This window comes from Kitasatospora sp. NPDC004240, assembly GCF_053603215.1.
Genome location: NZ_JBSGFD010000041.1, coordinates 1 through 53,607, shown reverse-complemented (window position 1 = coordinate 53,607; position 53,607 = coordinate 1). Strand labels below are relative to the sequence as shown.

At 74.4% G+C, this 53,607-nt stretch carries 50 protein-coding genes; 20 read left to right on the top strand and 30 right to left on the bottom strand.

What is annotated here, in order from left to right; translation table 11 throughout:
- Positions 1-189: 189 nt before the first annotated feature.
- The gene (locus ACWEQL_RS14005; protein WP_452150472.1) at positions 190-516 is read right to left on the bottom strand and encodes a DMT family transporter; all 327 of its coding nucleotides are present in this window, start codon (positions 514-516) and stop codon (positions 190-192) included.
- Positions 513-1,196 (bottom strand): FMN-dependent NADH-azoreductase, encoded by a 684-nt coding sequence (locus ACWEQL_RS14000; RefSeq protein WP_452150471.1) that lies wholly within the window; start codon positions 1,194-1,196, stop codon positions 513-515. The genes ACWEQL_RS14005 and ACWEQL_RS14000 overlap by 4 nt, the downstream gene beginning before the upstream one ends.
- 131 nt (positions 1,197-1,327) lie before the next feature.
- On the opposite strand from ACWEQL_RS14000, the gene ACWEQL_RS13995 reads away from it, so the two are divergent.
- The gene (locus tag ACWEQL_RS13995) at positions 1,328-1,993 is read left to right on the top strand and encodes a TetR/AcrR family transcriptional regulator (RefSeq protein ID WP_452150470.1); all 666 of its coding nucleotides are present in this window, start codon (positions 1,328-1,330) and stop codon (positions 1,991-1,993) included.
- A gap of 21 nt (positions 1,994-2,014) precedes the next feature.
- Here ACWEQL_RS13995 and ACWEQL_RS13990 read toward each other — a convergent pair whose 3' ends face one another.
- The 3 genes from ACWEQL_RS13990 to ACWEQL_RS13980 form a co-directional block, all read right to left on the bottom strand.
- The gene (locus ACWEQL_RS13990) at positions 2,015-2,587 is read right to left on the bottom strand and encodes a 3'-5' exonuclease (RefSeq protein WP_452150469.1); all 573 of its coding nucleotides are present in this window, start codon (positions 2,585-2,587) and stop codon (positions 2,015-2,017) included.
- Between the two features lie 71 nt (positions 2,588-2,658).
- A complete protein-coding gene (locus ACWEQL_RS13985) occupies positions 2,659-3,255 on the bottom strand; it encodes an MBL fold metallo-hydrolase (RefSeq protein ID WP_452150468.1) in 597 nt (198 codons plus the stop codon).
- A 115-nt stretch (positions 3,256-3,370) separates the two neighbouring features.
- Positions 3,371-3,937: a Uma2 family endonuclease gene (locus ACWEQL_RS13980; RefSeq protein WP_452150467.1), complete on the bottom strand. Its 567-nt coding sequence runs from the start codon at positions 3,935-3,937 to the stop codon at positions 3,371-3,373.
- 141 nt (positions 3,938-4,078) lie between these two features.
- Here ACWEQL_RS13980 and ACWEQL_RS13975 point away from each other — a divergent pair, with 141 nt between their 5' ends.
- Entirely contained in the window at positions 4,079-5,044 is a 966-nt protein-coding gene (locus ACWEQL_RS13975; protein ID WP_452150466.1) for a GlxA family transcriptional regulator, read from the top strand.
- Positions 5,045-5,079: 35 nt separating this feature from the next.
- Here ACWEQL_RS13975 and ACWEQL_RS13970 read toward each other — a convergent pair whose 3' ends face one another.
- Positions 5,080-6,558, bottom strand: coding sequence for an FAD-dependent monooxygenase (locus ACWEQL_RS13970; protein ID WP_452150465.1), 1,479 nt, complete (start codon positions 6,556-6,558; stop codon positions 5,080-5,082).
- Between the two features lie 505 nt (positions 6,559-7,063).
- On the opposite strand from ACWEQL_RS13970, the gene ACWEQL_RS13965 reads away from it, so the two are divergent.
- Positions 7,064-7,612, top strand: a complete 549-nt coding sequence (locus ACWEQL_RS13965; RefSeq protein ID WP_452150464.1) for an OsmC family protein — start codon at positions 7,064-7,066, stop codon at positions 7,610-7,612.
- A gap of 120 nt (positions 7,613-7,732) precedes the next feature.
- Positions 7,733-8,578: a hypothetical protein gene (locus ACWEQL_RS13960; protein ID WP_452150463.1), complete on the top strand. Its 846-nt coding sequence runs from the start codon at positions 7,733-7,735 to the stop codon at positions 8,576-8,578.
- Positions 8,579-8,594: 16 nt separating this feature from the next.
- Here the strand turns inward: ACWEQL_RS13960 and ACWEQL_RS13955 are convergent, their stop codons facing one another.
- Entirely contained in the window at positions 8,595-9,542 is a 948-nt protein-coding gene (locus ACWEQL_RS13955; RefSeq protein WP_452150462.1) for a LysR family transcriptional regulator, read from the bottom strand.
- A gap of 71 nt (positions 9,543-9,613) precedes the next feature.
- Here ACWEQL_RS13955 and ACWEQL_RS13950 point away from each other — a divergent pair, with 71 nt between their 5' ends.
- Together ACWEQL_RS13950 and ACWEQL_RS13945 are read left to right on the top strand one after the other, a co-directional pair.
- Entirely contained in the window at positions 9,614-10,300 is a 687-nt protein-coding gene (locus ACWEQL_RS13950) for a maleylpyruvate isomerase family mycothiol-dependent enzyme (protein ID WP_452150461.1), read from the top strand.
- Between the two features lie 9 nt (positions 10,301-10,309).
- Positions 10,310-11,521 carry a cytochrome P450 family protein gene (locus tag ACWEQL_RS13945; RefSeq protein ID WP_452150460.1) on the top strand — a complete coding sequence of 404 codons (1,212 nt, stop codon included), beginning with the start codon at positions 10,310-10,312 and terminating at the stop codon, positions 11,519-11,521.
- Between the two features lie 36 nt (positions 11,522-11,557).
- On the opposite strand, the gene ACWEQL_RS13940 is transcribed toward ACWEQL_RS13945, so the two are convergent.
- Positions 11,558-12,469: a glutaminase gene (locus tag ACWEQL_RS13940; protein ID WP_452150477.1), complete on the bottom strand. Its 912-nt coding sequence runs from the start codon at positions 12,467-12,469 to the stop codon at positions 11,558-11,560.
- 255 nt (positions 12,470-12,724) lie between these two features.
- Here ACWEQL_RS13940 and ACWEQL_RS13935 point away from each other — a divergent pair, with 255 nt between their 5' ends.
- The 4 genes from ACWEQL_RS13935 to ACWEQL_RS13920 all read left to right on the top strand — a co-directional run bounded on the left by ACWEQL_RS13935 (position 12,725) and on the right by ACWEQL_RS13920 (position 16,123).
- Positions 12,725-13,711 carry a poly-gamma-glutamate hydrolase family protein gene (locus ACWEQL_RS13935; RefSeq protein WP_452150476.1) on the top strand — a complete coding sequence of 329 codons (987 nt, stop codon included), beginning with the start codon at positions 12,725-12,727 and terminating at the stop codon, positions 13,709-13,711.
- A 109-nt stretch (positions 13,712-13,820) separates the two neighbouring features.
- Positions 13,821-14,633 (top strand): GNAT family N-acetyltransferase, encoded by an 813-nt coding sequence (locus ACWEQL_RS13930; protein WP_452150459.1) that lies wholly within the window; start codon positions 13,821-13,823, stop codon positions 14,631-14,633.
- Positions 14,634-14,738: 105 nt separating this feature from the next.
- On the top strand, positions 14,739-15,086 hold the full coding sequence (locus tag ACWEQL_RS13925; RefSeq protein ID WP_452150458.1) for a GntR family transcriptional regulator: 348 nt from the start codon (positions 14,739-14,741) through the stop codon (positions 15,084-15,086).
- A 53-nt stretch (positions 15,087-15,139) separates the two neighbouring features.
- On the top strand, positions 15,140-16,123 hold the full coding sequence (locus tag ACWEQL_RS13920) for a DUF1648 domain-containing protein (protein WP_452150457.1): 984 nt from the start codon (positions 15,140-15,142) through the stop codon (positions 16,121-16,123).
- Here ACWEQL_RS13920 and ACWEQL_RS13915 read toward each other — a convergent pair.
- Positions 16,085-16,642, bottom strand: a complete 558-nt coding sequence (locus tag ACWEQL_RS13915) for an N-acetyltransferase family protein (protein ID WP_452150456.1) — start codon at positions 16,640-16,642, stop codon at positions 16,085-16,087. The two genes, ACWEQL_RS13920 and ACWEQL_RS13915, sit on opposite strands and share 39 nt — an antisense overlap.
- 142 nt (positions 16,643-16,784) lie before the next feature.
- Here ACWEQL_RS13915 and ACWEQL_RS13910 point away from each other — a divergent pair, with 142 nt between their 5' ends.
- Positions 16,785-17,378, top strand: coding sequence for a hypothetical protein (locus ACWEQL_RS13910; RefSeq protein ID WP_452150455.1), 594 nt, complete (start codon positions 16,785-16,787; stop codon positions 17,376-17,378).
- Positions 17,379-17,424: 46 nt separating this feature from the next.
- On the opposite strand, the gene ACWEQL_RS13905 is transcribed toward ACWEQL_RS13910, so the two are convergent.
- A complete protein-coding gene (locus ACWEQL_RS13905; protein ID WP_452150454.1) occupies positions 17,425-17,949 on the bottom strand; it encodes a GNAT family N-acetyltransferase in 525 nt (174 codons plus the stop codon).
- 353 nt (positions 17,950-18,302) lie between these two features.
- Here ACWEQL_RS13905 and ACWEQL_RS13900 point away from each other — a divergent pair, with 353 nt between their 5' ends.
- Positions 18,303-19,553, top strand: coding sequence for a competence protein CoiA family protein (locus tag ACWEQL_RS13900; protein ID WP_452150453.1), 1,251 nt, complete (start codon positions 18,303-18,305; stop codon positions 19,551-19,553).
- A gap of 156 nt (positions 19,554-19,709) precedes the next feature.
- On the opposite strand, the gene ACWEQL_RS13895 is transcribed toward ACWEQL_RS13900, so the two are convergent.
- From ACWEQL_RS13895 to ACWEQL_RS13875, 5 genes are all read right to left on the bottom strand, one after another.
- On the bottom strand, positions 19,710-21,170 hold the full coding sequence (locus ACWEQL_RS13895; RefSeq protein WP_452150452.1) for a PfkB family carbohydrate kinase: 1,461 nt from the start codon (positions 21,168-21,170) through the stop codon (positions 19,710-19,712).
- Between the two features lie 106 nt (positions 21,171-21,276).
- The gene (locus ACWEQL_RS13890; protein WP_452150451.1) at positions 21,277-22,782 is read right to left on the bottom strand and encodes a PfkB family carbohydrate kinase; all 1,506 of its coding nucleotides are present in this window, start codon (positions 22,780-22,782) and stop codon (positions 21,277-21,279) included.
- 320 nt (positions 22,783-23,102) lie between these two features.
- The gene (locus ACWEQL_RS13885; protein ID WP_452150450.1) at positions 23,103-23,594 is read right to left on the bottom strand and encodes a hypothetical protein; all 492 of its coding nucleotides are present in this window, start codon (positions 23,592-23,594) and stop codon (positions 23,103-23,105) included.
- A 6-nt stretch (positions 23,595-23,600) separates the two neighbouring features.
- Positions 23,601-24,434 carry a DUF4253 domain-containing protein gene (locus ACWEQL_RS13880; RefSeq protein WP_452150449.1) on the bottom strand — a complete coding sequence of 278 codons (834 nt, stop codon included), beginning with the start codon at positions 24,432-24,434 and terminating at the stop codon, positions 23,601-23,603.
- A 109-nt stretch (positions 24,435-24,543) separates the two neighbouring features.
- Positions 24,544-25,476, bottom strand: a complete 933-nt coding sequence (locus ACWEQL_RS13875; RefSeq protein WP_452150448.1) for a hypothetical protein — start codon at positions 25,474-25,476, stop codon at positions 24,544-24,546.
- Positions 25,477-25,992: 516 nt separating this feature from the next.
- On the opposite strand from ACWEQL_RS13875, the gene ACWEQL_RS13870 reads away from it, so the two are divergent.
- The gene (locus ACWEQL_RS13870; RefSeq protein ID WP_452150447.1) at positions 25,993-26,511 is read left to right on the top strand and encodes an ATP-binding protein; all 519 of its coding nucleotides are present in this window, start codon (positions 25,993-25,995) and stop codon (positions 26,509-26,511) included.
- A 144-nt stretch (positions 26,512-26,655) separates the two neighbouring features.
- Here ACWEQL_RS13870 and ACWEQL_RS13865 read toward each other — a convergent pair whose 3' ends face one another.
- The gene (locus tag ACWEQL_RS13865) at positions 26,656-28,890 is read right to left on the bottom strand and encodes a SpoIIE family protein phosphatase (protein ID WP_452150446.1); all 2,235 of its coding nucleotides are present in this window, start codon (positions 28,888-28,890) and stop codon (positions 26,656-26,658) included.
- 216 nt (positions 28,891-29,106) lie between these two features.
- On the opposite strand from ACWEQL_RS13865, the gene ACWEQL_RS13860 reads away from it, so the two are divergent.
- Positions 29,107-30,507, top strand: coding sequence for a glycoside hydrolase family 18 protein (locus tag ACWEQL_RS13860; RefSeq protein ID WP_452150445.1), 1,401 nt, complete (start codon positions 29,107-29,109; stop codon positions 30,505-30,507).
- Positions 30,508-30,589: 82 nt separating this feature from the next.
- On the opposite strand, the gene ACWEQL_RS13855 is transcribed toward ACWEQL_RS13860, so the two are convergent.
- From ACWEQL_RS13855 to ACWEQL_RS13830, 6 genes are all read right to left on the bottom strand, one after another.
- Entirely contained in the window at positions 30,590-31,390 is an 801-nt protein-coding gene (locus ACWEQL_RS13855) for a metal-dependent hydrolase (protein WP_452150444.1), read from the bottom strand.
- Positions 31,391-31,627: 237 nt separating this feature from the next.
- Positions 31,628-33,322, bottom strand: coding sequence for a phospholipase D-like domain-containing protein (locus ACWEQL_RS13850; RefSeq protein WP_452150443.1), 1,695 nt, complete (start codon positions 33,320-33,322; stop codon positions 31,628-31,630).
- Between the two features lie 299 nt (positions 33,323-33,621).
- Entirely contained in the window at positions 33,622-35,094 is a 1,473-nt protein-coding gene (locus tag ACWEQL_RS13845; RefSeq protein WP_452150442.1) for a GH1 family beta-glucosidase, read from the bottom strand.
- Positions 35,095-35,145: 51 nt separating this feature from the next.
- Positions 35,146-36,060: a carbohydrate ABC transporter permease gene (locus tag ACWEQL_RS13840; protein WP_452150441.1), complete on the bottom strand. Its 915-nt coding sequence runs from the start codon at positions 36,058-36,060 to the stop codon at positions 35,146-35,148.
- On the bottom strand, positions 36,057-37,061 hold the full coding sequence (locus tag ACWEQL_RS13835; protein WP_452150440.1) for a carbohydrate ABC transporter permease: 1,005 nt from the start codon (positions 37,059-37,061) through the stop codon (positions 36,057-36,059). The genes ACWEQL_RS13840 and ACWEQL_RS13835 overlap by 4 nt, the downstream gene beginning before the upstream one ends.
- Positions 37,062-37,247: 186 nt before the next feature.
- Positions 37,248-38,603 (bottom strand): ABC transporter substrate-binding protein, encoded by a 1,356-nt coding sequence (locus tag ACWEQL_RS13830; RefSeq protein WP_452150439.1) that lies wholly within the window; start codon positions 38,601-38,603, stop codon positions 37,248-37,250.
- Positions 38,604-38,935: 332 nt separating this feature from the next.
- Between ACWEQL_RS13830 and ACWEQL_RS13825 the strand changes: the two genes are divergently transcribed.
- Positions 38,936-39,964 carry a LacI family DNA-binding transcriptional regulator gene (locus ACWEQL_RS13825; RefSeq protein WP_452150438.1) on the top strand — a complete coding sequence of 343 codons (1,029 nt, stop codon included), beginning with the start codon at positions 38,936-38,938 and terminating at the stop codon, positions 39,962-39,964.
- A 39-nt stretch (positions 39,965-40,003) separates the two neighbouring features.
- Here ACWEQL_RS13825 and ACWEQL_RS13820 read toward each other — a convergent pair whose 3' ends face one another.
- Positions 40,004-40,513, bottom strand: coding sequence for a hypothetical protein (locus tag ACWEQL_RS13820; RefSeq protein ID WP_452150437.1), 510 nt, complete (start codon positions 40,511-40,513; stop codon positions 40,004-40,006).
- A 281-nt stretch (positions 40,514-40,794) separates the two neighbouring features.
- Here ACWEQL_RS13820 and ACWEQL_RS13815 point away from each other — a divergent pair, with 281 nt between their 5' ends.
- A complete protein-coding gene (locus ACWEQL_RS13815; RefSeq protein ID WP_452150436.1) occupies positions 40,795-41,307 on the top strand; it encodes a protein-tyrosine phosphatase family protein in 513 nt (170 codons plus the stop codon).
- 76 nt (positions 41,308-41,383) lie between these two features.
- Here the strand turns inward: ACWEQL_RS13815 and ACWEQL_RS13810 are convergent, their stop codons facing one another.
- Positions 41,384-42,043, bottom strand: coding sequence for a hypothetical protein (locus tag ACWEQL_RS13810; protein ID WP_452150435.1), 660 nt, complete (start codon positions 42,041-42,043; stop codon positions 41,384-41,386).
- A 298-nt stretch (positions 42,044-42,341) separates the two neighbouring features.
- Between ACWEQL_RS13810 and ACWEQL_RS13805 the strand changes: the two genes are divergently transcribed.
- Both ACWEQL_RS13805 and ACWEQL_RS13800 read left to right on the top strand, forming a co-directional pair.
- Complete coding sequence (locus tag ACWEQL_RS13805) at positions 42,342-43,499, top strand: serine hydrolase domain-containing protein (protein ID WP_452150434.1); 1,158 nt, start codon at positions 42,342-42,344, stop codon at positions 43,497-43,499.
- 216 nt (positions 43,500-43,715) lie between these two features.
- Complete coding sequence (locus ACWEQL_RS13800; protein ID WP_452150475.1) at positions 43,716-44,570, top strand: aminoglycoside phosphotransferase family protein; 855 nt, start codon at positions 43,716-43,718, stop codon at positions 44,568-44,570.
- A 132-nt stretch (positions 44,571-44,702) separates the two neighbouring features.
- Here the strand turns inward: ACWEQL_RS13800 and ACWEQL_RS13795 are convergent, their stop codons facing one another.
- From ACWEQL_RS13795 to ACWEQL_RS13775, 5 genes are all read right to left on the bottom strand, one after another.
- Positions 44,703-45,935, bottom strand: a complete 1,233-nt coding sequence (locus ACWEQL_RS13795) for a tetratricopeptide repeat protein (RefSeq protein WP_452150433.1) — start codon at positions 45,933-45,935, stop codon at positions 44,703-44,705.
- Between the two features lie 30 nt (positions 45,936-45,965).
- On the bottom strand, positions 45,966-49,796 hold the full coding sequence (locus tag ACWEQL_RS13790; RefSeq protein ID WP_452150432.1) for a hypothetical protein: 3,831 nt from the start codon (positions 49,794-49,796) through the stop codon (positions 45,966-45,968).
- Positions 49,797-49,798: 2 nt separating this feature from the next.
- Positions 49,799-50,272: a hypothetical protein gene (locus ACWEQL_RS13785; RefSeq protein ID WP_452150431.1), complete on the bottom strand. Its 474-nt coding sequence runs from the start codon at positions 50,270-50,272 to the stop codon at positions 49,799-49,801.
- 261 nt (positions 50,273-50,533) lie between these two features.
- Positions 50,534-51,628, bottom strand: coding sequence for a hypothetical protein (locus ACWEQL_RS13780; RefSeq protein ID WP_452150430.1), 1,095 nt, complete (start codon positions 51,626-51,628; stop codon positions 50,534-50,536).
- 100 nt (positions 51,629-51,728) lie between these two features.
- Positions 51,729-52,334, bottom strand: a complete 606-nt coding sequence (locus ACWEQL_RS13775; RefSeq protein WP_452150429.1) for a TetR/AcrR family transcriptional regulator — start codon at positions 52,332-52,334, stop codon at positions 51,729-51,731.
- A 65-nt stretch (positions 52,335-52,399) separates the two neighbouring features.
- Between ACWEQL_RS13775 and ACWEQL_RS13770 the strand changes: the two genes are divergently transcribed.
- On the top strand, positions 52,400-52,933 hold the full coding sequence (locus tag ACWEQL_RS13770) for a DUF3995 domain-containing protein (protein WP_452150428.1): 534 nt from the start codon (positions 52,400-52,402) through the stop codon (positions 52,931-52,933).
- 24 nt (positions 52,934-52,957) lie between these two features.
- Here the strand turns inward: ACWEQL_RS13770 and ACWEQL_RS13765 are convergent, their stop codons facing one another.
- A complete protein-coding gene (locus tag ACWEQL_RS13765) occupies positions 52,958-53,320 on the bottom strand; it encodes a winged helix-turn-helix transcriptional regulator (protein WP_452150474.1) in 363 nt (120 codons plus the stop codon).
- A gap of 170 nt (positions 53,321-53,490) precedes the next feature.
- Here ACWEQL_RS13765 and ACWEQL_RS13760 point away from each other — a divergent pair.
- Positions 53,491-53,607, top strand: a 117-nt coding sequence (locus tag ACWEQL_RS13760; protein WP_452150473.1) for an NAD(P)-binding domain-containing protein, incomplete at its 3' end; no start/stop codon positions are given.

The following is a 53,607-nucleotide window of genomic DNA, read 5'->3' as shown; positions in this document are numbered from 1 at the left end:
CACCGGCCGCCGGGGCCGGGCCGGCGGCGGCCGGCGTGGGGTCGGCCCGGCGTGAGGTCGACCCGGCGTGGGGTCGACCCGGCGTGAGGTCGACCCGGCGTGAGGTCGACCCGGCGTGAGGTCGACCCGGCGTGGGGTCGGCCACCGGGAACCCGCCGTCGGCCTCGTGCGCCCCCGGCCCCCGCGGCCTCAGGCCGCCGTTCCGAGGTGGACCACCAGCACGCCCGCCGTGATCATGGCCAGGCCGGCGAGGCGGGCGGCGGTGGGCGGCTCGTGGTGGACCAGGAAGCCGAGGAGGACGGCCCCGATCGTGCCGATCCCGGTGAACACCGCGTAGGCGGTGCCGACCGGCAGGTCCCGGATCGCCCGCGAGAGCAGGTAGACCGTGCCGATCATCAGGACGAGGCTGAGGGCGGTCTGCGGCAGCCGGGTGAAGCCCTCCGTCGGCTTGAGGCTCTGCGCCCACGCGACCTCCACCACCGAGGCCAGCAGCAGCAACACCCACGGCGCGGTCACCGCTCCCCTCCCGCGGCCGCCCCGACCGGGGCCGAGGCCAGCTCGGCGCCCAGTTCGGCGGCCTCGCGCAGGGCGCGGTCCACGGACTCGTGGTGTCCGTCCAGGCGGGCGGCCAGCGCGGGGTCGACCAGGGCGTTGACCAGCTCGGCGCTGATGACGCGGCCGTCCTCCACCGCGTAGTGGCCGCGGAAGAAGTCGAGCAGGTAGCGGCCCTGGTGGTCGAACGGCTCCCGGGGCATGCCCGGCCCGTACGCCCCGCCGCGCGCGGACACCACGACGAACCGGCGCGGCGTGAGGACCATCTTCGGGAAGGTCACCTGGTCGATCCAGGCCTTGAGGGCGGCCGGCACGCCGAAGTTGTACATCGGCGCCCCGATCAGCACGACGTCCGCCGCGAGCAGTTCCGCGAGCAGCGGCTCCAGCTCCGCCCAGGCCTCGTGCTCGGCCGCGGTGCGGACCGTCTCCCGGTACCGGCCGGGGTCGGTGATGCCCTCGCGCAGCAGGGTGTCGCAGATGGACGTCCAGCCCTCGCGGATCGGCGGCGGCGGGGTGGCGGCCAGGTCGCGGTGGACGACCGGGCCGCCGCCGGCCTGCCGCCAGGCGTCCGCGAACGCCGCCCCGAGGCGGCGGCTGAAGGAGTCGCGGCGGGCGCTGCTGTCGAGGTGCAGAAGGCTGGGCATGGCTGAACTCCCTTGCGCGGGCGGGCAGGACGGGATGGAGGAACGAAGTGGACAGTGCGTCCACTTGCCTCACGGCACGGAGACTAGGCGGGAAGTGGACGCGCTGTCCACTTCCCGCCTAGGGTGGAACCGTGACCGAGCACCCCCGACCGCCCCGGCGCAGCCCCCACCCCTCGGCGACACCGCTCCCGCAGCTCCCCCTCGCCGACGGCCCCCCGCCCCGCGAGCGTGCCGACGCCGCCCGCAACCGGGCCCGGGTGCTCGCCGCCGCCGAACGCCTCTTCGCCGAGGGCGACCCGGCCGCGGTGACCATGGACGACATCGCCCGCACCGCCGGCATCGGACGCGGCACCCTCTACCGCCGCTACCCCGACCGCGCCGCCGTCGCCCGCGCCCTGCTGGACCGCCACGAGCACGCCCTCCAGGAGCAACTCCTGCACGGACCGGCCCCGTTGGGCCCCGGCGCGGACGGCGAGCGACCCCCCGCCCCCGCCGAACGGCTCGCCGCCTTCTACACCGCGATGGCCGGACTCCTGGACACCCACGTCCACCTGGCCCTAGGCGCCGAGACCGGCCCCGCCCGCTACCGCACCGGCGCGTACCACTTCTGGCACCTGCACGTCGCCCACCTGGCCCGCCAGGCCGGCGCCGAGGACCCCCAGGCCCTCGCCGACCACCTGCTGGCGCCCCTGGCCCCCGAACTCTTCCGCCACCAGCGCGAACAGGGCCTCACCCTCGACCGCATCACCCGCACCCTCACCCACCTCGCCCACCTGACCCTGGGGCAGCAGGGCTGAGCCGGGCACCGGGCCGCGCGGCTACTCCTCGGCGGCCCGGGCGGTGGGATGGTGGTGGGCCTGGACGGCCTCGAAGATCTGGGCCAGTTCGCGGGCGTCCTCGCCGGCGTGGTGGGTGTGCGGCAGGGTGAGGCCGAGCTCGTCGAGGATGGCGGTCTTGCGGGTACTCGACCACTCGCCGCCGGTCCTGCCCATCCAGTAGCTGCGCAGGTCGATGCCGGAACCGGTCGGGCCGAACGGGCTGCGGCCGGTGAAGCGGGTGAAGTACCAGTGCACGTACATCCCGTCCCACACCGCGGGGCCGGCCAGGAAGACCGGCCGCCCGATCCGGCGCAGCCCGTTCACCCAGCGGGCGGCGGCCCGCATGGCGTCCTCGGGGCTCGGCGCCTCGCGCAGCAGCCGGTCGCGGTCGAGGCCGGAGACGGCCAGCGCCTCGGGCACGAACTCCTCGGAGATGGGCCGCAGTTCGGTGTAGAAGCCGAGGTCCGGGCGCCCCACCACGGCCATGCCGAGGGAGAGCATGCTGTACGGGCCCGGGATCGGCCCGTCGGCCTCGACGTCGACGGCGATGTAGAGCTCGGGAAGACCGGACATGCCCGGCAGCCTAGGCGTCGGCCCCGGACGGCGACCAGTGAATTCGCCCGGCGGGAATCGTCGGACAGGCCTTACAGCGGGGCCGTGTCGTGGTCGGCCGGGAAGGCGGCGCCGTGGCCCGGGACGATGACGTCGGCGGCGGCGAGGACGCGCAGGCGGGAGTCGCGCAGCTGGTCGAGGTCGGGGGAGACCGGGTCGACGACCGGGCCATTGGGGCGCCACCAGAGGTCCCCGACGAAGGCGACCACGCCGCCCGGGGTGCCGGCGAGCAGGGTGATGTCCTCGGCGCTGTGCCCGGGGGTGCGCACCAGCCGCAGGGACGGGGTGAGTTCGTACCCCTCGGCATCGCGGTCGAGCCACTGGTCGTCGCGGTACTCCGCCTTGTGGTCGTGCACCCGGGCGTTGTGGAACAGGCCGACGTTCATGGTGTTGTCCGGGTGGTGGTGGCTGAGCACCACATCGGTGATGTCGTCGGCGGACAGCCCCAGTTCGGCGAGCGGGCCGAGGATCCGGTCACGGCTCGCGACCATCCCGGGGTCGACGATCACCCGGCGGTCGCCGTCGGTGACGTACGAGACGGTGGCGGCCACCCCGGGCCCGGTGGAGAGCGTGTAGCCGGTGGTCAGGACGTGGTACTCGGCGCTGCGGCCGGCGGGTGCGTCATTCATGGGCACCAGCCTGCCGGGCACGGGGAGGGCGGACGAGTGGCAGGGATGCCACCGACCGCAGGATCTGTGCCATCCCTGCGGAAGGGGTATGCCCGGGGTCGACCGGGACCGCCGGTCAGAACTCGGTGGTGTCGAGGTCGAGGTCGAACGGCGCCGGCAGGTGGACGGCGGTGCCGAAGGGGTGCGGCCCGTCCAGGCGCTGGTAGCCCAGGCGCCCGGGCTCGGCGAAGACCGTGCACTCGCGCCGCTGCCGGTCGATCAGCAGGTAGAGCGGAGCCCCGTACTGCCCGTAGCGGCGGCGTTTGACGGTACGGTCGGTCTCGCCGTTCGAGGGGGAGGTGACCTCCACCACCAGCAGTGTCCGGTCCGGCACCAGCGCCCCCTCGGTCTTCGCCGCCAGGTCCTTCGGCACCACCGCCAGGTCCGGGATGAACCAGTTCTCCGAGCCCGGCAGGTCGAGGTTGCCCGAGCCGGCGCGCAGGCCGAGCTCCCGCATCCGCGGGCCGATCTGCTCGCGCACCAGATCGCTCGCGTTCTCGTGCGCCCAGGACGGCGACATCGGGGTGATCACTCCTTCGATGATCTCGGCTCGATCGCCGGCGACGTGCTGGATCGCGTACTTCAACGCCCGCTCCGGGTCGCTGACGCTGTAGTCGCCGGGGTCATGGGCTGCCGTGCTCATGGGTACGCCTCCTCCGCTCCCGCCCGATTCTCCTCCCGCACCACCTGCCCGCGCCGCGGATCGGCGCCCGGTTCACCGGTTCGAGTCAGCGCACCCTGGCACGGTCACCATCGACCGCAGGATCTGTGCCAGACTCCGGGGATGTCGTTCCGTACCGTCGCCGCCTACGCCCCGCCCGGGGTCGGGCTGTTCGCCGTGGGGCTGGTCGCCGAGGTCTTCGCCGAGCGCGGGGGTGGCCTGCCCGGGTTCGAGTTCGCGCTCTGTGCCGACCGGCCGGGGCCGGTGGCCACCGACACCGGGGTTCCCGTCGCGGCCGCGTACGGGCCGGAGGGGCTGGCGGAGGCCGATCTGGTGCTCGCGCTGCCGTGGGCGGGGTTCCGGGACCCCTTGCCGCCGGGGGTGCTGGACGCGCTGGTGGCGGCCCGGGAGCGCGGCGCCCTGGTGGCGGCGCACTGCGTGGGCACCTTCGCGCTGGCCGCCGCCGGTCTGCTGGACGGACGGCGGGCGACCACGCACTGGCGGTTCGCCGAGCTGCTGGCCGGCCGCCACCCGGAGATCACGGTGGAGGCGGACTCCCTCTACGTCGACGAGGGCGGGGTGGTCACGGGAGCCGGCGCCGCGGCCGGCTTCGACCTGTGCCTGCACCTGCTGCGCCGCGAGTACGGCGCTTCGGTGGCCAACGCCGTCGCCCGTGATCTGGTCCTGGCGCCGCACCGGGACGGCGGCCAGGCCCAGTACCTGGCGGCGCCCGTGCCCGAGGAGTGCCGGGACGAGCGGCTGACCGAGGTCCTCGCCTGGGCCCGCGCCAACCTCGACCGGCCGCTGCCGGTCACGGAGCTGGCCGAACGGGCCCTGATGAGCCGCCGCTCCTTCGCCCGCCACTTCACCGCGGCCACCGGGACGACCCCGCACGCCTGGCTGCTGCACCAGCGGCTGGCCCTCGCCGAGGAACTGCTGGAGAGCACCGACCTGCCGGTCGAGGAGATCGCCCGCCGGGTCGGCTACGGCAGCGCGGCGGTGCTGCGCGAGCAGTTCGTCCGCCGCCGGGGCGTGCCGCCGAGCGCGTACCGGCGGGCCTTCGGCCGCGCCCGGAGCGCCGCCCGCTGACCCTGAGTCGCTGACCGGCGACGCCTCGACCGGTACTACCGCTGGGGTTCGGGCCGCGTGGACGAGGTCGCGGCCGACGGCGCCTCGGACCGCGAGCGCCGGTCGGCCTGCGCCGGCACCCGGGCCGCCGCCCCCGCGGCCGGCATGCGGTTCGGCACCGGGTGCGGCGCCGGCCCCCGCCCCGGCCGCAGGACGCGGCGCAGCACCGCCGGTGCGAACAGCCGCTGCGGCGGCGACTTCAGGTTGGCCACCCACAGGAACGCCCGCCCGACCTCGGCGTCCTGCGCGGCCGCGCGGTGCACGCGGGCCACGTAGCGGTTGAGGAGCTTGGAGCGCAGCGTGCGCCGCCCCGCCACGAACGGGAACCGCAGGTCGCCGCCGACCGACATGTCCCACGCCACGTCCGCCGCCGCGGCGGCCCGCTTCAGGAACCGCCGGACCGCCGCGTCCCCGCTCGCCTGGGCCAGGCATTCGCGCAGGGCGGCGGCCTCGCAGGCGGCGACCGTCATGCCCTGCCCGTACGAGGGGTTGAACTGGCAGATCGCGTCGCCGAACGGCAGGTAGCCCTGCGGCAGGCGTTCCAGCCGGTCGTAGCGCCGGCGGATGGAGACCGGGATCCGCATCGGCTTCGGTTCGGTGAGCGGCTCCGCGCCCTGCAGCAGCCGGTGCAGCCCGGGCCCGGGCAGGCTCGCGGCGAACCGGTGGTAGCCCTCGGGGTCGGTGGGCGGGTGGTCGCCGTTCATGCCGAACAGGGTCACCAGCCAGCGGTCCCCCTCGGCGGCCAGCGCCACCCCGCCGCGCGGGGCGTGCGCCGAGGCGCCGATGACGTACGCGTCCGTCGCCGGGCCGTCCGTCGCCGGGCTGTCCGGGCCGCGCCGGTACTCGCGGGAGACGTAGACCAGCCGGGAGTCGACCCGCTCCTCCTCGGGTCCGCGGTAGCCGAGGGCGGTCAGCCAGGTGGCGCCGCGGTTGCTGCGGCCGGTGGCGTCGACGAAGAGGTTGGCGGGCAGGACCTGCGGCTCGGCGTTGACGCGCAGCAGCCGTACGCCGGTGATGCGGGTGCCGCCGGGGTCGGCGACCGGCTCCAGCACCTCGCAGCGGTCGTGGATCTCGACGTCCGGCAGGGCCTCCACCCGGGCCCGGATGTACCGTTCCAGCGCGGCGCGGCTCACCAGCAGGCAGGGCAGGCCGGAGTGGCTGCGGCGCATCTCGTAGCCGTCGTTGCACCAGTCGACGTCCGCCTGGGCGTCGCGGATCAGCGCGCCCTGGGCGACCAGGTCCTGACCGAGGCCGGGGAACAGCTCCTCCAGCACCTCGTAGCCGCGCGACAGCAGCCCGTGCGCGTGGTGGCTCTGCGGCACCCCGCGGCGCGGCACCCCGGCCTGCGGCAGCGCGTCGCGCTCGACCACCGTGACCCGCCCGTACGTCTCCACCAGCACCCGGGCGGCCAGCAGTCCCCCGATGCCCGCCCCTGCGACGACCGCGTGTCCGGTCCTGCCGCTACGCCCTGCCATGGCGTCCTCCTCGTTCCCGCGGGCGCCACCGCCCGCGGGAACGAGGATGCCCGCGGCGGCTTGACGTCCGATTGACGTCCGATTGACGCCTGGCCCGGGGGACGCGGCAGGTCGGCGGGGTGCGCCCGGGCGGGTGAACGGGAGCGGTCACCGGCGGCGCCCTGGGGGCCACCGGTGACCGCGCTCGATCCGGCCCCGGGACCGGATCCGGAGCCGACTCAGGACCGGCTCGGGACCGGTGCGGAACCGGCTCGGACCCACTTCAGCACTGGGGACGACGACCGTGGTTCGCCCCACGCCGGGCACGGGCCTTCTTCTTCCTGCGCCGCTTCGACGACATGGTCACTCCTCTCCGGACGGGTACGCCCCCCTCGGCCCCCACGCTTCCACAGCCGGCCCGGGTCGGCCCGTCGGCGCGGGCCCCTGTCCGGTCGGTCTAAAGCCTGTCTGAGGAGCTCCCGTACCGACCGGCCACCGCCCCGGGCGGGCCCGTACGCTCGGCGCCATGACGAGCGAACCCCGTACGGACTCCCGTCCCGGCCTTGCCCGGCACCTGCGTGAGAAGGGCACGGCGATGCGCGAGGCCGCCCTGCGGCGGCCCACGAGTGCCGACTGGGAGGAGGAGATCGGCGCGGTCTGTGTGGCCGACGACGCGACCGGGGTGCGCAAGGTCCGCATCGGCGATTGGTCGTTCGTCGGCGACGGTGGGCCGGACATCGGGGGGTTCGGCCTCGGCCCCTCGTCCCCGGAGCTGCTCTGCGCGGTCGTCAGCACCTGCCTCACCCACACCCTGATGTGCGTCGCGGCCCTGCGGGACGTCCCCCTGGACCGGGTCGAGGTCCGGGTGCGCGCCCGCAACAACGACGCCCGCTTCTTCGACGTGCCCACCGACGCGCCCGCCGTCCCGTACGATCTGACGGCCGCGGTCGACCTGAGCAGCACCGGGGCGGGGGAGGCGGAGCTCGCCGAGCTGCTGGCCGAGGCGGACTCCCGCTGCCCGATGCTGCGTCTGATCCGCAGCCGGCACACCGTCGACGTCCAGGTCGCCACGTGACCGTCCACGCCGTCCATGCCCTGCTCGGCGTACTCGGCCTACTCGGTGTGAAGTGACGTTCCTCCCGCTCGGGGTCGGACGGGGGTTCGATACCCTCCCCGTCGTGCTGGAGGAGATCCGATGAACCAGAAGCCCCGGAACACCGCCCTCTGGGTGGTGCTGGCGGCCAGTGTGACCGCCCTGATCGTGTACCGGCCGGACGGGTCGCGGCACTCGCTGCCCGACCGGCCGCGGGTGCCGCCCGCGCCGGGGCGTACGGCGTGGCCGTCCGCGGACGTGGCGCTGCCGGGCGGCGGGACGTCGCTGCACAGCAGGTGCGGCACCAAGGGGTACCACTCCTTCGAGCTCCCGCGCGTTCCCCGGCCCACCCCGGCCCCTGGCGGTGTGGCGGACACCCCGCCGCCGCCCCCGGCCGAGGAGCCGCCGCCCGGCCCGCAGCTCATCCTGAGCTCGTACGGCTACGGCAGCGAGGGCGGGCGGCCGGGGCGGTTCACCGTCGGCCTGCGGATCGGGCCCGGACCGCACGGGCGGCTGGAACTGGCCCCGCCGCTGGGCGCGCGGGGCGTCGCCGTGGAGATCGAGGGCCCGGACGGCGGCCTGGTCGGCGGCGCGTACGGCCTGCCGGTGCTGCTCGAGGAGGGCACCGAGCAGGGCGAGGGCGGCACGGTCATCGCCGGGCCGCAGGACGGTTTGGGCGCCACCGTGGAGTTCCCGGCCCTCGTCCTCTGCCCCGGCTACGACGCCTGGCAGGTCAGCTCGTTCCTGTCCCCGCCCATCGACTCGCACAACACGATCACCGGCCAGCCGTACTTCCGGCTGACCGTCTCGGTCTCCGATCCCGTGGTCGGCGCCCTGCGCCGCGCCGCCGGCTCCCCCGTGACGGGCGACGTGCTGAGCGCCGACAACTTCGTCCCGAACTGGCCTGCCCACGGGGAGCGGCCCACCACACCGCCCAAGCGCGCCTGACCCGCGCCCGACCGGTTCACCCCGTCGTCTGCGCCCCGACCCGGAACCGGCGCAGCCGGGTCAGCAGGGCGTGCGCCGCCGGGCCCGGCGGGGAGTCCGCGCGCCAGGCGAGCGCGGCCCGGCCACGCAGCGCGGGATCGGCGAACGGCACGGCGCGCAGGCCGAGTTCGGCGGCCGCGTCGGGTGGGATCCCGGGCAGGACGGCCACGCCGAGGCCCCGGGCGGCGAGCCGGGCGAGCAGAGCCGGGGCCGCCGCCTCGAAGGCGATCCGGGGCCGGAAGCCGGCCGCCGCGCAGGCGCCGTCGAGGACTCCGCGCACGCCGGTGCCGCGGGGCAGGCTGATCAACGGGCGGTCGCGCAGCGCCGTCAGGGGCAGGCCGTCCGGCCCGGCGGCGGACGGCAGCGGGTCGTCCGCGGCCACGGCGGCGACCAGGGGCACGTCGACCACCACCTCGTGGGCGATGCCCTGGCCCAGGGGCTCCCCGGTGAGGCCGATGACGGCGATGTCCAGCTCGCCGCGGCCCAGCGCGGCCAGCATCCGCTCCGAGGTGTCCTCGGTGAGCGCGATGTCGACCCCCGGATGGTCGTCGTGGAACCGGGCGAGCACCGCGGCAACGTCCAACTCCCCCTCGGAAGCGCCGGGTTCACCGGCACCGCCGGCCGCGCCGGAGACCAGGCCGAGCGTCACCCGCCCGCGCAGCAGGCCGGTGAACTCCTGGACCGTCCGCCGGACGTTCTCCGCCGCGGCGAGCGCCGCCCGCGCGTACGGGAGCACGGCCGCGCCCGCCTCGGTCGGCGTCACGGTGCGGCCGGACCGGTCGAGCAGCGGCTGTCCCACCTCCCGTTCCAGCTGCCGGATCTGCGCGCTGATCCCGGGCTGCGCCAGGTGCAACCGGGCCGCGGCGCGGGTGAATCCGCCCTCCTCGACGACGGTGACGAAGTACCGCAACTGCCTGAGCTCCATAACCAGGGATTCTAGGAGGGAGAACAAGCAGCTCTTGGACGTATGGCGGATGAGGTCACGATCATGGAGACATGGACTTCGCGCGACTGATCGCAGCCGAACGCCGGGAGATCGCCGACCTGTTGGACGGTCTGACGGCGCAGCAGTGGGACGCGCCGAGCCTCTGCACGGGCTGGCGGGTCCGGGAGGTCGCGGCCCACATGTCGATGGGCTTCCGCCACCCGCTCCCCCGGGTGCTGGCGGAGCTCGTCCGCTCCGGCGGCAGCCTCGACCGGACGACCGACCGGCTGGCCCGCGCGGACGCCGCCGCCGCGACACCGGCCCGGCTCGCCGACTGGCTGCGCGACAACGCCCGCCACCCGTGGAAGCCCCCGGTCGGCGGCCCCGCGGCGGCTCTCGGCCACGACGTGGTGCACGGCCTGGACATCACCGTCGCGCTGGGTCTGGACCGCCGGGTGCCCGAGGAGCGCCTGCGGCCGCTGCTGGACCGGGTGACCCGCCGGGGCGCCAGGTTCTTCGGCGCCGACCTGTCCGGGGTCCAACTGCGCGCCGTCGACCTCGACTGGTCCTTCGGCAGCGGCCCGCCGCTCACCGGCACCGCGCAGGACCTGCTGCTGGTCGCCTTCGGGCGGGCGCTGCCGCCGGGCCGGCTCGGCGGCGCGGGCCGGACGGGTACGGACGGGCCCCCTGGCCGACCGGGCGCGGACGGGCCCCCGGCCGACGGGACCGACGCCGGCCCGCCCGTCCCCGGACCGTAGGGTGAGCAGGTGACGACCTCTCACCTGCCGCCCACCGCCCCGCCGGCCCGGGACCTCATACGCGAGCTGATCGCCGACCCGTACGCCGGGTACACCGCCCTGCGCACCGCCGGGCCCGTGCACCGGGTGGTCGGGCCGGACGGGCTGCCGGTCTGGCTGGTCACCCGGTACGCCGACGTCCGGCAGGCGCTCGCCGACCCCCGGCTCGCCCTCGACAAGCGGCACGCGACCCCCGGCAACTACCGGGGCTTCGCGCTGCCGCCCGCACTGGACGCCAACCTCCTCAACATGGACCCGCCCGACCACACCCGGATCCGCCGACTGGTCTCCCAGGCGTTCACCCCGCGCCGGATCGCCGGACTGCAGGGCCCGATCGAGCGGGTCGCCGAGTCCCTGCTCGACGCGATGGCCCCGCTCGGCCGGGCCGACCTGATCGCCGCGTACGCCGCGCCGCTGCCGATCACCGTCATCTGCGACCTGCTCGGCGTCCCCGCCGACGACCGGCACGACTTCCGCGCCTGGACCGACACCCTGGTGGCCCCCGACCCGGAGCGCCCCCAGGACGCCCGGGCCGCCGTCGGCGCGATGCTCGCCTTCTTCACCGGGCTGATCGCCCGCAAGCGCGAGCACCCCGGCGACGACCTGCTCTCCGCGCTGATCGCCGTCCGCGACGAACGGGACCGCCTCACCGAGGACGAGCTCACCTCGCTGGCCTTCCTCATCCTGTTCGCCGGGTACGAGAACACCGTCCACCTGATCGGCAACGCCGTCCTCGCCCTGCTCACCCACCCCGACCAGCTGGCCGCGCTGCGCGCCGACCCAACGCTGATCGCGGGCGCGGTGGAGGAGTTCGCCCGCTTCGACGGCCCGGCGCCGCTGGCCATCCGCCGCTTCACCCGCGAGGACGTGACCGTCGGCGGGGTCGTCGTCCCGGCCGGGGAGACCGTCCTGCTGGCGCTGGCCTCGGCCAACCGCGATCCCGAGCAGTTCACCGAACCGGACCGCCTCGACCTGGGCCGCCCCGAGAACCAGCACCTCGCCCTCGGCCACGGCATCCACTACTGCCTCGGCGCCCCGCTCGCCCGCCTGGAGACCGGCATCGCGCTCACCGCCCTGCTGCGCCGCTTCCCCGCCCTGGCCCTCGACCGGCCGGCGGGCGGGCTGCGCCACCGGCCGTCGCTGCGTGCCCGGGGGCTGCTGGCGCTGCCGGTGCGGTACTGAGCGGGGCCGTACCGACAGGTCCGCCGGTGCGGCCGGTCAGAACACCGAGCAGCCGGAGGAGGTCGTCAGCGTGTCCAGCGCGGTGACCGCGGCCACCGAGTTGCCGGCCCGGTCGAGGCGCGGGCCCCAGGCGCAGATCGCGGCGCGCCCCGGTAGGACGGCGAGGACCCCGCCGCCCACCCCGCTCTTGCCGGGCAGCCCGACCCGGTAGGCGAACTCGCCCGCCGCGTCGTACGTCCCGCAGGTCAGCAGGACGGCGTTGACGCGCTTGGCCTCGCTGCGCGACAGCAGCCGGCTGCCGTCGGCCCGCAGGCCGTGCCGGGCCAGGAAGGAGCCGGCGAGCACCAGGTCGCGGCAGCTCGCGGTGAGGGCGCAGTGCGCGTAGTAGTGGTCGAGGACGGTGTCGACCGGGTTCTCCAGGTTGCCGTGGGCGGCGATGAAGTGGGCCAGGGCGGCGTTGCGGTGGCCGTGGGCGGCCTCGGAGGCGGCCACCACGGGGTCGGTGTCGATCAGCGGGTTTCCGGACTCCCGGCGCAGGAACTCCCGGACGGCGCCCGAGGCGTCGCCGGTCATGCTCTGCAGCCGGTCGGTGACCACCAGCGCGCCGGCGTTGATGAACGGGTTGCGCGGGACGCCGTGCTCGGTCTCCAGCTGGACCAGCGAGTTGAACGGGTTGCCCGAGGGCTCGCGTCCCACGCCCCGCCACAGGTCGTCGCCGCCGTGGGAGAGCGCCAGGGCCAGCGTGAACAGCTTGGACACGCTCTGGACGGAGAACGGCCGCTCCCAGTCCCCCACCCCGTACAGCTCGCCGTCGACGGTCGCCACGGCCATCCCGAAGGCGTCGGCGTCCACGGCGGCCAGCGCCGGGATGTAGTCGGCGACCCGGCCCTGCCCGGCGGTCGCCCGGGCGGCCGCCTCGGCCTCGGCCAGCAGCCGCCGGTAGTCCAGGCGCTCGTCCCCGAGGCGCCCGTTCTCCTGGCGCTCGTCCCTGAGGCGCTCGTTCCCAAGGTGTGCGCTGTCCATCACGGGCAGACCGGTCAACGTCGTTCCTCCAGCACAGCGGGGCGCCGGCACGTCGTCGGGCCGGTCACCGGAGGATTATGCGCGGCCCGGCGGCCGCCGACGCCACCGGGGAGGGTCGCCGCCGTACCCGTTCCCCTTCCGGAACCCTGGTGACAGGACGTCAGCCCATCGGTCATGATCATGACCGTGACCACCCGACGCGCAGTACTCACCAGCCTCGCAGCGGCCGCCGCCGGCCTGCCGCTGCTCAGCGACCTCGCCGGGCACGGCAACCGTGCCGCCGCCGAGGACACCGGCTCCGTATCCAGCGGCACGCAGGAGCGGTACGGCTCCAACACCGCGCTCTACGCCTCCACCGAGCACCTGGAGGACAAGCACTGGGTACGCCGCTACCGCCGCCACGAGACGGTCGACAACTTCAGGACGGGCATCCCGGAGATGTCCCTCACCTCGATCATCGCCCCGCACGGCGGCGCGATCGAGCGGGGTACGAGCGAGCTGTGCCTGGCCGTCGCCGGGTACCAGCCGACCGTGCCTGCGGTCCTCCCCACGGACCCCGGCCAGCCACTGCCGTTGCCGAAGCCGATCGGCAACGGCGTGCCGGTGCGTGACTACTGGCTGTTCGAGGCGCTGGCCGACCTCGACGGCAACCCGCTGCACGTGACCTCGACGCACTGCGACGACCCGGCCGCCCTCGCCATCACCGGCGGCAGCCGGTACGCGGTCTCGCTGCACGGTTTCTCCCCCGAGAAGGACAAGGACGGGAACCTGATCGGCGGCGCCCTGCAGGTCCTCATCGGCGGACGCGACCAGCGACTGATGCGCAACATCCGGGGCGTGCTGGCGAACAGGTCGTTCACCGACCCCGCCCGGCCGGTCAACGTCACGATCGCGGCCGCCGGCACGAAGATCAACGGCGACGAGCCCACCAACATCGTCAACCGCACCTACAGCGGCGCGGGCGCCCAGCTGGAGATCTCCACCGAGCTGCGCAAGGGCATGTTCGGCGACTGGGACACCGCCGCGAAGCGTCAGGCGACCTACGGTCAGGGCACCGGACCGTCGTACTACTGGAACGGATTCGTCGACGGCGTGCGCGAAGCCATCCGCCGCCACGAGCGCGGCCTCGACTGGCCGCCCCACGACGCCGTGCCGTACGAGGGCTGAACCGCCGCGAGCCCCGGCCCCCCGCCCCCGTCCACACCGGGGCGGGGGCTCCGTCTGATCCATCGCCCACGGACGGCCCCGGTGCGGACGGCCGTCCTAGACTGCTGCCATGTCCGACACCGAGCTGCGCCGCGTCCACGCCTTCCTCTCCGGATTCGCCCGGCGGCAGGCCGATCGCACGGTCGAACTCCCCTGTGGCTTCGCGGCGTTCGCGGACGAATTCCCGAACTCGTGGTCCGACAACCACGTGGTCGTCGACCGTACGGACGTCGCGCCCGCCGAGCTGCCCGACCTGGTGGAGCGGGCGATGGCCGACGAGCGACCGTTCCGTCAGGTGGGGGTGCTCGACGGGGACTTCGGGGACGCCTGCGTCGAGCCCTTCCGGCAGGCCGGCTACGCCCACGAGACCTATCCGGTGATGCTGCACACCGGCCCGCTCCCGGCCCGCGGCTTCGGCGGTCCGGACGGCGGCCACCCGAACGACGACCGCCCGGACGAGGCCGGCGACATCACCCTGGACGAGATCCGCGAACCGATCGCGGCCGCCTGGCGTGCCCAGCTCCCCGAGGCCGGCGAGGAGGTGGTCCGGGAGCTGGTCGACCGCCGCGCGATCCGGCGACGCGGCGCCGAACGGGTCGACCTGCTCGGCTCCCGCACGGCCGACGGCGAGGTGGCCGCCTGGACCGACCTCTACCTCGACCCCGCGCTCGGCGTCGCCCAGATCGAGGACCTGATGACCGCCGAGGCCCACCGCCGGCGCGGCCACGCCGACGCCGTCCTCGGCACCGCCCTGCGCCGGGCGGCCGCCGCCGGCTGCGGCACCCGGTTCCTGACCGCCGAGAACGACGACTGGCCGCGGCACTGGTACGCGCGGCGCGGTTTCACCGTCATCGGCCACTCCCACGGCTTCACCCGCGCCTGACCACCGGGGATCACCGGCACCCCGTCGATGACATCGGCCGTGGTGCCGCACCGTCACGCCCACCCCTCGGAATGATCTCGTTATGGTGCTATCTTCAGTAGCACCATGCTGCTGAAGTTGGGCACCGACGACAGCCGCCCGCTGCACGAACAGGTGGCGGGCGCGATCCGGCGCGCCGTCGCCGAGGGCGAGTGCCGTCCCGGCGACCGGCTGCCCCCGGCACGTGACCTCGCCCGGGCGCTGGACGTCAACACCAACACCGTCCTGCGCGGTCTGCGCACCCTGCGCGACGAGGGGGTGCTGGAGTTCCGCCGGGGACGCGGCGTGAGCGTCGCCGAGGGCGCCGACCGGCGGGCCGACCTGCTCGCCCGGGCCCGCCGGCTGCTCGACGACGCGGCACGCGAGGGCTACAGCAAGGCCGATCTCATCGAGATGATCCGGGGGTTGACGTGAAGGACACATCGGTCGGGGGAAGCGGCAGGCGCGCGGCCGCCCGGGCGGCGGGAATGACCTGGGCAGTGGGCGTGACGGTGATCCTCGCCGCGCTGCCCTGGTCGGTCGGCGACCGCCTGCCGAACCCCCTCGCCACCCACTGGCGGGGCGACACCCCCGACGGCTCGATGCCGCTGTGGGCCGCCTGCCTGGGCCCCGCCACCGTCTGGGCGGTCCTCGCGCTCGGCGTCGCGGCGGCCCTCCGGTGGGGCGGCTCCGCCGCGCGCCCGTGGGCCGTACCCACCCTCGTCCCGGCCGGCACCCTCCTGACCGGCGCCCAGATCTCCGTCGTCCGGGCCAACCTCGACCGCCCCACCTGGCAGGACGCCCGCCCGGTCGGACTCGACGTGGTCCTCGTCCTGGCCGCCGCGGCCGGCGCCGCCCTGCTCGCCCTCACCCTCGCCCGCCGTGCCACCGCCACCGCCACCGCCGCCCCCGCGGCGCCGGCCGGCGAAGCGGCGGCCCGGGGCCCGGTGCTCGACGTACCCGAGGGCGAGCACCTCGTCTGGCTCTCCCGTACGACCAACCCCTGGCTCGCGCTGATGGCGGCCATCGGCGGCCTCCTGACCCTGGCCGCCGTGCTCGCGGCCGTCGGCGGCCTGTTCGCCGACGCGCCGGAGGCCGCCTGGGCCATCGCCGCCCCCGCCGCGATCACCTCCCTGGCGGCCCTCGTATGCTCCTCGGTGCAGGCGCGGGTCACCGCCGAGGGCCTGGCCGTCGCCCTCGGCCCGCTCGGCTGGCCGGTGCGCCGCTGGCCCCCCGAGGACGTCGAGGCGGCTCGCGCCGAACCCCGTACGGCGGCCGAATCCGGCGGCTGGGGCTACCGGCTCACCGGACGCGGCACCACCGTGATGCTGCGCTCCGGCGAGTGCCTGGTCGTGCGGAACCGCTGCGGCGCGGAGTTCGCCGTCAGCGTGGACGACGCCGGGCGCGGCGCCGCCCTGCTGAACGCGCTGGCCTCAGTCCGTACCGGAGAGACGGGTGATCATCGTCAGTGACACCTCGCCCTCGCGCGGATCGTGCACCCGGAAGCCCTCGCGTTCGTACAGCCGCAGGGCCGGGTTGTCCCGCTCGACACTCAGTCCGACGCGCTCGACGCCGGCCTCCCGCGCGGCCCGCAGCAGGTCTCTGATCAGCATGGTCCCGATGCCCCGGCCCCGGTGCGCGGCGCCGACGCCGATGCTCAGCTCGGGCACGTCGGCGGCGATGAAGCCGTACGAGGGGTCGTCCTCGGAGAAGTACCGCAGCCACGCGGCGCCGACCGGGACCGGGACCGAGGCGCCCTCCGGGCCCTCGACCGCCAGGACCCCCAGGTCGCCTCGCCGGGGCCAGCCGTCCACGTAGTGGGCGTTGCGCGGGTCGGCCAGCACCACCTCGCGCGGAACATCCCGGCCGGGCGCCCAGTTGATGGCGGCGACCAGCATGTCGCGCAACGGTTCGACGTCCCCGGCGAGCGCGGGGCGCGTACGGATGCCCCGCGGACCACCGAGGGGCTCGATGTCGGTGACGTGACTCACGCCGGAAGTCCACCACGGGCGGTGACCGCATCGCCACCGAATTTCCCGCATGCCGGGCACCGGCCACGGCCGTCCGCATGCGATCACCCGGAACCTGCGGTGGGATGGGAGCCCGTCACCCACCGCGCGCGGAGGACCGCCCATGCGCGACGCAGCCCGCCCGGACCCCGGCGCCCCACGGCCCCTGGTGGGCGAACTGGCCAGGATCCGCATCCGCGCGGTCACCCACCTGGCCGACGTCCCCGCCGAGGTCGCCCGCGAGGTGGAACGCGAACTCATGCGCCGCTTCACCGAGGAGGAGGCGCCCGAGGTCCAGGAGCGGATCCTCCAGGCCGCACGGGAGGAACTCGGCACCGCGCCCGGCATCCAGGTGGAACCGCTCGTCGTACGGCACGGACACGGCATCGAATTCCTGGTCGTCCTCACCGCGCTCGGCAGCTTCCTCGGCACCTACGCCGACCTGGTCGAACGGACCACCCGGGCCGTCGAGCACACCCGCCGCATCATCGCCGCGACCATGGCCCACCTCACCACCGCCCGCCCCTTCCCCACCCCCGCCACCCCCGAGGTCACCGCCACCCTCACCCTCGGCCCCGCCGCCGACCACCTCACCACCCCACCACCGCCCCCACCCCGCCCCCGCCACCCCGACCTGGAACGCCTCGCCCTCACCTACGCACTGGTGGTCGGCACCTTGCTCCTCGTGGCCGTCGGATTCCTCCTGGGCCGCCTCTGAGCCGCGGAAGTCCGCACGGTCACCGCGCACGGTGGCCCCGTACCGCTCAGACCCGGGTCTGGAGCACCTGGCCCGGCCAGAGCGACCCGTCCGACCGCAGTTCCTCGAACTCCAGGGTCGCGGTGAAGCCCAACTCCTCGTACTCACGCACCAGACGGCCGTCCTCGCCGGTCCAGCAGTGTGTCCGGAGCAGCCGTGCGCCATGCCGGGCGGCCTCGGTCCGGGCGTCGGCGACCAGAGCCGCGAGGCTGAACTGCCGGTACCTCACCCTGGTGACCAGGAAGTGCAGGTAGAGCTCGCGTTCCTCGACCGGCGGAACGAACTCCGGGGCCTCGCAGTTCAGCACGGATCCACCCGTGACCCGGGTCAGCAGGTCAGTGCAGAGCCGCACCTGTCCGTCCCGGGCGTAACGCAGCACCTGCTTGACGATCGGCGGGGGTTCTTCCCACTCCAGCGTTTCGAGCAGATTCACGTACTGCACCGGGACCAGCCAGGAGCTGTGGTCGTGAAGCATCCCCAGGAAGTCCAACACTTCATCAGGACCGCCCACGGTGACCGTCATCTCGCTCATGACGCACTCCTGGCAGTCGTCGCGCTCAGACATCCGACACCTGCCGCAGTTCCTCGTCCCGGGCGGGGCGTGATCCCGGGATCAACCGGGTGAGGTCGTCCACATTCCGCGGAGTCTTTGCGTCCGCCATCGTTTCACTCCCGCGGCCGACGGCAATCCTTCGTTCGTGGCTGTCCGAGTGCGGATCAAACGGGAGGTCAAGCACTCGTACCGGAAATCGGTCAGTTGTTCGATGATTCTGGAACATAAGAACGCCCGTCAGGTCAGCACAGACCGAGCAAGACCGACCTGTCGGTGCGGCAAGAAACAATTGTCTTACCTCTGTGTGCAGTTGACAACTGAGACGAGGATTCATGGACAGCACCGCCAGCCCGTCCCACTACAAGCGGAACCCTGTCTTCAGCGTCCTGGTCGACGGACCTCTGGACCTCGACCGCGCCGACCTCGGCTACCCGCAGCACAAAGGTCTCTGGGAACTCCTGCTCGCCGACAAACGCCCCGTCGAACAGCGGGGCTTGTACTGCCCTACCTGCTACCGGCGGCACCCCGGCCGGATCGAGTGGATGTACGTCTACAGCAAACGGGGCCTCAGGATCGCCGTCCACCACAACACCGACCAACGGGACCACGGCGACGGCGAAAGCGATCAGCACAAGGCCTTGAAGGAGCGGTTCGCCCGGGCGGCCGAGCTCGGCGGGTTCCGTGCCGAACTGGAAGTGTGTGCTGCGGACGGTCGGCGCCGCACGGACGTTCTGGTCACCGGGGCCGACGGGCGGAAGATCGGCTTCGAGCCTCAGCTTTCGTACGCGACCGCCCCGGCGGTCCGCAAGCGCGACTCCATCGCCCGGGAGGAAGGCGTCACCCCGGTCTGGCACGTCCTCGACCCCAAGGCCCCACTGATCGACCACGTGCACTGGAGCCGAACCGACAACCTGCCTCCCGAGGCGATACGCAACGACCGCGACATGCTCGTCCGGGGAGGCGTCCGCCGCCTCGAGCTCGACAAGTGTGACCACACCAACCCGCTGCCGTGCCCGGTCCGCCGCAGCGGACGATGCGGCAACTGGCACCCGCGCTGGGAACCGTGCCCCCGCCAGGTCGACGACCTGGTCCGCGACATCGCCGCCGGCGACTACGTCCCCCTCACCACCAGACAGAGCCAGCGAACCCTGCGATTCTGGACGTCGCGCACCGACTTCGACCTCTTCACCGACAACGGCGGCGAGGAAACCCCTCCCGAGTCCGCGCCCAAGAACAAGCGGATTCGGATACCTCTGCAACGGGACGCCGAGTGCATCCGGACCCGCACCGAATCGGACTGCCGCTCCACGCCTCAGCCGCCCCGGGACTCGGGTGAGGCCATCCGTCCGGCCGTCACCATCACCCGGGACCCGGTCCCGCCCCGCACCGCCCTCGTACCCCCACCCCGCGAGTGCCCGACCATCGACGTCACCTGGGAACAGCGCTTGGTCGCCGCCACCGAGGCGGGCTGCGAACCCTGGGAACTGGGACCGTGCGCGGGCTGCGGCACACCCATCAACCGCTACGGACCGCACCCCGCTCACGCCTGCGCCCCGTGCCGGACCCGCTACGGAAGCCGGTGAACCGCCCGCCGACCGCCCACCGATCGCGACGGAACCTCCGGCGAAACGGCCGCCCGGTCCTCGGATCAGCCACGCAGAAGTAAGCGAGAAGGTCCTCCCGACCCCGCCGGCCGACACGGATCGTAACCGCCTCGGCATGCGAGGCGGGGGCCGAGGTCAGACGTGCCTGAACCCCTGGTTCTGGAGGGCCCGGTCCAGGTGCCAGAAGCTGCGGTCGATCCCGTGCCGGGGGAACGTGCTCGTGTACGGCACGGCCGGCGGTGGCACCGACTCGCAGCCCTCCTCGGCGAGGACGAACACCCGGTCGAAGCCGTACTGACCCTGGAAGAGGCCGATCTCGTGGATCACGTTCTGCCGTGCGACGAGTTGCCCGTCCCCCGTCGCGTCCTCGGCCGTCAGCACGCAGATCGCGAAGCTGCACCGCTGCAGGTAATCGGCCAGCGCCTCCGTGACCGGCCGGCTCCCCCATGAATCCGACTCGAACGAGTAGACCGGCAGCCCGAACCGCTGCTCCACGAACGCCTTCACCGCCAGCCACTCCGGGCTCCGCCCGTGTGCCACGAACACACCCGCCGGGCGGGCGGCGGACCTCCGGGCCGCATCATGGGAGCGGATGAAGTCCTTCGTCACCGCCGCGAGCTGACCGTGTCCGTGACTGCCCACGTACCGCAGCTTGTGCCGGGCGAGCGTCATCCCCAACAGCGACCCCAGCTCCACCTGCAACCGGTCGCTCGTCAGCACCGCGAGCAGCCCCGCGGCGAACACGTCACCGGCGCCGGTGGCGTCCTCGATCTGATCGTCCGCGAGCACGACCTGCGGATAGAACTCCTCGATGGCCTTGCCGCTCTCGCTGCGCCACGTGTGGATACCGGTGCGCCGTTTCACGATGAGGACACCGCGCTCGTCGGCGAGGCGCCGGAGCAGGCGCGCCGCTACGTCCTCGTCGGTGTCGCTCTCCCCGCGCTTCCCGAGTTCGTGGAACTCACGGTGATTGAGCAACAGGTAGGTGGACAGAGCGCACATGTCGAAGATGTCCCGGCTCGGATGCGTGCTCCACACGTGGCCCGGGTCGAAGCTGATCAACGTGGCGGGGCTCACCGCCTTGACGGCCCTCAGGACGGCCAGCAGCACCGAGGGGGTGCGCTCATCGAGGAACGATGTCACATGAACGACCCTGGCCCCGGAAAGGTAGGCCACGACCTCGTCGAAGGAGCCGGCCAAATGGTCCGCCATGGCCGCGTTGGCACCGGCATGGGTCAACAGGGTCCGGTCGCCGTCCTCGGTCAGGGAGAAGCAGATCCCGCACAGGTGGTCGTCGTCCCGGAAGACGAACGGGTGGTCCACTCCCAGCGCCCGAAGCTGCTGCACGGCCGACAGCCCCGGCCCCGGCACCCGCCCGGCGACCCCCACGTAGCCCAGGCGCAGCCCGAGCTGCAACTGTGCCAGCACGTTGACCGCGTTGTACGCCGACCCGCCGAGCGAGGTCTGCAGGGTCGCAGCGTTGATCGCCTCCAACGCCGCGTACACCGTGGCCTCGTCCACCGCCGTCTCCGTACCCCACTCGGGCACGGCCGCCTCGCCCTCCAGGAGCTCCGTGATACGTGCGGTCAACGGCACGCGGTCCGGATCCGCGGTCCTGTCGGCATGAGTGATGTAGTCGAGATTGAGCGCACCGATCCCCACAACGTCCAACGAGAAGTCGCCCCGTGGTCGACCCGTCGACTCAGCGCTCATACCGATGTCCTTCCCTGGTCAGGATCTGCTCCCTGACCAGCATGCGTTCCAGTTCCACAAAGGTTGTGCTGATCCGCCCCGGCGGGAAGTCCATCCGGATCAGCCCGGCGTTGTTGGAGAACGCCTCACACCCTTCCTCTGCCAGGATCGCCACCCGGCCGAACCCGTAGTAGCCCTGGAAGACGCCAACCTGGTGAACAACGCTCTCGCTCGCCCGCCGCTGGCCGCCCGCCATCACCCGCGACGCCGACATCACGCACACCGCGAACGAACACCGGCCCAGTTGTTCCCGCATCGCCCGTGCATAGCGCGCATCCTCGCCCGGGTGGCGTCGCAGGGTGTGCACCGCCAGACCGCAGTCCTCCTCGAGGAACCTACGCAGCACTTCCCACTGGCCGTCCTCGTCATGCGCCAGCAGGACCGCTCCGGGCCGGGTACTGGGCGCGGCCAGTGTCTCGGTGGACTGGAGGAAACCCTCACGCCCGAGCACCGGCACCCCCCGCGCCCCCGGCAGGCCCTGCACAGCCCGCTGACGCGACAGGCTCAACCCCAGGAACGAGCCGAGCTCGACCTGCAGACGCCCGGACGCGAGGGCCGCGACGACGGACGCCGAGAAGACGTCCCCGGCCCCCGTCGCATCCTCGATCGCCGTCTCCCGCACCGGCCGACGCAGATGGAACCGCTGTGCCAGGACCCCCGCGGGGGCGTTGCGGAACACCTCCACACTGTCGTAGCGCTTGGTGACGAACACCGTGCACCCGGGGCTGCAGCGGGCGAGCACCCGCTGCGAGAGCACCTCGTCGGACTCGCCCAGGGCGTAGTCGCCCAGAGCTTTGAACTCGCGGTGATTGACGAACAGCAGATCGGCGAGCGCGAGGATGGCGTCCACGGCCTCACTGCGGCTCTCGGCCCACGCGAACCCCGGGTCGAAGCTCACGAGCAGGGCCGGGTTGAGGAGGCGGGCCCGGGCCAGGACCTCGAAGAGCGCCAGCGGTGTCCGCTCGTCCAGGAACGAGGTGACATGCACGATCCGGGCCTGAGCGAGGTAGCGCGCGATCTGGTCGCCGTTCTCCCGCAGGTGCTCCGCCATCAGGAAGTTCGCGCCGGGATGGGTGAGCATGACCCGCTCGACATCGTCCAGGTACGAGAGACACACGCCCGAGAGCCGCTGAGGTCGGCGTGCGACCCATCGCCGGTCGATCCCGAAGATGTCCATCTGCCGCACGAACGACAGTCCCGGTGTTTCGATCCTTCCGGCCACGCCGACGTAGCCGAGTGACAGCCCCAACCGCATCTGGGCGAGGGTGAAGATGGTCAGCCATGCCGAGCCGCCGAGCGAGGCGTCGAGCGAGGCAGCGCCCAGTCGGCCGATCGCCTTGGCGATCGCGGCCTCATCGATCGGACCTTCCGTGTTCCATTCGAAGCGCGCGGCGGACTCGGACACCTGCTCGGCCGTACGCGCGGACAGGCGGGAAACACTCGCGATGTAGTCCACGTTCAACGCACCCACGCCGATGATCTCGGGTCCGTCCTCTCCGGGATCACCGCGTCTCGCACCGTCCATGGCACCCCCAAGCCAGGCAGATCACCGGTTCCGTGGCGGAGCCATACCTTGCCACCCCGTACCTGACACCACAACAGCGCGTAGAGGCACTTCGGACGGAACGGGCGCACAGGGCGGGACCGGGGCGAGGTCCGGGTCGTGTACTGGCGATCGACGGCAGTACGATCGTCCGGTTCGAGGCCCCGGCGACCGACCGCCCTCGCATTCCGGCTCCGGGATCGGGGCGCATCCGACGGGCACGCCTGTGGCGGCTACGGGCTGGTGCGAAGGGTGCCCACGTTGCTGACCCAGACCGGGAAGGTGGGGGGCTGTTCCTCGTCCGGGGTGTCCGTGGGGTCGTCGTGGTCCTCGATGGGGATGACGCCCGGGGTGGTGTCGGCGAGGAATTCGGTGATGAGGGGGGCGAGGTCGGCGGTGGGGATGTAGTGGCCGCCGAACGGGAGGTCGTCGGGCGGGACGGAGCCGGTGGAGCAGCGGAGTTGGCCCGCCTGGTCGTCGTGCCAGACGTAGAAGGTCACCGGCCCGGGGTGGGCCATGGCGTGGACGCGGGTGCGGAGGGCGGCGGCGGTCCGTTCGAAGGCGGCCACCACCTCGGGGACGGTGAGTGAGCGGCGGTCCTCGACCTCGGCGTTCAGGTGCCAGGTGTTGGTCTCCCACTCGACCGTGCGGTCGGTCGGGTTCAGGTCCAGGGGCTCGTCCGCGAGCTCGGCGATCCAGGTCAGCAGCACCCCGACAGTATCCACGAACGCTCAGCCCCAGCTGAACGACCAGTGGTCGGCGCCGATCAGGCGGTGGGCGTGGTCGGTGAGGGTGTCGCGGCTCCGGAGGACCAGGTCGGGGCAGAGGGCGAGGTGTTCGGCGGCGACGGGCAGGGCCTCCTCCGGGGTGGCGGGGGCGGTGGCGACGCTCAGGTCCAGGGTGTGGGCGCCGACCCGGACGACCTGGGTGCCGAAGCGGTGCTCCCAGTCGGCGAGGACGGCGGCGATCCTCGCCGTGTCGCCCTCGTGGCCGTCGGGGCCGGTCCAGCCGCAGACGGCGAGGGCCTCCGCGCCGGTGCGGGCGGGGACGAGGCCGAGGCGCAGCGGCCGGGCCGGTTCGAGGCGGGTGGCGAGGTCGTGGGCGGCACCGGAGCGGGCCTCGGCGGTGAACGGGCGGGCGGGGGCGCGGCCGGGCCGGTCGAGGTCGTACGGGGTCACGGCGTCCCGGATCTCGTCCTCCTCCATCCATTCCTCGTCCTCGCCCCGGCCGATCCGTTCCCACCAGCGGCGCAGGACGGCCTCGGGGTCGTACAGGTCGGGTTCGGTCATCGCGTGGGGGCGGAGGTCGCCGGAGAGCCAGGGGTGGGTGTCCGGGCCGTCCGCCGACGGTGTGAGCAGCAGGGGCCAGAGGCCCGAACGGGGGTGGGCGCGGTGGAGTTCGGCCCACAGGCCGGCGGGCGGGGGCCCGTCGCCGACCCAGAGCACCGGCGGGCCGCCGTCCTCGTCGCGGTCGCCGCCGGTGAGGCGGCCCGGTGGCAGCGGTACGTCCGGCGCGGGACCGTCGGAGGGCGCGTGGTCGGGGAAGAGCCGGCTCAGCTGGGTCACGGGGACGACGTTAGACACGCGCACCGACAAACGCGTACGGGCCTCGGCCGGCGCGGCATCAGGCGGCAGGCGGCAGACGGCAGACGGCAGACGGCAGACGGCAGACGGCTCAGGGGACGCGCAGGGTGAGTTCGGCGGTGTGGAGTTCGCCGCCGGTGCGGAACTGGAGGAAGACTCGCCAGTCGCCGGGGCCGCCGAGCATGGCGTGGAAGGTCAGTTCGGGGCCGCCGTGGTCGTCCTCGACCTTGTTCATGGGGTGGAGGTGGGCGAGCGCCTGGTCGCCGGCGTGGAAGGCGGTGAAGTGGGCGTAGCTGTCGAGGTAGGGCTGGAGGTCGGCGACCGGCCGGCCGTCCTTGCTGATGGCGGCGGTGAGTTGGCGCATCGCGCCGGCGGCCGTCGGGGTGTCCCGGAGGGTGACGGTGTAGCCGTCCACGGTGGCGGTGCCGGCCGGGGCGGGCAGGGGGACGGCGGCGGACTCGCCGGGGACGGTGACGGTACGGCTGAGGACGAGCTCGCGGCCCTTGCGGGGGCCGGTGCCGGGGACGAAGGAGGCGTAGAGGCGCCAGGTGCCGGGGGTGAGGGCGGCGAGGTCGGCGGTCCAGGTGCCGTCGGGGGCCATGTCCGGGTGCAGGTGCTGGAAGCCGGTCAGGTCGGTGCGCACGGCGTAGAAGTGCAGCTTCTTGGTCTGGTGCTCGGCGAATTCGGTGACCGGGCGGCCGTCCGGGCCGGTGACGGTGAACGGGTGCCCGACCGGGCGGCCGGCGGGGAGCTCGGTGGTCGGGGTGTCGAGGCGGTAGCCGTCCAGTTCGGCGGCCAGGCCCCGGCCGGGAGCGCCGGCCGGGTCGGCCGTACCCGCCGGGATCGCGTCCACCGGGCCGGGGAGCGCGGGGGCCGCCGCGCCGGGTACGGCACCGGGCAGCGCACCCGCCACCGCCGGGGTCTCCGGGGGCGACGGGTACGCGGCGAGCCCGAGCACCAGGAGGGCGGGTACGCAGGAGGCCAGCACCCAGCCGCGGGACATCGAGCGGTATCCGGTGAACATCGGCGGTCTCCCCCGTGCGGGTGTGGCAGGTCGGTGCGGGTGCGAGCCCGAGGGTGACGGCCTCACGGACAGGAGACCCGCGGGGAGCGCCCGGATAACCGAAACCTCGGCGGGGACCGGCCGGGCACGGCGCGACGGGCGGACGGGACGTCCATGTCGCGGGAGCCGAATGCACGGTGACGGACGGTCATGCCGGTGGCCGGGTCCGTGGGTCCTCCCGGACGCCGCCGCGGGCGGCCGGGACCGGGGCCCGGGAAGCGGATTCCCGCGCTCGCCCGCCGTCCCGCGGCTGACCGGGGTGCCCTCGGGGAGGGCCCCTTACCGGCGCCCGCCCTGCCGCGACCGGGGTACGAGGCACCGGTGAACAGCTTATGAGCTGCGGGTGAACATACTCTGGTGGTCCATACCAATGTGTGCCACCATTCGGGGAACGGCACCGGCCGAGGAGCGCGGCGGCACCGCCCTGCGCACCGCGCGACAGCGCGCGATCGGGGCCGTTGCACCGAGGAGGACCTCGTGATCCACACAGACAACCACGGCCGGCCCGTCTGCCGCTGGCGCCACCGGAACCTCGGCGGTTACGGCCGGTCCGCCTCCTGCACGGTACGGGCCGAACCCGCCTCCGTCCCCGCCCTGCGCCGGGCCGCCGCGGAACTCTCCCACGCCTGGTCGCTCCCCGTGACCGCGCGGGACGCGGTAGGGCTGATCGTCTCCGAGCTGGCCGCCAACGCGGTGCTGCACAGCGGGGGCGGGAGCGTCACCGTGGGACTGGTCCTGCGGGACGGCGCCGTCGGCATCGAGGTGCGCGACACCGGCCGCTGGCGGCCCAGGGCGGCCACGGGGCCGGCCACCGCCGAGGACTGCTCCGGCCGCGGCCTTGAGATCGTCCAGTCCCTCTCCGAGAGCGTCGTGGTGATCCGCAGCCCCGGCGGCACCCGGGTGCTCGCCCGCATCGCCCTGATGTGGCCGGCCGACCGGGGCGGCCCCCTGGAGCCCGCCCTCCCCGCGATCGCCTGCGCCGCCGTCCCGGCCTGAGACCGAACGCTCCCGAGAGCGAGCACCCCCGGAGCCCGAGCGCCCCCGGGACGGACGCCCACGAGACGAACGCCCCCGGGACCCGAGCGACCCCGGGACGAGCGCACCCCGAGCCGCCCACGGCCGCGGACCGCGAGCCCCCCTTCACGCCGACGGCAACGGCTGCTCCGCCCAGATCGTCTTCCCCTGCGCCGTGTACCGGCTCCCCCAGCGGGTGGACAGCTGCGCCACCAGGTAGAGGCCCCGGCCGCCCTCGTCGGTGAGCCGGGCGCGCCGCATCCGGGGCTGGGTGTTGCTGGAGTCGGAGACCTCGCAGATCAGCGCGGCCGCCGTACGGATCATCCGGACCGTGACGGGCCCGCCGGCGTAGCGGATGGCGTTGGTGGCGAGCTCGCTGAGGATCAGCTCCGTGGTGAACGCGAGGTCGGCCACCCCCCAGGCGGTGAGCTGCGCGGTGGCGTCGGCGCGCAGCCGGGCGACCGAGCGGGGGTCGGGGTCGAGCGGCCAGCGGGCGATGTCGTCGGGCGAGACGGTCCTGGTCCGGGCGAGCAGCAGGGTGACGTCGTCGCGCAGCCGGGTGGGCGGCAGGCCGGCGACGATCCGCCGGCCGGCGTCGCGCAGCGCCCGGTCGCGGGTGCCGGTCACGGCGAGGCGGCGCAGCAGTTCGGCCATGCCCTCGTCGATGTCGCCTTCTCCGCGTTCGATCAGGCCGTCGGTGTACAGGGCGAGGACGCTGCCTGGCTCCAGGGTGGTCTCGGTGAGTTCGAAGGGGTGGCCGCCGACGCCCAGCGGCGGGCCGGGGGCGACCGGCAGGTAGCCGGTGGAGCCGTCGGGGCGGACCAGCGCGGGCGGCGGGTGGCCGGCGCTGGCCGCGGTGCAGGTGCGCGCGATGGGGTCGTAGACGGCGTACAGGCAGGTGCCGCCGAAGGAGCCGGGCTCGGGGCGGCCGGACCAGGCCGGGTCGCCGTCGAGGTCCGTGAACTCGGCCTCCGCGAGCAGCTGGGCGACCAGGTCGTCGAGGTGGACGAGCAGCTCGTCGGGCTCCAGGTCGAGGTCGGCGAGGGTGCGGACGGCGGTGCGCATCCGGCCCATGGCGGCGGAGGCGTGCAGTCCGTGGCCGGTGACGTCGCCGACCACCAGGGCGACCCGGGTGGAGGAGAGCGGGATGACGTCGAACCAGTCGCCGCCCACCCCGCCGCGGGACGCCGGAAGGTAGACGCTCGCCGTGGTGACGGCGGTGACGCTGCGCTCGGCGGGGGGCAGCAGGCTGCGCTGGAGGGCGACGGCGGCGCGGTGCTCGCGGGTGTAGCGGTAGGCGTTGTCCAGGGCGAGGGCGGCGCGGTCGGCGATCTCGCGCAGCAGGGCCCGGTCCTCGGGGGCGAACTCGTCCTTGGCCCGGTCGCGGCGGACGGTGACCCGCCCGAGCGGCATGCCGCGTGCGCCGAGCGGGACGCTCATGGTCCAGGCGTCGTCGGCGTGCTCGGGCGCCCCCGTGCGGACGGTGGTGCCGGAGACCGCCACCCGGCTCATCGCGGGCGGGCCCTCACCGCCGGGCGGCGCCCCGTCGCCGGGGGGCGGCTCGGCGCCGGCGAGGACGGTGCGGACGATGTCGACGGTGGCGCCGTCGGCCAGCCGGCCGGCCAGTGCGCGGGCGAGCTCGTGGGCGACGCCCTTCACGGAGAGGGTGCCGCCCATCGCGGCGGTCGCCTGGTGCAGCAGGGCGAGCCGGGTGCGGGCGCGGAGCTCCTCGGTGATGTCGGTGAACAGGGCGGTGACGCCGATGACCGCGCCGGCGTCGTCCAGCAGGCGGAACGCGGAGATCGACATCATCCGGCCGGCCCGCGGGCTGACCTGGGTGCGGACGAGCTGCTCGGCACGCCCGGGCGGCACGACCCCGGTGTCGAGGATGACGCGCAGGAGGTCCTCGATGGCGGTCGCGTCCTGCGCCACCAGGAAGTCGCCGAGGCGTGCTCCTTCGAGGTCGTCCGGCAGGCCGGTGTAGGGCAGCAGGTGGGTGTTGGTCCGGGCGAGGCGCAGTTGCTCGTCGAAGACGGCCAGGCCGACCTGGTTCTGCAGGAACAGCTCGCGGGTGAAGGCCTCGTCCTGGCGGCGGCGGGCGGCCGCGGTCGCGGGGAGGGCCAGCAGCAGCCGGCTGGGGGCGTGCGGGTCCGCCGGGTCGCCGCCGCGCAGGGTGAGCGTCCGGACGTCCAGGCCGCCGTCCGCGCCGGGAAACAGCTCGCCCGCGTCGCGTCCGCGCAGCGCGGAGGCGGGCAGCCCCAGCAGGTCCTCGACCGCCGCCGTGCAGCCCAGGACGCGTCCACCGCCGTCGACCAGGACTCCGGCCACACCGTCGGGGAACGGCAACCGGAGGTCGTCCATGCTCCACCTCGCCCGGTTCGTACCGATCTCTTCATGTTCCACCAGGACCGGCCCGCTCCGCGCGGGGAGCGTCGCCGACCGAACCCCAACGGTCTAGACCTGTCAAGAAGATTTGGCCAGAGTTTTGCATCCGTCACCGCCGGTTGACCCAGCTGGTTCAGACCAATAGTTTCCGCCCTGCACAGCTCCATCCGGCACTCGCACAGGAAAGAGCCCATGCGTCAGAGATTCATGACCAGACTGACCTTCGGCGCGGCCGCCGCGGCCGCCTTCGGTCTCCTCGCCCCGCTGGCCCCGACGGCCGCGGCCGCGCCCGCTCCCGCGCCGGCCCCCGCGCCCGCCGCCTCCGACGACGACCGGGCGGACGCGCAGAGCGGGTCCGGGCGGCACGGCGCGCAGTCGTACCGGCGGGTCGGCTACTTCATCCAGTGGGGCATCTACGGCCGCGACTTCCACGTCAAGGACCTGGAGACCAGCGGCGCCGCCGCCAAGCTCACCCACATCAACTACGCCTTCGGCAGCGTCGGCGCGGACGGCAGGTGCCTGATGGGCAACGTGCCCGGCTCCGACCCGTGGGCCGACTACGTCCGCCCCGTCGACGCGGCGGGCTCGGTGGACGGCGTCGCCGACACCGCCGACCAGAGGCTCGCCGGCAACTTCAACCAGCTGCGCGAGCTCAAGGCCAAGCACCCCGGCCTCAAGGTCATGATCTCGCTCGGCGGCTGGAGCGGTTCGGCGCACTTCTCCGACGCCGTCCGCACCGACAGCGGCCGCAAGACCCTGGTCGCCTCCTGCATCGACACCTACCTCAAGGGCGACCTGCCGGTGGACGGCGCCCGCGGCGGCGCCGGTGCCGCCGCCGGGGTCTTCGACGGCATCGACCTGGACTGGGAGTGGCCCGGTTCCGAGGGCGCCCCGGGCAATGTGATCCGCCCCGAGGACAAGCAGAACTTCACCAAGCTGGTCCACGAGTTCCGCGTGCAGCTCGACGCCCTCGGCCGCTCCCAGCCGCAGCGCAGGCACTACGAGCTCAGCGCGTACGCGCCCACCGCCCCCGCCAAGATCGACGCCGGCTTCGAGGTCGCGAAGATCATGCGGGACTTCGACTTCGTGAACCTCCAGGGCTACGACTTCCACGTCTCCGGCGAGAAGACCACCGCCCAGCAGTCGGCGCTCTACGCCAAGCGGGACTACAGCGTCGACCAGACCGTCAACGCCTGGCTGGACCGCGGCGCCCCGGCCCGCAAGCTCGTCGTCGGCATGCCGTTCTACGGCCAGGGCTGGACCGGCGTCACGGGCAGCGGCGACGGTCTCGGCCAGCCGGCCACCGGCCCGGCCCCGGCCACCTGGACCGCCGGCACCGAGGACTACAAGCACCTCAAGAAGCTCGCCGAGTCCGGCACCTACAAGCTCTACCGCGGCGCGAAGAACGGCCACGCCTGGCTCTTCGACGGCACCACGCTGTGGACCTACGACGACCCGACGGTGCTGCGCACCAAGGCCGCGTACGTCCGGGCCGAGGGCCTGGGCGGCGCGATGGTCTGGTCGCTGGACGGGGACACCCCGAACGGCGAGCTGATCAGCGCCATCGACCAGGGCCTGACCCGGCGCCGCTGACGCCTCCGGACCGGCTCCCCGAGCCCGGCCCCGGTGCCGCCGTGGCGGCGGCACCGGGGTCACCCGGAGCAGCGGGAGCCGTTCAGCCCCAGCTCAGGAAGCCGAGCCCGCCCAGGGCGCCGATGCCGCCGAGGGCCATGAACACCGGCATCAGCACCCGGTTCTCCACCCGGCTGCCGGCCCGGAAGCGCATCCCCTTCGGCGGCCCGATCGGGTACCAGCGGCGGCCGGCGATCGGGATCGGCCACAGGATCGGGCAGCCGGAGACCGTCAGCGCGTCCCCGACGCAGTGCACCAGCGCGCCGAGCACGATCGGCAGGCCCACCCACAGGTACTCCTGGCCGGGCCCGGTGAACAGCCAGCCCGCGCCGTTGCCCGGCCGCTCCAGCACCTCGGCCAGCATCCACGCGCTGCTCGCGCCCAGCAGCCACACCAGCACGTCGCTGGAGACCCGGGCGTGCCGCCACAGCAGTCCCTCGATGGCCAGCACCATGTGCACGAACAGCACGCCGAGCACCCCCCAGCGGCCGCCGTACCCGCAGATCGCCGCCGCGCCCGCCCCGCACAGCACCGCCCACGGCCAGGTGTGCGTGAGCGTGCGGTGGCCGCCGGAGCGGCGCGGGTCCTTCTTGCCGCGGGTCGCCTTGTACACCGCGTACGAGAGCTTGTCGATCACCTCGCAGAGGATCCGCGAGACCGGCCCGAAGGCCCGGGATATCGTCGCCGCCTTGTGGTCGAGGTCCGGTGCCAGCGCGGCCCCGGCGCAGATCAGCGCCCCGGCCAGCAACACCGGCCACGGCATCGGCCGGTCCCACGCCGCGGCCGCCGCGCCCACCCCCAACCACGCCGCCGCGCCGGACAGCGAGTGCGCCGGTCCCATCATGGCGATGACCGCCCCTCATCTCGGTTTCCACAGGTCAGCGGGTACGCCCTGGCACCCGGCCGCCCGCAGCATATCGACATGTGGTCAAGTCGCCCGAACCGTCGCACGGCCGGCCCCCGGGACGACGGCGCGACCGGTCGCCGACGGACGCCGCCGGAACGCCGACGGGCCGCCGGTCGGTGAACCGGCGGCCCGCACACAGGGGTTACGGGTGGCGATGGGGGATCGCGGCGCGGATCAGGCGCGGCAGGTGCCGGTGGCCCAGTCGACCGACGCGGTGGCCTGGGAGTAGCGCCACTGCGGGGCGAGCAGGTCCTGGTCGAGCCGGGCGGCCGCGGCGCGGTCCTCGACGATGTAGCCGAAGTCCTGGAGCCAGGCCGGGTAGAGGTTCTTCGAGCCGATGTAGAAGGCCGAGTCGTCGACCGCGACCAGCTTGTGGTGCAGCGCGTACGGACGGCCGTCGGCCCAGGTGGCGGTGGGGGCGGCGCGGAACGTGGCGAGCTGGAGGTTGCCGCACATGGTGGCGGTGGCCTTGGCCCGGTCGCCGGTGAGGGCGGCGAGGCGGGCGCGCAGCACGTCGCTGATCTCGTCGAGGGACTTGATCTGCGAGTAGCCGCCGCTGCCGATGGTGCCGCGGTTGGCCGGGTCGCTGACCACGATCCGCACCTTGACGCCGGCGGCCATCTTGGCGGCCAGCAGGTCGTACAGGCGGCTGTCGTAGCGGGGCAGCGGCGGGCAGGTGCCGTTCATGTCCTGCTGGGAGATCTCGATGTGCCGCTCGGCGCTGCCGATGAGGGCGCGCAGGGCGTTCTCCTCGGGGTTGACCGTCTCGTAGTCGCGGTCGGCGTTGGTGTTGTCGTGCAGGGTGAACGGCGAGCACTTGGCCTCGGCCGCGCCGGTGACCGGGCCGGGGCGGTAGGTGGAGGCGGGGTCGTTCTGCCTGATGCCGACGCCGAGGCCGCCGACGGCGATCACCGGGAGGGTGCCGGTGGCGGGGGCGACGGGGTTGAGCTCGCGTTCGATCGAGGGACGGCAGGCGCCGCCGTCGGAGGAGGCGAACCAGGCGTTGTCGAACAGGCCGGTCCGGCCGCAGGTCCACTCCCAGAGGGTGTCCAGGTAGCGGGCGGCCGAGGTGGCGGCGGGGCCGGACAGGGCGAGGTCGACGTCCGAGACGGGGTGGGTGGTGTCGAGGTAGTCGTTCTTCCAGCCGTTGATGCCACCGGCGATGACGGTGCGCCCGTCGACGACCAGCAGCTTGGAGTGGTTCCAGGAGAACGCGGTGCGCGAGGTGGTCATCGAGGCGATGTTCAGGCTCACCGAGCCGGCCGCCGGGCCGAGCTTGGCGACCAACTCGTCGCGGTAGCGCGAGGGCAGCACATTGGCGTTGTACAGCGGCGCGGCGCCGACCAGGATCCGGACGACCGGGCGGTTGCCGGCGGCGACGGAGGCCTTGAGGCCGGCCACCAGGGCGTCCGCGAAGCCGCCGTCGGGGAACGGGGCCAGGGTGGAGATGTCGACGGTCCGGGTGGCGGCGGCGACGTCGGCGGTCATCTTCGCCAGCAGGGCGCGGGTGCCGGGCCGGTCGGCGCAGGTGGCGTCGCCCCAGCAGCCGGGCGTCTGGAGCAGCCAGCCGGACGGGTCGGCGGCGGTGCCGGCGAGGCTGTTGCCCTCGGTGCGCTGCCAGACGGTGCCCTCCAGGCCGGGCGAGACCTCGCGCAGGGCGCGCTCGACGGCGTCGAGGTGGGCGGCGCCGGGGGCGGCCGCACCCGGCTGGGCCGCGGTGCCGGGCTGGGCGGTACCAGGCTGCGCGGCGGTGCCGGGCTGGGCGGCGTGGGCCGTGGCGGGGGACACCGCGGCGAGGAGGGTGGTGGCCGCGGCGGCGGCCAGGGTGGCGCGCAGGAGTCGGCGGGGACGGGGGGAGGGCTGGCGCAAGGGACGTTCCTTCAGTGCGTTACGGGTCGTCAACCCGTGGGACGCCCACAGATTACCGGCAAGTAATATGATGGCCAATTTGTGCATGACAATCAGCCACCGGGCCGGAATCGCACCCGCCGAGCGGCCCCCGCCGACCGGCGGGAGCCGTGCGCCGAAGCCGACCGTCCCGCACCCACCGCACCGCACCGGCTCCGGGCCCGGTGGGGCCCGGAGCCGGTGCGTAATCATCGGATGGCGGACGATGCCGGTGGATTCGTCCCCGGAGCGGAACATCCGAACGGGCGGACCTCGGGGCGTCAGGACGTGACCGTCGGTGGCCGCAGGAGGCCGGTGCGGGCGACCTCGGCGTACCAGTGGGCGCTGGACTTGGGGGTGCGCCGGCCGGTCGCGAAGTCGACGTGGACGGCGCCGAAGCGCTTGTCGTACCCGTACGCCCACTCGAAGTTGTCCAGCAGCGACCAGAGGAAGTAGCCGCGGACGTCGGCGCCGGCGGCCAGGGCGTGCCGGACGGCGGCCAGGTGGTCGTGGACGTAGGCGGCGCGCAGGGGGTCGTGGACGGTGCCGTCGGCACGGACCTCGTCGGGGTAGGCGGCGCCGTTCTCGGTGACCATCAGGGCGAGCCCGGGGTGGCGCGCGGACAGCCCGGTCAGCAGGTCGCTCAGACCGGACGGGTCGACGGGCCAGCCCATCGCCGTCCGCCCGCCGGGGGCCTGGTGGAAGGCGACCAGGCCGTCCGCACCGGGCCACGGCGAGAACTCGCCGCCACCGTGGCCGTCCTCGCGGGGCGCCTTCGCGTCCTCCGGGCCGGCCGCGGAGACCACGGTCGGGGTGTAGTAGTTGACGCCCAGCCAGTCCAGCGGCTGCCCGATCGCGCTCTCGTCGCCGGGCCGCAGGAACGACCAGTCGGTGAGGTGGGCGGTGTCGCCCAGCAGGTCGGCGGGGTAGGCGCCGTCGAGCATCGGGCCCAGGAAGATCCGGTTGCCGACGGCGTCGATCCGGCGGACGGCCTCCCGGTCGGCCTCGGAGGAGGTGAGCGGGCGCAGCGCGTGCAGGTTGAGCGAGACGGAGATCCGGGCGACGGCGGGCAGGTGGGCACGCAGGGCCTGGACGGCCAGGCCGTGGCCGAGGTTGAGGTGGTGGGCGGCGCGCAGGGCGGCCACCGGGTCGGTGCGGCCGGGGGCGTGGACGCCGGAGCCGTACCCGAGGAAGGCGCTGCACCAGGGCTCGTTGAGGGTGGTCCAGTCGCCGATCCGGTCGCCGAGGGCCTCGGCGGTGAGGGCGGCGTACTCGGCGAAGCGTTCGGCGGTCGCGCGTTCGGGCCAGCCGCCGGCGTCCTCCAGCTCCTGGGGCAGGTCCCAGTGGTAGAGGGTGGCGACGGGGGTGATGCCGGCCGCGAGGAGTTCGTCGGCGAGGCGGCGGTAGAAGTCCAGGCCCGCGGCGGCGGCCGGGCCCCGGCCGGTGGGCCGCACCCGGGGCCAGGCGATGGAGAACCGGTAGGCGCCCAGGCCGAGTTCACGCATCAGCCGGACGTCCTCGCGGAACCGGTGGAGGTGGTCGGTGGCCACGTCCCCGGTGTGGCCGGCGTGCACCTTGCCGGGGGTGCGGGAGAAGGTGTCCCAGATCGAGGGTGTTCGGCCGCCGGCGCTCACCGCGCCCTCGATCTGGTAGGCGGAGGTGGCGGTGCCGAAGAGGAAACCGGGCGGGAAGGCGGGCTCGGCGGAAGGCGCGGGGCCGGGCGCAGCGGCGGGTGGGAAGGCGGCGGTGGTCATGGCGGTCACTCCCTGAGGTGCGTCGGTGTCGTAGGAATCGGGCGGCCGGGGTCAGTTCTTGACCGCCCCCGCCGTGATGCCGCCCACGATGTGTCTGCCCAGCAGCGCGAAGACCAGCAGCAGCGGCACGGTGGAGACCAGCGCGCCGGTCAGCACGATCGCCTGGTCGACGCTGTGGTCGCCCGCGCCGAGGCCGGCCAGCGCCACCTGGAGGGTCGGATTGCCGTCCGGGGTGAGCGCGATGAACGGCCAGAAGAAGTCGTTCCACGCCTGGACGAAGACCAGCATGCCGAGCACCGCCATCGCGGGCCGGGCCACCGGGAACACCACGTGCCAGACGATCCGCAGGCTGTGCGCGCCGTCCACCCGGGCGGCCTCGACCAGTTCCACCGGCAGCGCCTCCAGCAGGTACTGGCGCATGAAGAACACACCGAACGCGGCGACCAGCGAGGGCAGCACCACGGACTGCAGGTGGTCCACCCAGCCGAGGTCGGTGATGATCCGGTACAGCGGGATCACGCTGAGCTGCGGCGGGACGGTCATCGTGGCGACCACGAGGGTCAGCATCACATTGCGGCCGCGGAACGGCAGTTTGGCGAAGGCGAAACCGGCCAGGGTCGAGAACAGCACGGTGGACAGGGCCACCAGGCCGGCCACCACCGTGGTGTTGACCAGCGCCTCGCCCATGTCCACCTGGTTCCAGGCGAAGGCGAGGTTGTCGAACAGCCGCGGGCCGGGCAGCAGCGGCGCGGGCGCCTCGACCACCCGCTCGCCGGTGTGGGAGGCGGCGACCAGGTTCCAGTACAGGGGGAAGAGCGAGACCACCGCGGCGAGGCCGAGCAGCACGTACGTGAGCGGGCCGGCGTGGTGCGTCCGGGCGACCGGGCGGCGGGGCCGACGCGAAGGGGCCTGGGTGGTCGGGTCGGTGGAGGGGCCCTGGGTAATCGGGTCGGTGGAGGGGTTCATGCGCCGGCTCCGTTCCTGGTGCGGTGGACGCGGACGGCGAGGCGCTGCACGGCCCCGACGGACAGCAGGAGCAGCAGCATCACCCAGGCGATCGCCGAGGCCTGGCCCAGCGCGCCGGTCATCCAGCCCTTCTCGTACATCAGCAGGCTGAGCGTCTGGAACTGGTTGCCGCTGCCGCCGCTGACCCCGAGGCTGCCGCCGAAGAGCATCGGCTCGCCGAACAGCTGGGTGGCGCCGATGGTCGACACCACGATGGTGAACAGCACGGTCGGACGGATCGAGGGGATCGTCACGCTGACGAACTGGCGCAGCCGGGAGGCCCCGTCGAGTTCCGCCGCCTCGTACAGGTCGCGCGGGACGGCCTGCATCGCCGCCAGGTAGATCAGCGCGTTGTAGCCGGTCCAGCGCCAGGTGACGATCGTCGATATCGCGATCTGCGCGGGCCACTTGGAGGCCTCCCAGTCCACCGGGCCGACGCCGGCCCAGCCGAGCGCGGTGTTGACCAGCCCGTAGTCGGTGTTGAACAGCTGGGCGAAGACCAGGGTGGCCGCGGCGATCGAGGTGGCGTACGGCGCGAGCACCGCGACCCGCAGGAAGCCGCGGCCCCGCAGGTGGTGGTTGAGCAGGTGGGCCAGGCCCAGCGCCATCAGCAGCTGCGGCACGGTGGAGAGCACGCCGAGGGTGAAGGTGTTGCCGAGCGCGTTCCAGAAGAACTCGCTGTCCAGCAGGGCGGTGTAGTTGTCCGCGCCGCGCCACTCGGCCTCGCCGCCGAGCTCCACCCGGTGCAGCGACAGCCAGCCGGTGTAGATCAGCGGGAACAGGCCGAAGGCCGCGAAGCAGAGGAAGAACGGGGCCACGAAGGCGTACGGAGCCGTGCGGGCGTCCCAGCGGTGGAGCCGGTCGCGCAGCCTCGGGCGGGGCGGGCGGGGGTCGGGGGGTGCGGAGGGGTTCGGGGCGGGCGGCGGGGTGCCGCCGGCCGCGGCCCGGACGGGGGTGGCCACGGGGCGTCCTTCCGGTCGGGTGCGGGGAGCGGGGGCGTTTCCGGGGGCGTGCGGGGCACGGGGCGCGACGTGCACAAGGGCGTGCGGGGCGCGGGTGCGGGGCACGGGGTGCGCAAGGGCCGGGGCGCGGCGCGCACAAGGGCCGGGGCGGGCACGGACACCCGCCCCGCGCGCCACGGACCGGGGCTACTTGTCGATCTTGTCGGCGATCAGCTTCCGGACGTTCGTCCAGGCCTGGGCCGGATCGGTGCCCCGCTGCTCGATGTCGAGGATCCCGTTGTCCGTCAGGAAGGTCTTCACGGTGCCGTCCCAGCGGCTGATCGGCACGGACCTGATGCCGGCCGCGGCCTGCGAGTAGATCCGGCCGACCGGGGTCTCCCCGAAGTAGGGCAGCTTGGCGTCCTGGACGGCCGGGGAGGTCAGGGTGTCCTTGGAGGACGGGATGTTGCCGTTGACCGCGAACACCTTGGCGTGCTGTGCCGGAGCGGTCAGCCAGGCGGCGAGTTCGGCCGCCTCCTTGGTGTGCTCACCGGACTTCGGTACGGCCAGGAAGGCGCCGCCCCAGTTGCCCGCCACGGGCGCCGGGGCGATGTCCCACTTGCCCTGGTTCTCCGCGCCGGCCTGGTCCTTGATGATGCCGGTCATCCAGCTGGGGCAGGCCACGGTGGCGAACTTCGAGTTCTTGAACGCGGCGTTCCAGGTGCCCTTCTCGTCGAACTGGCGCAGCTTGGCGGTGATCCCGCCGGTGGCCGCGGCGGTGGCGATCTCCCACGCCTTCTTCACCCCGGGGCTGTTCTCCCAGTCCAGCTCGCCCTTGGCGTTGGCGTACTGGATCGGCTCGCTGGAGACCACCGCGTTGAACAGGCCGCTCGCCGAGTCGTGGAAGGCGGTGCCCTGCGGGGCGGCCCGCTGGTAGGCGCGGCCGGTCTCCAGGAACTTCTCCCAGCCACCGGCCCAGAGGGCGGCCACCTGGGCGCGCTCGGTGGGCAGGCCGGCCTTGGCGAAGAGGTCCTTGTTGTAGCAGACCGCCATCGGGCCGATGTCGGTGCCGAGGCCGATCAGCCGGCCGTCGGCGGTGGTGGCCTGCTTGTTCTTCCAGTCGAGGAAGGCGGCGGGGGTGGCGCCGCCGGTGGTCCCGAGGTCGACCCACTTGTCGGCGAGCCCGGCGCCGGTCGCCTCGGCGATGTAGCCGACCTCGACGGCCTGGATGTCGGCGAGGCCGCTGTTGCGGGAGAGCCGCAGTTTCAGGGTCTCCCAGTACTTGTTGCCGTCGGCCACGTTGGACTCGACGATCTTGATGTTGGGGTGGAGCCGCTCGTACTCCGCGTAGAGCTTGGCGCCGGTCTCGTTGTCGTAGCCGAAGGAACCGAAGGTGCCCACGCGCAGCGTGATGGTGCCGCCCCCGCCGTTGCCGCCGGCGGAGCCGTCGCTGCCGCAGCCGGTGAGCAGGGTGGCGGCCGCCGTGAAGGCGGCGATGACGGCGACGCCGCCGCGTCTGGTGCCGGTGGTGCGGGGCGTTTCGGGCGTGCTGGATGTGCGCATTCCACTCTCCTCGTCCGGGGTGGTGCCAGGGGTGCGCCGGGTGGGGTTCCGCGCCGGGCGGGATGGCTCTCCGGCGGGGCGGACCCATGCGTGGGAGCGCTCCCACGCCGCTGCCGGAAGGTTCCTGCGCCGCACCCGCCGATGTCAAGACATGAACACGGATTCGTCGAACGGGACGTCAACCGTCCATTTCCGAAGGCGGGATCATGGCGCCGACCCTGCCGCCGGTCTAGCATGGGAGCGCTCCCACCGCATCGGCCCTCGGTCGACCGCTTGACCGGGAGACCACCCGGGGCGGTTTGATGTTCCAAGAGACGACGACGGGGAGAACGATGACGGCGAACGCGCGCCACGGCGGCCCACCCACCCTGGAGGAGGTCGCGGCCCGGGCCGGGGTCGGCCGCGGCACGGTCTCCCGGGTCATCAACGGCTCGCCCCGGGTCAGCGAACAGGCCCGCGAGGCCGTCCACCGGGCCGTCGCCGAACTCGGCTACGTCCCCAACCGCGCCGCCCGCGCCCTGGCCGGCAGCCGTACGGACGCGATCGCCCTGGTCGTCCCCGAGAGCGAGAACCGGCTGTTCGCGGAGCCGTACTTCCTGGACGTCATCCGCGGGGTCAGCGCCGAACTGGGCGAGGCCGACCAGCAGTTGCTGCTCACCCTGATCCGCAGCGACCAGGAGCGCCAGCGCTTCGAGCAGTACCTCGCCGCCCGGCGGGTGGACGGCGTCCTCCTGGTCTCGGTGCACGCCGACGACCCGCTGCCCGACCTGGTCCGCGCCCTCGGCGTGCCCGCCGTGCTCAACGGCCGCCGCTCCGAGGACGAGCCGGTGCCGTACGTCGACTCCGACAACCTCGGCGCCGGCCGCTCCGCCGTCGCCCACCTCGCCGGCCGGGGCCGCCGCCGGATCGCCACCATCACCGGCCCGCCCGACATGTACGGCGCCCGCTGCCGGCTCGACGGCTACCGCCGGGGCCTCGCCGAAGCCGGCCTGCCGCAGGACGAACGGTTGGTCGCCGCGGGCGACTTCACCGAGGAGGGCGGCCACCGGGCGATGCACGCCCTGCTCGACCGGTGCCCCGACCTGGACGCGGTCTTCGCCGCCTCCGACCTGATGGCCGCCGGCGCCCGGGCCGCCCTGCGCGCGGCCGGGCGCAGCGTCCCCGGTGACGTGGCCCTGGTCGGGGTGGACGACTCACCCATCGCCCGGCACCTCGACCCGCCGCTCACCAGCGTGCGCCAGCCGATCGAGGAGATGGGCCGCCGGATGGCCCGCGCCCTGCTCGACCGGATCGCCGGACGCACCGAGGAGCCCGCAGGGGTGGTGCTGCCGACCGAGCTGGTGATCCGCGGCTCCTCCTGAGCGCGGCGGACCCCGGACGGCCGGACGTTCCTCCGGGTGTCAGCAGTCGATCTTCGAACCGTCCACGGAGGCCTCCACGCTCAACCGGAACACCCCCGCGGCACCCGGCTCGCGGGGGAACCCGACGGTGAGCGTCTCCCAGCCCGAACCGGTCCTGCGGGTGAAACAGCCGAGGGTGACCGCCGGCGACGGGGGCGGCCCCTCGGAGCGCCAGCCCAGCCCGGGAAGCGCGCCCCCGTAGAAGGCCAGCACGTCCGCCTCGCCGCCCACCCGGTCGTAGTCGCGGGCGGCGTACAGCCAGGCGAAGCCGGAGTCCTGGACGCACCCGGCGGGGCTCGCCGACTCCGGGAGCTCCCGCGCGCCGCCGGGCAGCAGCGTGAAGGCGTCGAGCCGGTCCAGCTCGGCCTCCCGCGCCTGCCGGCCCGCGCACTCGTCGTGCAGGTCCGCCAGGAGCAGGTCCGCGGCGGCCGACACCCCCGCCCACGCCATCAGCGCGACCACGGGCACGGCCACCGCCAGCCCGGCCACCAGCCGTCCGCGACCGGCCACCGGGCCGCTCACCGCACGGCCGCAAGGGGCTCGCTCCGGCACTCCCCCGCCCCGGCGCGGGCCCCGGCCACCACGAACGGCTCCGCACCGGACCGCGGCCCGCAGGCGGCGGCCGGCCACACCCTGGTCGTCATGCGCGCAAGACTGTCGACCGTCCCCCTCCCCCGTCAAACCGAACCGGACCACCCCCGTCCGATGCCTGCCCGCGGTCGCGGCGGGAACGGCCGAACCGGGCCCGCCGTTGGGCCCGGAGGAAGCAGGAACGTTTCGCGAGGAGCGGTATGAGGACGCGCCAGAAGGACCGTGACACCCCCGGGCCGCAGGAACCGTGGAACGAACTGCGACCCGGGCTCTGGATGGGCGGGCACTACTGGACCGACCGGACCGGCGAGCTGCGGCCCGCGGTGGTCGGGGCGCAGTTCGACCTGGTCGTCAGCCTCTACACCCTGCCGGGCCACGGGCCGACGCCCGGCGTCCGGCACCTGGTCGGCGAGATGCCCGACGGTCCGCTGACCCCGGAGCAGATCCTCACCGCCCAGCGCCTGGCCCGCGACACGGCCCGCGCCGTACGGGACGGCCGGACCGTGCTGGTGCGCTGCCACTCCGGCTACAACCGCTCCGGGCTGGTCGCCGCGCAGGCGCTGGTCGAACTGGGGCAGGACGTCGGCGCCGCGATCGACCTGATCCGCCGGCGGCGCTCCCCGCACGCGCTCAACAACGCGCTCTTCGAGCAGTACCTCGTCACCGGCCTCGACACCGCGGCCCTGTTGTGCGGGCTGGACGCCCCGGTGTGACCCCGTCCCGCCTGTCCCGCCCGCCGTCGGCCCGGCGGGTCCGTCCGGCCCGCCCGGGGCTCGGCCTGCCCGGGGCTCAGGCCGAGGGCCACTCCAGGCACTCCTCGTACAGCTCGCCCGCGAGGTAGTTCTTCGCGTGGACGCGCATCCGGGCCCCGTACGTGCGGTCCTCGGCGAGGCAGGAGTAGCCCTCGCCGTCGCGGGTGATCAGCCCGGCGGTGTCGGCCAGGTAGACGTCCAGGCCCGGGTACATCAGCTCGATACACGGCAGGTCGTCCACGTCCAGCACGAACACCGGGTACTCGCCGTACTCGTCCGGCTCGCCGGTGGCCAGGACCCGCCGGGAGTCCGAGCCGCCCGGCAGCAGGAAGCACTCGTCGAAGCGGTCCTCCAGGGCGTCGAACACCGAGCCCCACCCGTCGCCGAACTCGGCGCGGGCGAGCGCGCCGATCGGACGCGGTGTGAAGCGGTCGTCGGGCCCCAGCCAGCCGTAGCGGCGCAGCAGGCCGCTGTCGTACCCGAGCCAGCGCCTGAGGCTGGGCGGCAGCGGGCGCCCGCTCGGGAACACCGCCGAGGCCAGCACCCCGGTGGGCACCGGTTCGGGCTCCCCGGTCACCCACGAGCCGGCGAAGCGGTCGTGGTCGAGGACCCGGCGGTGCGGGTCCGCCTCGACGGAGGCGATGACACGTTCGGTGAGCGCGACGCCGTGGTCGGCTGCGGTGATGGACGGGGCCATGGTTCCGGGGCGCCCTTCTGGGACGGGGCTGGCGGTCGATCGGTCGTCCCGACCCTACGACCCGTCACCGACAGTCCGGACACCGGCCGGTGACCGGACGGCGACCTGGTGCGCGCGGCCGGCGGGGGCACCCGCGCGGGGCCGGGCCGGTCGGCGGCGGATTCACCCGGGCGGCCCGGTGCGCCCGCCCGGCCGCCCGGGCCGGGGACCCGATGATCGTCACCGACCGACGCCCGCCGGGCCGGTCGCCACCGACCCCGCCACCCGCCACCCGCCGAGCCTCAGGAGAGCACCCTCGATGAGAACCCCGTCCCCGCTGCGCCGCACCCTCGCGGCCGGCGTCCTCGCCCTGGCCGGCCTGCTGCCGGCCGCGATGCCCTCCCAGGCCACGCCCCCCGCACGGGCCGGGACGGCGGAAGCCACCGGCCTGACCGCCCGGCTGGACGCGGCGATCCTGCGGACGATGGGCGAGGCGCACATCCCGGGCGTGATCGTGGGCCTGTGGCGGCCGGGCCGTCCGGACTACGTCCGCACCTTCGGCGTCGCGGACACGGCCACCGGCCGGCCGATGGACGAGCACATGAACATCCGGATCGGCAGCGAGACCAAGACCTTCACGGTGACCGCCCTGCTCCAGCTCGTCGACGAGTGCCTGATCGGCCTGGACGACCCGATCGGCAGGTACGTCGACGGCGTGCCCGACGGGGAGCGGATCACCCTGCGCCAGCTGGCCGAGATGCGCAGCGGCCTGTACTCGTACACCGAGGACGCCGACTTCGCGCACGCCCTGCTGAGCGATCCCTACCGGCAGTGGACGCCCGAGGAGGTGCTGCCGTACGGGTTCGGGCACGACAACCTCTTCGAACCCGGCGCGCGGTTCGACTACTCCAACAGCAACCTCGTGCTGCTCGGCCTGGTGATCGAGAAGGTCACCGGCCGCGACCTGGCCTCGGTGATCCGCGACCGCGTCACCGGGCCCGGCCGGCTGCGGCACACCTTCCTCCCCGCCGGCGCCGAGTTCCCCCACCCCCACCCGCACGGCTACACCGATCAGACGCTGAGCGGCGCGACCGCCGACGCCACCGACTGGAACCCCAGCTGGGGCTGGGCGGCCGGCGCGATGATCTCCGACCTGCACGACCTGCGGCACTGGGCCGAGGACCTGGCCACCGGGACCCTGCTCAGCCCCGCCACCCAGGCCGAACGCCTCAGGACCCTCCCCACCGGCTTCCCCGGCACCTCGTACGGCCTCGGCATCTTCGACTCCAACGGCTGGATCGGCCACAACGGCTCGATCCCCGGATACGAGACCGTCACCGTGTACCTGCCCGAGGAGCGCGCCACCCTGGTCGTCATGCTCAACACCGACACCCTCCACGAGGGCCACGAGCCCAGCAAGCTGGTCGCCGGGGCGATCACCGGCATCGCCACTCCGGACCACGTGTACAACGCCTGAGCCCACGTCAGGCGCCGCGCCCCGGACGGAAATCCGGTCGACAGGACGGCCGCGGGCGGTTGGGATGGCTCCCAGCCGCCCGCGCCACCCGGCGGGCCGACCCCCCAGGAGCCGCCCGTGGCGACCGAGCCCGCCCACCCCACCGCACCGGCCGCCGGCACCACGCCGACCACCACCGCACCGGCCGCCGGCACCACGCCGACCACCGGCACCGCGCTGGCCCGGCGCCTGGTCGACAGCCAGTTCCCACAGTGGGCCGGGCTCCCCCTGCGGCCCGTCGAGCAGGCCGGCTCCGACCACGAGATCCACCGCCTCGGCGAGGAGCTGTCCGTACGGGTGCCCCGCCACGACGGGGCCGCCGGGCAGGCACGCAAGGAGTTCGCCTGGCTGCCCCGGCTCGCCCCGCACCTGCCGCTGGCCCTCCCGGTCACCGTGGCGGTGGGCGAACCGGACCACGGCCGGCCGTGGCCGTGGGCGGTGTCCCGCTGGCTGGAGGGCACGACGGCGACCGTCGAGGGGCTGGGCGACTCGTACGAGGCCGCCGAGACCCTCGCCGCCTTCCTGACCGCCCTCCAGGGGTGCCTGCCCGGCGGGACGCCGACGCCGGCGGCCCATCCGGAGCTCCACGCGGCGCGGCCGCTCGCCGACCGTGACGAGGCCACGCGCGGGAACATCGCGGAGCTCGGCGGGGTGTTCGGCGCCGCCGCGATGACCGCCCTGTGGGACGAGGCGCTCGCCGCTCCGGAGTGGGACCGGCCCCCGGTCTGGTTCCACGGCGACTTCCACACCGGCAACCTGCTCACCGTCGACGGCCGCCTCAGCGCCGTCATCGACTTCGGCGAACTGGGCCTCGGCGACCCGGCCCGCGACCTCACCATCGCCTACACCCTGCTGTCCCCCGGCCCCCGGGCCGCCTTCCGCACCGCCCTCGGCGTGGACGACGCCACCTGGGCCCGTGGCCGCGGCTGGGCCCTCACCACCGGCCTGAACGCCCACGCCCACCACGCCGCCCACAACCCCCGGGTCGCCGCCCAGACCACCCGCCAGATCACCCAGGCGCTGGCCGGCTGACCGACCCTCGGCTGCTGGCTGAACGAGTCCGATGCCGTGCCGGGCCGCGGCCATGGCGAAGGCCGCCCGTCGGCCTGAGTGCGACTCCTGGCCCGGACGCCCTTCCGCCGGCACGGGACGTGTTCGTCGACCCTAGGGCTGACCGGCGCGCCTGAGTTCCGCCAGATAGGCGTACACCTCGGGGAGCTTGGGGTGCTGCGGGCCGCCGACGCGTACCAGGTCCGCGATCAGCCGTTCGGTCGCCGCGATCGCCTCGACGAGCCGCCCGGCCTGGTCGTAGCCGGAGATGAGGGAGATCAGGGCGTCCAGGGTCCCCGGGTCGTCGAGGCCCCGGCTCTGTTCGCGCGCGGCGAGGGCCGCCTTCAGGTACGGCAGGGCCACCTCCGGGCGGCCGGCTTCCAGGTGGGCGATCGCGAGGTTGTGGTAGCGGTAGGAGATCGCGTCGCTGTCGGCTCCGTGGATCTGCTCGAAGCCGCGGACGGCCCGTTCGTAGCAGGCGATGGCCCCGTCGAGGTCACGGGCGTCGTGGAGGAGGTGGGCCAGGTTGTCCACCCAGATGTAGGTGCTGAGGTGGTCGGGGCCGTAGAAGCGCTCCTTGTCGGCGAGGATCTCCCGGCACAGCGCCGTGGCCTCGGGCCGGCCCGCCTCGCGGTAGACGGAGAACAGTTTCTGCTTACGGACGTCCAGCCGTTCGCCGCCCGGCGGCAGGAGGCGCCTGCTGCCGGCCACGGTCTCCTCCAGCAGGGCGGTCGCCCGGTCGGTGTCGCCCGCCGCCGCGTAGGCGTCCGACAGCTTCTCACGGCGGTCGAGGATCCGCTCCTCGTCGCGGTCGGGGCCGAGTTCGCTGCCCTCCAGGGCCCGTTGCAGGTACGGGAGGGCCTCGGTCGGGCGTCCCGCCGAGAGGTGGGCGCTTCCGATCCCGTCCATGGTCAGCAGGGTGTCGCGGGCGTACGGGCCCAGGGTCGCCGTCTGGTGGTCCAGGTTGACCAGGAACAGGGGGATCGCCCGGTCCTGCATGTACGTGTCCCCGGGCGGGGCGGCGGCCGACCAGGCACACAGGAAGAAGGCGTAGTTGTGGCGCAGCCGCAGAACATCGGGGTGGCCCGGGCCCAGCCCCCGTTCCGCATCGAGCAGGCTGTCACGCATGCGCAGGGTGGTGTCCATGCCGAGGTGCGTCGGACCCTCGTCGTGCTCGCCCAGCCGAAGGTCGAGGGGATCTTCCGGGCTGCCCGACTCCGGCAGCGGGTTCGGTGGCCGCTCCGGGTGGTCGGGGTGCTCCGAGTGGTCGGGGCGCTCGGGGTGGTCGGGGTGCGTCGGCTTTCCGGGGTCCGGCGGAGTGCCCTTGGGGCGTTTCCTGCGGAACATTCGCGGTCACTCTCCCTGCCTCGGTGGCGGTCACATGGGGGACCCGAGGTCCCGTACGAACTCCAGCAGTTCCCGGATCGCGGCCGACGGCGCCCTCCCCCGGTCGAGGTAGGTGCCGAGGAGCTCCCGGTCCGCCGGGGTGAGCGAGGCGAGCGGCCTGCCCACGAAGGAGAGCGGGTCGCCGAGGTCGTGCACGGCCGAGCCGTGGACCACGTAGCGGCCTCCGGGCGGGGCGGCCGGCAGGCGCGGTGGGTCCTCGCCCGACGCCCCCGCGAGCAGGCGCGGCGCCGGTACCGGGGCGAGGGCGACCGAGTCGTGGAAGTGCGTCCTCGCCCCGCCGCGGGAGCGGCCGCCGACGACGCGCCATCCGGGGACGGCGATCAGGTCCTCCAGCGGCGGCCCGACGTGCCAGGCGGTCACCACGGTCCGGTCGGACTCCTGCTGGAACAGGTAGACGCCGCCGGTCGACGCGGCGGTGACGAACTCCTCGGGGGACAGGAACACCGCGGACTCGACCGTGCCGTGCTGCTCGGGAACCCCCCACCAGCCGTCGGCCGACAGCGGCTCCAGGGCGGCGTCGGTGAGGAGCACGCGGTGCCGGTCCGCCCACAGGAGCCGCTCACCGGAGGGGTCGACGGCGTGCACGGTGACGTGCTCCAGACCGAGGGCGTCGTACAGGTCGATCCGCTCCAGCCGACCGTCGTGCGTGCCGATCAGGGCAGCCGTCGTGCCCCGCAGCAGGACGACGAAGACGCGCGGAGTGGCGAAGATCCGAGCCCCGTCGAGGGCCCGGCCGTGCGCGAGGACCTCCACCCCGTACGGCCTGTAGAGGGCGAGTTCCGGTTCCGCCCGGTGCGGGTGCGCGCGCAGGGCGACGACCGCGTCGGCGCCGAGGCAGGTCACGGCGGCGACGCCGGTCCTGCGGTGGTCGGCGGACCAGAGCACGGAGCGGGAGCGGAGGTCGTACACGTCGATGCGTGTGGCGAACACGCCGTCGGGGTGCGCCCCGCCGGGCAGGTACGCCTCCCGGACCATGACCGGTGCCCGCCCCGGCCCTCCGGGGGCGAAGGAGAGCAGGCCGGCCCCCGTCGGACCGGCCGTCCCCGGGCCCCCGTGGTCGGGCAGCCGCCACACGGCCGACCCGGCGGCGGCGCGGGCCGTGCGCTCGGCGGCCTGCGGCCGGTGGCGCCGCGAGGTGAGCCGGGCGGCCAGACCACGGGGGTCCTCGGGCGGGGCCCAGCGTTCGGGCGGGTGACGGTGGGCGATCCGCAGCGCGTCGGTGACGGGGACCGCTCGCATGAGGCTCCAGAGCCCCGCCGGGTCGGCGGCCCGTACGAGCCGATCGGCCACCGCGTCGATCTCGGCCGGCGTTCCCCAGGCCAGGCGGTCGGCGCCGCGCCGCTCCCGTAGGTAGAGCAGCGCGGTGCCGATGGCACCGCGTTCGGCCTCGGCGACGTCCCGGCCGTCGGCGGTGTCCGGAAGCCGGGCGAGGCGCTCCCGGTGCAGGGCGAGGCTCTCGTCGGCGATCGCGGTGGCCTCGGCGTGCCGCTCCAGGGAGATGAGCTTGGCCGCGGCCTCGTCGAGACGGGCGGCGAGGAGGTCCTGGAAGCGGGGGCCCACCTCGGCGAGTTGGCGGTAGAGGCGGATGGATTTCAGGAGCGCGTCAACGGATTCGGCGTGCCGCCCGGCGTCCCACAGGTGCAGGCTCTGGGTGTGCAGGCCGTCCGCGAGTTCCGACCCGTAGCCGGCCGGGTGGAGGCCCGCCATCCGGGTCAGGAACTCCACCATCCGGCCGGCGCTCTCGGCGGCCTCCGCCAGGCGCCCGGACTTGGCCAGCAGGTAGCCGTTCACCATCTCCAGGCGGTTCATGTCCGTGGCCAGGGCCAGATACAGCATGGGGTCGCGGTCCAGGATCTCCCCGAAGAGCCGCTGTGCCTCGGCCACGGACGCGTGGGCGGCCGCCGCGGCCCCGGTCCGCCGGAGCGCGAAGGCGAGCCGGGTGTGCGCCTGGGCCAGGGAGCCCAGGACCTTGGCGTCCGCCGTGTCCTGCTCCAGCAGCCCGATGGCCTCGCGGAGGAGTTCGACCTGGCGCTCGGGGTCGAGTTCCCCGATGAAGAGGCCGCCCAGGTTGAGCAGGGCGTCGGCGTGGTCGGGCCGGTGTACCGGATCCTGTCGGGCAGCCTCCCGGGTGAGCCGTACGACCTCCTCCATGAGCGCCAGCGCGTCGCTCCTGCGGCCCGCCTTGAGGTGGGCGGCGGCCAAGTCCCGTAAGCGCCTGGCCCGTTCCGTGGGGTCGGCGGCCCCTTCGAGGCGGTGGGCGGCGAGGCGCGAGGCCAGGACCGCGGTGCCGCTCTCCACCCGTACGTCGCGCGAGGGCACCAGCGGCTCGACGGCCTCCAGGACGTCGAGGTCCACGGAGTCGAGGGCGGCGAGCGCGGCCAGGACGGCGCCGCCGCCCCGGACGGCGAGGGCGGGGTCGCGGCGCAGCAGCGGGAAGAGGACGGCGGGGCCGACGTGCGGCCAGCGTTCGGCGGCGGCGATGAGGAAGGTGAGGGCGCGCGGGGTCCAGGGGGGTGCGGCTCCTGCGTCCCGCTGGAGGATGCGGGTGGTGCCGGTGACCGACCACAGGTCGGTCGGGTATCCGGTGACGGGGCTCCCGGGGAGGGTGAGGGCGAGGTAGTCCTCGGCGAGCCGGTCGGGGAGCAGCGGTTCGAGTACGTGGGCGGCCGCCGGGTCGGTCGGCGGGTAGTGCACGGCGTGGGCGGTCAGCGCGCGGTCGGCCGGGGTCCGTAACAGGAGGCGGTCCAGCAGGGGGCGGGCGGCGTCGCGGCGCATCGGGCCGGTGAGGACGGCGGTGAAGACGGTACGGGCGAGGTCGAGACCGCGGCGGTCGTCGGCGGCGGCGTCCGCGACCGGGGCGCCCGGGGCGCGCGCGTCGGGGCGACGCCAGTTCTCGTGCTCGCGGTCGAGGAGGTAGGCGGTCATCCCGGCGAGGTCCTCGGGTGGTTCCCGGCCGGCGGCGCGGGCGTCGACGGCGGTGAGCGCGGCCATGTGGACGGCGAGGGTCAGCCCGAAGTCGGGGCGGGCGAGGTCCTCGTGGGGCGCGCGGAGGACTTCGAGGGCGCCGGGATCCGGGTAGTGGGCGGCGAAGCCCCGGCGGGCGGCCTCGAACATCCGGGCGCGCTCCCCCTGGCGGCCGGAGTCGGCCAGCGGGTCCAGCGGCTGGTCGGAGAGGTCGGTGGGGCGCCGCCGGCGGCCGAGCTGAGCGCGCAGGGCCGGCCAGGGCCGCACGGAGCGGGCGATGAGCAGGACCCGCGCGGGGAGTTCGTCGCGCAGGAGGCCGTTGTGGAAGAGCCAGGCGAGGTGGGCGTCCGGCCAGCGGTCGGCGTAGTCGACGAGGATCAGCACCCCGGCGCGGTGGTCGGTGCGCAGGTCCTGGCTGCCCTCGGCGGGCGGGTGGGTGTCGGTGCCGTGCACGGCGTCGACGACGAGCCAGCCGGCGTCGGCGCATTCGGCGGCGAAGCGGGCCGCGAGGCGGGACTTGCCGGCGCCGCCGGGTCCGTGCAGCCACCGCACGGCCGTCCGCGCGGGCTGGTCGCGCCACGCGCGGAGCCGGCCCAGCTCCGCCTCGCGGCCGGTGAACTCCACGATCTCGCTGCGGGCGTCGAGCATCCTGCTGGGCTGGGCGCGCAGCCAGGCGGAGTCCCGCCGCTGGCCGCCGGCGGCGCCGTGGGTGTCGCGGGCGTACAGCAGGTAGACGGGGGTGCCGTCGCCGAAGACGTGGATGTCGGCGCCGACCGCGCCGTAGGCGAAGCCGGCGACGGCGCGGACCTGCTGGTGGACCTCGTCGGGGAGGTCCACGGTCAGTTGGTCCCGGCCGTACCGTCTTCGTCGGCGGGCGGTGGCACCTGCCCCTCGGCCGCCTGGTGATAGTGCAGGCTGCCGCCCTGCACGGCGAAGAGGGTGCCGTGGTCGCGGGCGGTGTTCGACTGCGTCCACACCTGGCGTCCGGCGGGCAGGCCGTCCTGTACGCGTGCGACGAGTTCCCGCAACTCGCCCTCGGAGTCGGGGTGTTCCTCCAGCAGCAGGAGCAGCCGCCGACGCCATACGGGCAGCAGCTCGGCCCGGATCTCGTCCGCGCCGTCCGGCTCGGCGCGGACGACGAGGACGGCGTCCTCGTCGAGCTGTGCGCCGATCGCCTCCCCGCGGGCCTCGCCGCCCCGCCCGAAGAGCCGGACGACCCCGCCGCGGGCGCCCTGCCACAGGTCGGTGGCCATGGCTCCGATCAGCGCGCTGGCCCCCGCGCCGGCGAGCGCCGTCAGTGACTCGGCCAACATCCGTCCTCCCGACTCCGATGCGGCGGGCGGCCCCCGAGACCCGACTCCGCCCGTCCCGAACCAGGTGCCCCAGCCGGGCGTGGGCGAAACGGATCCGATGCCGGGCCGAGCGGGAGCCGGGCAGGACCTGGGCCACGGCCGGACGCAGCGGTTCGGTGTCCGCCGGTTCCGGGGGTCGCCCGATTCGACGACGGGGGCCACCCGGTCGTCGGGTGAACACGTACAGCGCCGCCGGAAGGGCGTCCGGGCCGGAGGTCACACTCAGGTCAACGGATGCCCTCCGCCATGGTCGCGGCCGGCACGGGCATCGGACTCGTTCCTCCGGGGTGCCTCCCGCCGGGCGGCCTCGCGCAGGCGCCGGACCTCCAGCAGGTCGCGGGCCTCGGCGGCGTGGTAGGCGTCGGCGCTGCGGACGATCTCGTCGAGCACGGGCAGCGGCAGCTCCGGGTTGGCCAGCATCTCCGCGCAGCGCCGGCCCTCGGCCGCCCAGCCGAGCAGGATCTCGCACGGGGCGGCCGGGTTCCGCGCGAGGTCGTCCAGGTGGTAGCCGTCCACTTGCCGGTCGGCCGTGCGGACGAACTCGGCCAGCGCCTCCGGCGGGACGTGCCGGTTGGCCACCGCGGCGCGCAGGTAGTAGACGGGGCTGGCGATCATCTCGGCGAGCACCGGCTCCGCCGGCCCCTCCTCGGCGGCCCGCTCGATCCGGGCGAGGCTCGCCCGGTCCGCCTCGCCCTCCACGGTGCCCGCGCAGTGGCCGAGGCCGAAGCGGACCAGCAGGTCGGGCGGCCAGTTCGGCTGGGACATCGCGTTGCCCCGGTGGAAGTACGGCGTCAGCTCCAGGTCGTACAGCCGGCGCAGCGACCCGGTCGGGGTGGCCGGGTGGTCGAGCACCTCGTGGACGAGGCGGCGTCGTTCCTCCACCTCGTCGTGGTCCGGCTCCCGGCCGTCGGCACCGGCCTCGGCCTCGGCGGCCCGGTCGGCCAGGGTCTCGGCGAGGCGCGCGAGCGCGGCGGGCGGGGCCAGCCGGTTGCGGACCAGCGCCTCCAGCACCCAGGGGTCGGGGTCGGCCGCGAGCGCGGTCAGCCGCTCCACCGGGGTGAACCAGTTGGCGGCCGCGGCGGCCCGCACCCGCGGCTCGGCGTCGACGGCGAGCAGGGCGAGCGCGGCGGGGTCGTGGTTGACCCACCGGGAGCCGGCCCGCTCACGGATGCCCGGGTCTGCGTCCCGCACCAGGGCGGGCAGGTGCGGGGCCAGTTCCTGACGGGAGAGCAGCTCCACGGCCGCCCGGCGGACCTGCGGATCAGGATCGGCGAGGTCCCGCGCGCACTCCTCCCCCACCGGCCACTCCACCGTCATCCCGCTCCCCTCCCCCCGGCCACCCGACAACCCCACTCGCCCATTCGATCAGAGCCTCGCACGCCCCACCGACACCCGCTCACGCGGGTCGCCGGGTGGCTCAGCCTTCACTCGGCGCCGGGGCCGGGCCCGGAGTCGGGCTGAGGATCATCGTGACCAGGTGGTCGAGGGCGGCGGGGGCGACCGGGGTGTCGGGGTGGGTCTCGGGGGCCAGGGTGGGGGCGATGCGGCGGAGGTCGAGCCAGCCGAGGTAGGTGGCGTAGGCGGCGAGGGCGCGGTGGCGGGCGGCGCCGGGGGTGAGGCCGAGGTCGGTGAAGAGCTCGGTGAGGAAGGCGAGGCGGGTCCCGGTGACGCGGGCGACCACGGCGGCGACGGCCGGGTGGGCGGTCTGGTTGGCGAGGGCGGGCTCCAGTCCGGCGATCTCGTCGCTGCCCAGGGCCTCGGCGAACAGGACCCTCACCCGGGTCTCGGCGTCGGCGTGCTCGCGTACGGCCGCGACGACCTCGGTGGTGGCGCGCAGTTCCCAGGTCTCCAGGGCGGCGACCAGCAGCGCCTCGCGGTTGTCGAAGTGCCAGTAGAAGCTGCCGCGGGTGACGCCCAGTTCGCGGGCGAGGGCGTCCACGGCGACCGCGGCGACACCGCCGCGGGCCAGCGCGCCGAGCGCGGCGGTCGTCCAGTCGTCACGGGTGACTTTTCCCTTGGCCATGTTCCGTACAGTACTGTACGGAACATCCGTACAGTGGTGTACGGATCTGGGGAGAGGGGTGCGGGATGAACGCCATGACGTGGCTGCTCGGCGAACCGGGGGCGGGGGCCGGCCAGGAGCGTGGGGGTGGCGGCACGGACCCGTGGGGCGGCCCGGCGCTGGACCGGGCGGTGGCGTGGCTCGCGGCGTCCGTCCTGCTGGCGGCGGGCGCCTTCCACCTGCTGTGGGTCTTCTCGCCCTGGCCGCTCGACACCCGTGCCGACTTCGCCGAGACGGTGGTCGGCGTCCCGGAGTCAGAACTGCCTTCCGGTCCGCTCACCCTGGCGGTCGCCGCGCTCCTGGGCGCGGCGGCCTGGCTGGTCGTCACCGCCTCGACGCCCGGCCGCCGCCTCGCGGCCTCCCGGCTGGTCCGGGCGGGCCTGTGGACCGTCACCGGGGTGCTGGCCGTCCGGGGCGTCGGCGGCCTGGTGGGCTCCGCCCTCGACCTCGCCGACGCCCCCGACGCCTACCGCTACTGGGACCTGACGCTCTACGCCCCGCTCTGCGCCTCGCTGGCCGCCCTCACCGGCTTCCTCGCGCTCCGCACCCGGCGACGCTGAGCACGGCCGGACGGTCCGCCCGGGCTACCGCCGCCCCTCCTCGAAGCGCTCCTGGGCGGCGAGGACGGCGTCGCCGTGGGCGGCGGACCAGGCGCCGAGGGCTCGGATCGGGTCGATGAGGGCCCGGCCGGCCTCGGTGAGGAAGTAGTCGACCCGGGGCGGCGTCTCGGCGTAGCGGCGGCGTTCGACCAGCCCGTTGAACTCCAGCCGCCGCAGCGCCTCGTTGAGCACCTTGGGGCTGATGCCGCCGATCCGGTCCAGCATCGCGCGGGGCCGCATCGGGCCGCGCTCGCCGAGGATGTAGACCACCACGCTGTCCCAGCGGTTGGCGAGGACGTCGAAGGCGATCCGGGCGCGGCAGTCCGCCGCGAACACGTCCCCGCCCATCGCCTCCGCGTCGGTCCCGTCCCCGCCGTGCACCATCCGGCCCTCCCCCGTACCGCGCTCTGCCATGCGGACATCCTGCCCGGCCCGATGCCTACCGATCGGTGTGCATCGGCCCGCCTACCGTCCTGGACACGGCGGTTCGCCGTTACCGACCTGACGAGGAGTGCATCATGCGGATCGGAATTCTGGGTACGGGCGCCATGGCGGCGGCCCTGGGCGGGGCGTACGTCCGGGCGGGCCACGAGGTGCTGGTCGGCGGCCGCGACCCGGGCGCCGCCGCCCGGGGC

Bases quoted from the DNA above. Each gene is read 5' to 3' on its own strand.
- ACWEQL_RS13910 (WP_452150455.1), top strand. From the start codon at position 16,785: ATGCGCGACGCAGCCCGCCCGGACCCCGGCGCCCCACGGCCCCTGGTG.
- ACWEQL_RS13875 (WP_452150448.1), bottom strand. From the start codon at position 25,476: ATGTTCACCGGATACCGCTCGATGTCCCGCGGCTGGGTGCTGGCCTCC.
- ACWEQL_RS13770 (WP_452150428.1), top strand. From the start codon at position 52,400: ATGAACGCCATGACGTGGCTGCTCGGCGAACCGGGGGCGGGGGCCGGC.
- ACWEQL_RS13935 (WP_452150476.1), top strand. From the start codon at position 12,725: ATGACCGTGACCACCCGACGCGCAGTACTCACCAGCCTCGCAGCGGCC.
- ACWEQL_RS13840 (WP_452150441.1), bottom strand. From the start codon at position 36,060: ATGAACCCCTCCACCGACCCGATTACCCAGGGCCCCTCCACCGACCCG.
- ACWEQL_RS13955 (WP_452150462.1), bottom strand. From the start codon at position 9,542: ATGGAGCTCAGGCAGTTGCGGTACTTCGTCACCGTCGTCGAGGAGGGC.
- ACWEQL_RS13965 (WP_452150464.1), top strand. From the start codon at position 7,064: ATGACGAGCGAACCCCGTACGGACTCCCGTCCCGGCCTTGCCCGGCAC.
- ACWEQL_RS13900 (WP_452150453.1), top strand. From the start codon at position 18,303: ATGGACAGCACCGCCAGCCCGTCCCACTACAAGCGGAACCCTGTCTTC.
- ACWEQL_RS13825 (WP_452150438.1), top strand. From the start codon at position 38,936: ATGACGGCGAACGCGCGCCACGGCGGCCCACCCACCCTGGAGGAGGTC.
- ACWEQL_RS13775 (WP_452150429.1), bottom strand. From the start codon at position 52,334: ATGGCCAAGGGAAAAGTCACCCGTGACGACTGGACGACCGCCGCGCTC.
- ACWEQL_RS13905 (WP_452150454.1), bottom strand. From the start codon at position 17,949: ATGAGCGAGATGACGGTCACCGTGGGCGGTCCTGATGAAGTGTTGGAC.
- ACWEQL_RS13845 (WP_452150442.1), bottom strand. From the start codon at position 35,094: ATGACCACCGCCGCCTTCCCACCCGCCGCTGCGCCCGGCCCCGCGCCT.
- ACWEQL_RS13765 (WP_452150474.1), bottom strand. From the start codon at position 53,320: ATGGGCGGGGACGTGTTCGCGGCGGACTGCCGCGCCCGGATCGCCTTC.
- ACWEQL_RS13860 (WP_452150445.1), top strand. From the start codon at position 29,107: ATGCGTCAGAGATTCATGACCAGACTGACCTTCGGCGCGGCCGCCGCG.
- ACWEQL_RS13950 (WP_452150461.1), top strand. From the start codon at position 9,614: ATGGACTTCGCGCGACTGATCGCAGCCGAACGCCGGGAGATCGCCGAC.
- ACWEQL_RS13810 (WP_452150435.1), bottom strand. From the start codon at position 42,043: ATGGCCCCGTCCATCACCGCAGCCGACCACGGCGTCGCGCTCACCGAA.
- ACWEQL_RS13815 (WP_452150436.1), top strand. From the start codon at position 40,795: ATGAGGACGCGCCAGAAGGACCGTGACACCCCCGGGCCGCAGGAACCG.
- ACWEQL_RS13855 (WP_452150444.1), bottom strand. From the start codon at position 31,390: ATGATGGGACCGGCGCACTCGCTGTCCGGCGCGGCGGCGTGGTTGGGG.
- ACWEQL_RS13780 (WP_452150430.1), bottom strand. From the start codon at position 51,628: ATGACGGTGGAGTGGCCGGTGGGGGAGGAGTGCGCGCGGGACCTCGCC.
- ACWEQL_RS13920 (WP_452150457.1), top strand. From the start codon at position 15,140: ATGACCTGGGCAGTGGGCGTGACGGTGATCCTCGCCGCGCTGCCCTGG.
- ACWEQL_RS13985 (WP_452150468.1), bottom strand. From the start codon at position 3,255: ATGAATGACGCACCCGCCGGCCGCAGCGCCGAGTACCACGTCCTGACC.
- ACWEQL_RS14000 (WP_452150471.1), bottom strand. From the start codon at position 1,196: ATGCCCAGCCTTCTGCACCTCGACAGCAGCGCCCGCCGCGACTCCTTC.
- ACWEQL_RS13975 (WP_452150466.1), top strand. From the start codon at position 4,079: ATGTCGTTCCGTACCGTCGCCGCCTACGCCCCGCCCGGGGTCGGGCTG.
- ACWEQL_RS13990 (WP_452150469.1), bottom strand. From the start codon at position 2,587: ATGTCCGGTCTTCCCGAGCTCTACATCGCCGTCGACGTCGAGGCCGAC.
- ACWEQL_RS13930 (WP_452150459.1), top strand. From the start codon at position 13,821: ATGTCCGACACCGAGCTGCGCCGCGTCCACGCCTTCCTCTCCGGATTC.
- ACWEQL_RS13960 (WP_452150463.1), top strand. From the start codon at position 7,733: ATGAACCAGAAGCCCCGGAACACCGCCCTCTGGGTGGTGCTGGCGGCC.
- ACWEQL_RS13795 (WP_452150433.1), bottom strand. From the start codon at position 45,935: ATGTTCCGCAGGAAACGCCCCAAGGGCACTCCGCCGGACCCCGGAAAG.
- ACWEQL_RS13925 (WP_452150458.1), top strand. From the start codon at position 14,739: ATGCTGCTGAAGTTGGGCACCGACGACAGCCGCCCGCTGCACGAACAG.
- ACWEQL_RS13805 (WP_452150434.1), top strand. From the start codon at position 42,342: ATGAGAACCCCGTCCCCGCTGCGCCGCACCCTCGCGGCCGGCGTCCTC.
- ACWEQL_RS13970 (WP_452150465.1), bottom strand. From the start codon at position 6,558: ATGGCAGGGCGTAGCGGCAGGACCGGACACGCGGTCGTCGCAGGGGCG.
- ACWEQL_RS13865 (WP_452150446.1), bottom strand. From the start codon at position 28,890: ATGGACGACCTCCGGTTGCCGTTCCCCGACGGTGTGGCCGGAGTCCTG.
- ACWEQL_RS13785 (WP_452150431.1), bottom strand. From the start codon at position 50,272: ATGTTGGCCGAGTCACTGACGGCGCTCGCCGGCGCGGGGGCCAGCGCG.
- ACWEQL_RS13980 (WP_452150467.1), bottom strand. From the start codon at position 3,937: ATGAGCACGGCAGCCCATGACCCCGGCGACTACAGCGTCAGCGACCCG.
- ACWEQL_RS13830 (WP_452150439.1), bottom strand. From the start codon at position 38,603: ATGCGCACATCCAGCACGCCCGAAACGCCCCGCACCACCGGCACCAGA.